The sequence below is a fragment of the Sphingobium limneticum genome (genome assembly GCF_008710155.1).
Classification (GTDB): domain Bacteria; phylum Pseudomonadota; class Alphaproteobacteria; order Sphingomonadales; family Sphingomonadaceae; genus Sphingobium; species Sphingobium limneticum.
The window spans coordinates 1-42,164 of the sequence record NZ_VYPZ01000031.1 but is presented as its reverse complement, the minus strand read 5'-3'; the positions used below and the strand labels follow the sequence as shown (position 1 = coordinate 42,164).

At 60.3% G+C, this 42,164-nt stretch carries 29 protein-coding genes; 12 read left to right on the top strand and 17 right to left on the bottom strand.

The window, feature by feature from the left end:
• Positions 1-160 precede the first annotated feature (160 nt).
• Together F4U94_RS25405 and F4U94_RS20975 are read left to right on the top strand one after the other, a co-directional pair.
• Positions 161-13,735, top strand: coding sequence for a calcium-binding protein (locus F4U94_RS25405; RefSeq protein ID WP_150412197.1), 13,575 nt, complete (start codon positions 161-163; stop codon positions 13,733-13,735).
• A 331-nt stretch (positions 13,736-14,066) separates the two neighbouring features.
• On the top strand, positions 14,067-15,017 hold the full coding sequence (locus F4U94_RS20975) for a helix-turn-helix transcriptional regulator (protein ID WP_232016468.1): 951 nt from the start codon (positions 14,067-14,069) through the stop codon (positions 15,015-15,017).
• A gap of 56 nt (positions 15,018-15,073) precedes the next feature.
• On the opposite strand, the gene F4U94_RS24835 is transcribed toward F4U94_RS20975, so the two are convergent.
• On the bottom strand, positions 15,074-15,235 hold the full coding sequence (locus tag F4U94_RS24835; RefSeq protein ID WP_211363321.1) for a hypothetical protein: 162 nt from the start codon (positions 15,233-15,235) through the stop codon (positions 15,074-15,076).
• Between the two features lie 136 nt (positions 15,236-15,371).
• On the opposite strand from F4U94_RS24835, the gene F4U94_RS20970 reads away from it, so the two are divergent.
• Entirely contained in the window at positions 15,372-17,018 is a 1,647-nt protein-coding gene (locus F4U94_RS20970) for an IS1634 family transposase (protein WP_120249911.1), read from the top strand.
• Between the two features lie 62 nt (positions 17,019-17,080).
• On the opposite strand, the gene F4U94_RS20965 is transcribed toward F4U94_RS20970, so the two are convergent.
• The 6 genes from F4U94_RS20965 to F4U94_RS20945 form a co-directional block, all read right to left on the bottom strand.
• On the bottom strand, positions 17,081-17,560 hold the full coding sequence (locus F4U94_RS20965) for a hypothetical protein (protein WP_150412196.1): 480 nt from the start codon (positions 17,558-17,560) through the stop codon (positions 17,081-17,083).
• 77 nt (positions 17,561-17,637) lie between these two features.
• A complete protein-coding gene (locus tag F4U94_RS20960; RefSeq protein WP_232016466.1) occupies positions 17,638-18,147 on the bottom strand; it encodes a hypothetical protein in 510 nt (169 codons plus the stop codon).
• Positions 18,148-18,218: 71 nt separating this feature from the next.
• Positions 18,219-18,395 (bottom strand): hypothetical protein, encoded by a 177-nt coding sequence (locus F4U94_RS24515; protein ID WP_170271979.1) that lies wholly within the window; start codon positions 18,393-18,395, stop codon positions 18,219-18,221.
• Positions 18,395-18,889 (bottom strand): ATP-binding protein, encoded by a 495-nt coding sequence (locus F4U94_RS20955; RefSeq protein ID WP_170271978.1) that lies wholly within the window; start codon positions 18,887-18,889, stop codon positions 18,395-18,397. The genes F4U94_RS24515 and F4U94_RS20955 overlap by 1 nt, the downstream gene beginning before the upstream one ends.
• 1,040 nt (positions 18,890-19,929) lie before the next feature.
• Positions 19,930-20,874 (bottom strand): hypothetical protein, encoded by a 945-nt coding sequence (locus F4U94_RS20950; RefSeq protein ID WP_120252529.1) that lies wholly within the window; start codon positions 20,872-20,874, stop codon positions 19,930-19,932.
• Between the two features lie 96 nt (positions 20,875-20,970).
• Entirely contained in the window at positions 20,971-22,440 is a 1,470-nt protein-coding gene (locus tag F4U94_RS20945) for a DUF2779 domain-containing protein (RefSeq protein ID WP_120252528.1), read from the bottom strand.
• Positions 22,441-22,533: 93 nt separating this feature from the next.
• Here F4U94_RS20945 and F4U94_RS24510 point away from each other — a divergent pair, with 93 nt between their 5' ends.
• Both F4U94_RS24510 and F4U94_RS20940 read left to right on the top strand, forming a co-directional pair.
• Positions 22,534-22,743 carry a hypothetical protein gene (locus tag F4U94_RS24510; RefSeq protein ID WP_170271977.1) on the top strand — a complete coding sequence of 70 codons (210 nt, stop codon included), beginning with the start codon at positions 22,534-22,536 and terminating at the stop codon, positions 22,741-22,743.
• A complete protein-coding gene (locus F4U94_RS20940; RefSeq protein ID WP_197716480.1) occupies positions 22,695-23,663 on the top strand; it encodes a helicase-related protein in 969 nt (322 codons plus the stop codon). Before F4U94_RS24510 ends, F4U94_RS20940 begins: the two co-directional genes overlap by 49 nt.
• A gap of 11 nt (positions 23,664-23,674) precedes the next feature.
• On the opposite strand, the gene F4U94_RS20935 is transcribed toward F4U94_RS20940, so the two are convergent.
• From F4U94_RS20935 to F4U94_RS20915, 5 genes are all read right to left on the bottom strand, one after another.
• Positions 23,675-24,214, bottom strand: a complete 540-nt coding sequence (locus F4U94_RS20935) for a HipA domain-containing protein (RefSeq protein ID WP_269462551.1) — start codon at positions 24,212-24,214, stop codon at positions 23,675-23,677.
• A gap of 23 nt (positions 24,215-24,237) precedes the next feature.
• The gene (locus tag F4U94_RS20930; protein ID WP_150412195.1) at positions 24,238-24,960 is read right to left on the bottom strand and encodes a MobA/MobL family protein; all 723 of its coding nucleotides are present in this window, start codon (positions 24,958-24,960) and stop codon (positions 24,238-24,240) included.
• 85 nt (positions 24,961-25,045) lie between these two features.
• Entirely contained in the window at positions 25,046-25,582 is a 537-nt protein-coding gene (locus F4U94_RS20925; protein WP_120252526.1) for a hypothetical protein, read from the bottom strand.
• A 98-nt stretch (positions 25,583-25,680) separates the two neighbouring features.
• Positions 25,681-26,298, bottom strand: coding sequence for a hypothetical protein (locus F4U94_RS20920; RefSeq protein ID WP_145986270.1), 618 nt, complete (start codon positions 26,296-26,298; stop codon positions 25,681-25,683).
• A 98-nt stretch (positions 26,299-26,396) separates the two neighbouring features.
• On the bottom strand, positions 26,397-27,155 hold the full coding sequence (locus tag F4U94_RS20915; protein WP_170271976.1) for a hypothetical protein: 759 nt from the start codon (positions 27,153-27,155) through the stop codon (positions 26,397-26,399).
• Between the two features lie 400 nt (positions 27,156-27,555).
• Here F4U94_RS20915 and F4U94_RS20910 point away from each other — a divergent pair, with 400 nt between their 5' ends.
• Complete coding sequence (locus F4U94_RS20910) at positions 27,556-27,846, top strand: hypothetical protein (RefSeq protein WP_120252523.1); 291 nt, start codon at positions 27,556-27,558, stop codon at positions 27,844-27,846.
• A 123-nt stretch (positions 27,847-27,969) separates the two neighbouring features.
• A complete protein-coding gene (locus F4U94_RS20905) occupies positions 27,970-28,503 on the top strand; it encodes a hypothetical protein (protein ID WP_145986269.1) in 534 nt (177 codons plus the stop codon).
• A gap of 46 nt (positions 28,504-28,549) precedes the next feature.
• Here the strand turns inward: F4U94_RS20905 and F4U94_RS20900 are convergent, their stop codons facing one another.
• The 3 genes from F4U94_RS20900 to F4U94_RS25625 form a co-directional block, all read right to left on the bottom strand.
• Entirely contained in the window at positions 28,550-31,615 is a 3,066-nt protein-coding gene (locus F4U94_RS20900) for a relaxase/mobilization nuclease domain-containing protein (protein WP_120252521.1), read from the bottom strand.
• Positions 31,612-32,118 carry a hypothetical protein gene (locus tag F4U94_RS20895; protein WP_145986268.1) on the bottom strand — a complete coding sequence of 169 codons (507 nt, stop codon included), beginning with the start codon at positions 32,116-32,118 and terminating at the stop codon, positions 31,612-31,614. The genes F4U94_RS20900 and F4U94_RS20895 overlap by 4 nt, the downstream gene beginning before the upstream one ends.
• A 563-nt stretch (positions 32,119-32,681) precedes the next feature.
• The gene (locus tag F4U94_RS25625; protein WP_120252519.1) at positions 32,682-32,978 is read right to left on the bottom strand and encodes a CHC2 zinc finger domain-containing protein; all 297 of its coding nucleotides are present in this window, start codon (positions 32,976-32,978) and stop codon (positions 32,682-32,684) included.
• Positions 32,979-33,341: 363 nt separating this feature from the next.
• On the opposite strand from F4U94_RS25625, the gene F4U94_RS20885 reads away from it, so the two are divergent.
• The 5 genes from F4U94_RS20885 to F4U94_RS20865 all read left to right on the top strand — a co-directional run bounded on the left by F4U94_RS20885 (position 33,342) and on the right by F4U94_RS20865 (position 40,519).
• Positions 33,342-34,460 carry an ROK family transcriptional regulator gene (locus tag F4U94_RS20885; RefSeq protein WP_170271975.1) on the top strand — a complete coding sequence of 373 codons (1,119 nt, stop codon included), beginning with the start codon at positions 33,342-33,344 and terminating at the stop codon, positions 34,458-34,460.
• Between the two features lie 223 nt (positions 34,461-34,683).
• Entirely contained in the window at positions 34,684-37,359 is a 2,676-nt protein-coding gene (locus F4U94_RS20880; protein ID WP_170271974.1) for a TonB-dependent receptor, read from the top strand.
• 14 nt (positions 37,360-37,373) lie between these two features.
• Entirely contained in the window at positions 37,374-38,234 is an 861-nt protein-coding gene (locus tag F4U94_RS20875) for a glycerophosphodiester phosphodiesterase family protein (protein WP_073977048.1), read from the top strand.
• 1 nt (position 38,235) lies between these two features.
• Positions 38,236-39,195 (top strand): glycerophosphodiester phosphodiesterase family protein, encoded by a 960-nt coding sequence (locus tag F4U94_RS20870; RefSeq protein ID WP_081096414.1) that lies wholly within the window; start codon positions 38,236-38,238, stop codon positions 39,193-39,195.
• 37 nt (positions 39,196-39,232) lie between these two features.
• Positions 39,233-40,519, top strand: coding sequence for an MFS transporter (locus F4U94_RS20865; RefSeq protein ID WP_170271973.1), 1,287 nt, complete (start codon positions 39,233-39,235; stop codon positions 40,517-40,519).
• 686 nt (positions 40,520-41,205) lie between these two features.
• Here F4U94_RS20865 and F4U94_RS20855 read toward each other — a convergent pair.
• Positions 41,206-41,718, bottom strand: a complete 513-nt coding sequence (locus tag F4U94_RS20855; RefSeq protein ID WP_120252517.1) for a hypothetical protein — start codon at positions 41,716-41,718, stop codon at positions 41,206-41,208.
• Between the two features lie 208 nt (positions 41,719-41,926).
• On the bottom strand, positions 41,927-42,164 hold a 238-nt coding region (locus tag F4U94_RS24830), incomplete at its 5' end, for a hypothetical protein (protein ID WP_211363320.1).

The window sequence follows — 42,164 nt, the reverse complement described above, 5'->3', positions numbered from 1 at the left end:
CGCCCGAGGCCGGTCAAAAACGACCGGATTCTGGAAGGTTACCTCCCAGAATGACTGACGCCTTGGGCTAGAAAACGGCGAAAGCGAGGCCAATGGCCGGCTCTGCCAACCCTTTTTCCGCAGCCTGCTAAACGGTATTCTGACAAACATTGGCGGTGAATTGCTCAACGGCGATGATGTGGAAGCTGGTTCCTACGGCATGCGGAAAAAAGCCTTTATCTACTGGAACGACGGGACATCGAGCAACGATCGCGTCAAATTCTCAACCGCATCCGACCTTATCGAATATGGCGTGATGAAGGCTGCGCAAGATATGCAGATCATTGGCGGCGATATATACGCCAAGCGTGCCTTTTATCTGACTATGGCCAGAGGGGCGGTAACGAGTTCAAATGACGATGGAGCCAGTTCGGATGATGGCCAATCATCGACAAACGTCGACTTCGGTCTGGATCTTCTAGTAGGTAATTTGGCCGTTGCAGACCGACTTAAAGTCTATCTTGCCAACTCAGCGTCCATTAACGCATTAATTGCGGCGGAGCCAAATTCGGTTTTCACGGCGGACTGGCTAATCGCGCTGTCCAGCGCCAGCGAACTAGGTTTGCTAAAGCGCAATACCCACGATTGGGATGGCGGTTTCTCTTATCTGCTTGATCAAGCCGGTGTTGACGCACGCGACGTCGGTTTCCGTTTCGAAACCTCTTCGCGCGAGGGGAATGGCGCGCGCATCATGTATCTGGGCGGCGCAACGCTCGAAGACACTGTGGACACGGGCTCCAAGACCATCGTTCAGGGCGGCGGTGATGATGATGTCCTTACTGCACTCACTGGAGGAAACCGCGACGGTGCAGCCGCCGGAACTGCCTATCACATATCCAACGTGATCCATGGCGGGACGGGCGATGACCGTATCGGTGCGGGAGACACGGGCGACGATCTGTTCGGTGACGAAGGCAACGACATTCTCGTCGGCGGACAACTTGATGACTGGATTTTCGGAGGTGTTGGAAACGATGTTCTGGACGCGGGCGGCGGTAGCGGAAACGTCCTGATCGCAGGGTCCGGGGATGACCAACTTGTGGGCGCTGATGGGGTATCATCGGACCCGATGAACAGCGGATCTGATTGGCTCTTAGGTGGCATGGGCGCTGATCGTCTCTACGGACTGGGCGGTGATGATTATTTAGAGGGCGGCCAGGGTGACGATCTCATTGATGGCGGTGCTGGCAGTGACACTATAATTTTCCGTCCCGGCGATGGAATCGACAGAATTTCAGATAGCGGCCTGGACGAAGGCGATATTGACATAGTCGCATTTGGCGATGGCATATCTGCTGATGACATTGATGTAGTAGCGAGTTCCTCGAGCATCGACATGTCGATACTACTCGGCAATGCTGGCGATCGTCTGGATTTGCGTGGCGCGGCGCTCACATCGCGAGCAGGCGTCGAAGCATTTGACTTCGGCTCGACCATTTGGTCACGCGGGCAAATGACCGCGCAGGCTGTCTTCGCCAAAACGGCCGGCACGACCATCACAGGCACCGGCGCGGGTGGAAGTGTCCAGGGCAGCCGATATGACGATACCCTGTCCGGCGGCGATAGCGACACTCTAAAAGGCGGCTTCGGCTCCGACCGCTATCTTTTTGCCTTGGGTGACGGCGAAGTCACGATCGACGAAAACGGCTTTTATTCAGACCTCGATGTTGTGAGCTTTGCCGGCGGTATCACCCTAGCCGATATTGCCGTCACTGTTGACGCGGCCTCCCCGCAGGATCTGATCGTACATGTTGGAAGCGGTGGCGACCGGTTAATTTTGAAGCATCATCAGCTGGATTCCGGCGCCGGCTCTCTGGAAGAATTCCGTTTCGCAGACGGCACGAGTGCGACTTTGCGTGACCTCTATGCGCTTGCACTGTCAGGAAGCTTTACATCCAGCGCTGATACGAAGATCGGCTTGGATCAGCCGGACCGCTTCAACAGCGGGAATGGTGATGACCGCCTTGCGGGCGGCTTGGGCAACGACAATCTTGAGGGCGAAGCTGGCGCAGATACCTACGTGTACCGGCTCGGTGATGGTTTCGACCGCATTTGGGATCCGACGACCGATGCATGGAACGGTTGGTTGGGTGGTAACACCCTCGAACTTGGTCAGGGCATTACGACCGCCAACATCGCTATCGAGCGCGATCCAAGTGAGAGCGGAAACGTCCGGATCAGCTTTGCTGGCCAGGTCGGTGCGATCCTTGTCGATGGGCAGTTCGATCTCGCACGCTATGGCGGCAACACCTACTGGGGCATCACCAATATAGCGTTCGCAGATGGCACCATCTGGAATCGCGCCGCAATCGACAGTTTCTTGGTTCAGTCGAGCCTAACTGCCCGCAACGACATCGTGTCGGGCACACGTGCTGACGAGGCCATCAATGGTGGCGCGGGCAATGACAGGATCGCTGCCGATGACGGCGCCGACACGATTACAGGCGGGCTTGGAGACGATATTCTCGATGGCGGCATAGGCGCCGACACCTATGTCTATAATCTGGGAGATGGTTTCGATCGGATATGGGACCAGACCACCGACGCGTGGAACGGATTTTTTGGCGCGAACACTCTTCAGTTTGGAGAGGGTATCACCGCCGCCAATGTCATTCTCGAGCGTGACCAGGCTGATACATCAAATTTGCGGATCCGCCTTGGCAACGGTGTCGGATCGATACTCGTCGACGGTCAATATGAAGTAGCGCGCTATGGCGGCAATACCTATTGGGGCATCACCAATATCGCCTTTGCCGATGGCACGACCTGGGATCGTACGCAGATTGAAGCTCAGTTGCTTCAATCAAGCCTCTCGTCTGCAAATGATGTCGTCTATGGTACACGCGTCGACGAAGCGCTGAACGCAGGCAGCGGAAACGATCGCGTTTATGCCGATGATGGCGCCGACACGATTACCGGTGGGCTTGGCGATGACTTCCTTGAAGGTGGCATCGGCGCCGATACCTATGTCTACAATCTTGGAGATGGGTTCGACCGTATCTGGGATCAGACGACGGACGCCTGGAATGGCTGGCTTGGCGGCAATACGCTTCAGCTTGGCGCTGGCGTTACGACCGCCGACATCATTCTTGAGCGCGACCTGGCAGATACGAACAATCTGCGCGTTCGCTTCAGCAATAGCGTTGGCTCCATCCTCGTTGATAATCAATATGAAGTGGCCCGCTATGGCGGCAACACCTATTGGGGCATCACATCCATAGCTTTTGCCGACGGCACTACCTGGGATCGCAACCAAATTGAGGCACAACTGCTGACAGCGAGCCAGTCGGCGCAGAATGATATCGTCTACGGGACACGCGTTGCTGAAGTCATCGATGGGGGCACAGGGAACGACACGGTCTTTGCCGGCGAAGGCAATGATGTGGTTATCGGTGGCGCCGGTGATGACGTCCTCCAAGGCGGCCTTGGCGACGACACCTATATCTACAATGTCGGTGACGGCAATGACGTCATTTATGACGAAAGGACGGATGCCTACAACAATTGGTTCGGAGCGAATTCCCTTAAATTCGGGGCGGGAATTTCCAGTTCGGACCTGATCATCGAGCGAGACTTCGCGGACAATTCCAACATCGTGATTCGCTTCGCCAATGCCGCTGGATCGATCACGATCGATGATCAGATGCGAGCCTATTGGGATGCCAGCTGGGGCATCGACACGTTCGAGTTTGCTGACGGTTCGACCTGGGATCGCGCCACGATCAACGCAGCCGTCACATCAAGTAATATTGTGCTGAGCGGCACAACTGGTAACGACGAGCTGGCAGGATCGAGCGCGTCCGAAACCATTCGGGGCCTCGCCGGCAATGACACACTCACTGGCGGTGGCGGCACTGACCGGCTCGAGGGAGGAGACGGCAATGATATCTATCGCTTCAACCTAGGTGACGGTTCCGATCTCATCGTCGACAGCGCAGGCAATGACGTCGTTCGTTTCGGGGCGGGCATCACGACAAGCAGTCTGATCCTCAGTCAGGTCAAATATGATGGTGACAATGATGGTGTTTTCATCACCATCGCTGGAACAGGGGATCGCCTTCGTATCTTCGGCCAGAACGGCGCAAACCGGATCGAGCAGTTCGAATTTGCCGATGGCACGGTATGGAGCGATAGCGACCTACGGACGCATCTGTTCTCTCAAGTTCTAACCGTTGGCGACGACGTAGTTCGTGGGACCAATCTTAGCGATACATTGCTGGGCGGTGCAGGCGACGATCAGATCCAGGGCGTCGATGGCGACGATATGCTTGGGGGTGGAGCAGGAAGCGACCGCCTTGAAGGCGGTAATGGCAACGACACCTATCTTTTCAATCTCGGCGACGGGTTCGACGTCATCGTGGAGGCAAGTGGCACGGACACCATCCGCTTCGGTGCGGGCATCGCTGCCGGCGATCTCGTCCTGACGCAGGGCAACCAGGACGGAGACAATGACGGCGTCTTCATAACGGTGGCTGGCACCAATGATCGTTTGCATATCATTGGACAGAATGCAGGCAACTATACGATCGAGCGCTTCGAATTTGCAGATGGCACCATCTGGACCAATGCAGATTTGCGCGCCCAACTTTTTGCCCAACTCCAGACAGCAGGTGACGACGTCATTCGTGGCACGGGCTTTGGCGAAGCGTTGCTGGGAAGCGCTGGAGACGACCAGCTCTATGGTCTAGATGGCAACGACACGCTGGCCGGTGGCATCGGCAGTGATCGCCTCGAAGGCGGCAACGGCGACGATGTCTACCTGTTCAACCTTGGAGACGGCCATGATGTCATCATGGAAAGCGCGGGGAATGATACGATCCGCTTTGGTGCGGGGATAGGACCCAACGACATCCTGCTTTCTCAGGTGGTGCAGGATGGTGATGCCGACGGCGTGTTTCTCACAGTCGTGGGCACGAACGACCGGCTACACATCATTGGCCAGAATGCCGGCAATTATACCATCGAGCGCTTCGAATTCGCGGACGGCACTGTCTGGACATCAGCCAAGCTCCGCGAGCGGCTGTTTGCTCAGATCAGCACGGCCGGGGATGATGTCATTCGGGGAAGTGGTGCAGCAGACACTCTCGATGGCCAGGGCGGTGACGATCAAATCTATGCGCTCGATGGCGATGACATTCTTACAGGCGGGAAAGGTTCGGATCGCCTTGAAGGCGGAAACGGAAACGACATTTATGTCTTCAACCGCGGCGATGGCGGCGATGCGATCTGGGATGCAGGGGGGAACGACACTGTCCGGTTTGGCGCCGGCATCGTGGCAGCTGATCTGGAATTCACACAGGCTCAGCAAGATGGCGATACGAACGGCGTTACGCTTGCGATCAAGGGTACTAACGATCGACTCCATATCATTGGTCAGGCTGGCGGATCGCTGATCGAGCGCTTTGAATTTTTCGACGGCACTGTGCTGACCGCACAGATGCTGATCGACCTGAGAACGTCCAACAGCATTGGCGGCCAGCAGTTCGCGGTCACCATGGGCGACGACACCATCGTCGGGACATCGGGTGCCGATACGATCCGTGGGATGGGAGGCGACGATGCGCTGCGTGGCGGCATGGGTTCCGACACCTATCGGTTCGCCAAAGGCGATGGTTTTGACACGCTCTACGACCCGGATGAGGCAAGCGCTACCGATGTGCTGATTCTTGATGGGATCAACAGCAGCGACGTCACCGTCATGGTGTCCCCTACGGATGCGGATGATATCATCCTCTATATCGACGATCAGAGCGTCATCTATCTCGATCAGAACCGGACCGGCGCTAAAACCGGTGTCGATGAAATACGGTTCGCTGATGGGGCGATCTGGGATCGTGCGACGCTGCTGGCAAAGGCGAGTGGCGGCCAGGGCACGAGCGGAAACGACCTGCTGATAGGCTCCAATTTTGCCGATACCTTGACCGGCGGCACGGGTAATGACCGGCTCGTCGGTGGTGCAGGCAACGACATCTTCGTGTATAACAGCGGAGACGGAAACGACGTCATCGTCGACGTGGCGGACGATGCCGACCCGACGGCGACAATCGGCAATATCCTGAGCTTTGGCCCGGGCATTGCGCTTGCCGATATTCGCTTGACCCGTAATACGGCCGACGGACCTTTGATCATCAGCTTTGCCGTCCAAACGGGATCCGTTACGCTCGAGGGCTCTCAATCTGACAGTCTTGCTGGCATACAGTTCCTCAAATTCGCCGACGGTAGCATGCATAGCATGGCCGATATCAGGCAGGCCGCGCTTACCGGTCAGGCGACCAGCGGCAACGATTTGATCGAAGGCTATTCCACTGCTGATACGCTGACCGGCGGCGCTGGTAATGATACGCTGATCGGGCATGGCGGTGCCGACACCTATCTTTTCGCGCTTGGTGACGGTGAAGATACGATCATCGAGAGCGATGGCGCAGCCAACAAGCTTGTATTCGGCACCGGGATCGCGACCACGTCGCTCCGTCTGTACCGGACGATCGAAGCGCCAGATGACCTGATCATTGCCTTGCCCAACGGTACGGACAGCGTGGTGCTCAAGGATCAGTTGTCCTCTTCGGGCTGGTCAGGCGTTACCCGGATCAGCTTTGCGGACGGTACAGTCTGGGATCGAGACGAAATCGTAGAGCAATTGCTGGCCCAGCCTGCGACGCCCTATGCGGATTATCTCGTCGGTAGCGATGGGAATGACAGCATCAATGGTCTGGCAGGCAACGACTTCATCGAGGGTGCCAGAGGTGACGACCAACTCACCGGAGGAGATGGGAATGACATCCTCTCAGGCGGCGTAGGCAATGACGCCCTGCATGGCGGCGAAGGGGATGATGTTCTTTCTGGAGACGAAGGCGTCGACACGCTTGATGGCGGCAATGGCTTCGATACCGCCGATTACAGCTTCTCACTCGATAGCTGGAATATCAATCTGGCAGCCGGAACGGCAGCGATCATCCGGACGAATGGATCGGCACCGGTCGAAACGCTGGCGTCGATCGAGGCTGTCATAGGCGGCCTGGGCAGCGATCGGATCACAGGTGATGACGGCGCCAACCGGATCCAGGGCGGTGCTGGAAACGACATCCTTCAAGGCGGAGGCGGCGATGATGTCTTCGTCGTAGGCGGGGACGAAGATGGTATCGATGCCGTAGATGGTGGATCGGGCTATGATCGCATTGAAGCTGCGGCCGACGATACGGTCATAGGTCTTTCGAGCATCGGCAATGTCGAACTGATCACGTCCAACGGGCATGCGAATGTTCGGATTGAAGCCACCGACGAGGCGGACACTCTTGATCTGTCTGCTGCCGAATTAAGCGGCATCGTTTCGATCGATCTTGGCGCTGGCAATGATGTGGTGACCGGCACGCTTGGTGCGGACGTCATCAATGCCGGCGCAGGCGATGACGTCATCCGCTATGTCGGGCTCGGGACTGGGGCCGATACGCTCGATGGTGGCGATGGCTCGGACCGGATTGAAGCTGCTGCGAATGACGCTGTTATCCGCCTGGCGTCCTATCAAAATATAGAGGTGATCTCAGGCGGGCAGTTTACGGGCGTTGTCCTGGCTCGCACCGATGCCGCCGAAACGACGAACCTGAACGGATTGACGGTAGAGGGACTGTCGCGGATCGACCTCGAAGGCGGCGACGATATTTTTGTCGGAACCGCGCAGGCGGACGTTGTTCGAGGCGGCAGCGGAAACGATACGATATCGGGCAATGGTGGCGACGACATTTTCGATTATGTCGGGGTGTCCAACGGCTTCGACACACTATCCGGCGGGGACGGCTTTGATATCGTACGTGCCTCGGCGGATAATGTGAGAATCGGCATTACGTCGCTGGTTTCAGTAGAACGTCTCACTGGTAATGGTCATGCAAACGTCGTGGTCGAATGGGGCGCAACCAATGATGTGTTGAACTTCTCGACGATAGCTTTGGACGGGCTGACGCTCGAGACCGGAGCAGGAAACGACAGTGTCACCCTCAATTCGAGTGGGCTTGTTGTCGCCGGTGGAGCCGGAAACGACACATTCACTGTGTCGGGCAATGGCAGCCACAGCTTCCGATTTGGTGCCGGTGACGGCAATGATGTGCTGACCAATCCAGGGTCTGGGTATGCGCGCAGCGATCTGTTGCAACTGACCAGCCTATCGACCGGAGATGTGAGTCTCATCCGCAGCGGAGACCAGTTGAAGGTCACGATTACCGCTACCGGAGAAAGCTTCAGCGTCGCCTATCAGTTTTGGGGTGAGACGCAGGGCGCGCAATATGGTTTGGCGGGCATCGTCTTTGCGGATGGTACGGCCTGGGATCGAACGAACATCCGGGATAATGCGCTTATCCTCGGAACGGCGGGGAACGATACGATCAGCCTACCCTCGCTAAGCTATCGCGTGCGGCCCGGTGCCGGAAACGACACGCTTGCCGTGCAGGGCAATGGCTTTGGCACGATCGAATTTTCCAAAGGCGATGGCAATGATGTCCTGAACAATAGCGGCTCTGGCTACACTCGCGATGACACGCTCCATCTCAAGGACGCCCTGCCGAACGAAGTTTCGCTTGTGCGTGTCGGCGATAGCCTGACCGTCACGATCAACGGTACAGGCGATACGTTCAAATCTACTTCGCAGTTCTGGACAAGTTCGGCAGAACCCACGCCGCGTTATGGGATCAACCGGATCCAGTTTGCAGACGGCACAATCTGGAACCGCGACGATTTTGATGCCCCCACCGTACCGTTTACCAGCGGCAACGATAATGTTCAGGGCACCAATAATGGGGAAACGCTGCGAGGCGGCGCGGGCGATGACCTGATTTATGCCTATGGTGGAAACGACACCATCTTTGGCGATGAAGGCCGGGACACAATCGACGGCGGCGAGGGCAACGACCTCATCAAGGGCGGGGCAGGCAACGATCTTCTGTACGGCCGGAACGGTGACGATACCTATGTTTTCGAAGCCGGCCCTGGCCGAGATACGATCACGGACGACGGCAATGGCAATGACACAATCCAGCTGGGTGTGGGCATTGCACCGGCAGATGTCACGGTCATGCAAGCAGACAACGGCAATGACCTGGTGCTGCTGTTCTCCGACGGTAGCGACCGGATTACCCTCAATGACACGATGACCAATGGCTATCGGTTCATCGAGCGGGTGACCTTCGCCGACGGCACGATCTGGACCCATGCCGACCTTGTGTCGCGCTCGGTCCTTGCCAATGCGGGAGATGATACATTCTACGGCAGCTTCAATGCCGATACCCTCCTGGGTGGTGCCGGCAACGACGTGCTGGTTGCCCGTGGCGGAAACGATGCGCTGGCGGGCGGCACTGGAAACGACACGCTCTACGGCAATGATGGGGACGATATCTATGCCTTCGCTGTCGGCGATGGTCAGGACACGATAACGGACGACGGCAACGGAAATGATACGATCCAGCTTGGCGCGGGCATCGCGCCGGGTGATGTGACGGTAGTCCAGGCCGACACCGGCAACGACCTTGTATTGCTGTTTAACGATGGTAGCGATCGGATCACGCTCAACGATTCGATGACCAATGGCTATCGCTACATCGAGCGAGTGACCTTCGCCGACGGCACGATCTGGACCCATGCCGACCTCGTGGCGCGCTCGGTCCTAGCCAATGCAGGCGATAATATATTCTACGGCAGCTTCACCGTTGACAGCCTGACCGGTGGTGCCGGCGAGGATGTGCTGGTGGCTCGAGGCGGCAATGACACGCTTGTGGGCGGGGCTGGAAATGACACGCTCTACGGCAACGATGGCGATGACATTTACACCTTCGTGGCCGGTGATGGTCAGGACATAATCACGGATGATGGCAACGGCAACGACACTATCCAGGTCGGCGCAGGCATTACACCAGCTGATGTGACGGTCGTCCAGGCCGACACTGGCAATGACCTTGTGCTGCTGTTTGGTGATGGAAGCGATCGGATCACGCTCAACGATTCGATGACCAATGGCTATCGCTACATCGAGCGAGTGACCTTCGCCGACGGCACGATCTGGACCCACGCCGATCTCGTGGCGCGCTCGGTGCTTGCCAATGCGGGAGATAATACATTCTATGGCAGCTTCACCACTGACAGTCTGACTGGTGGTGCGGGCGAGGATGTGCTGGTTGCCCGTGGCGGGAACGATGCGCTTATAGGCGGCGCTGGAAATGACACGCTCTACGGCAATGACGGCGACGACACTTACGCCTTCGTCGCCGGCGATGGTCAGGATACGATCACGGATGACGGAAACGGCAACGATACGATCCAGCTTGGTGCAGGCATAGCGCCTGGGGATGTCACGGTCGTCCAGGCCGACACGGGCAATGATCTTGTCCTGCTGTTTGGCAATGGCAGCGATAGCATCACGCTCAACGACACGATGACCAATGGGTATCGGCGCATCGAGCGAGTGACGTTCGCCGATGGCACGATCTGGACCCATGCTGACCTTGTAGCACGCTCGATCCTCAGCAATGCCAATGATGATCTCTTCTACGGCAGTTACGATAACGAGGCCTTGGCAGGCGGTGCCGGTGCAGACACACTGGCTGGCCGAGGTGGTAATGACGTGCTCACTGGCGGAAGCGGCAACGACATACTCTATGGCAATGACGGCAACGACACATATGTCTTTAATGCTGGAGACGGTCAGGATCTCATTAGAGACGATGGTAACGGCTCAGATACGCTCCAGCTAGGAATCGGCATAGCGCCCGGAGATGTCACGGTTGTGCAGGCCGATAACGGCAACGACCTTGTTCTGTTGTTCGCTGGAGGTTCCGATCGCATCACGCTTGACGACACTGTGAACAATGGCGGACGGCGCATCGAGCAAGTGACATTTGCAGATGGTACGGTCTGGACCCACGCGAACCTCCTGACCTTGGCAGCGACGGGCACATCCAGTGATATGCAGCTTGCTGGTACCGGTGCAGCCGAAACGCTGACTGGTGGCGTGGGCAACGACGTCCTGAACGCCCGTAATGGCAACGACATCCTCATCGGCGGGACCGGTAATGATTTCCTCGTCGGTGGTGGCGGCGACGATGTCTACCGCTTCAACATGGGCGACGGTCAGGACATCGTTCGGGAATATTGGGGCGACAGCGGCGCCTGGGGCACGGACACGGTTGAGTTCGGCGCGGGCATCACCGTGGCAGATGTCACGGTCAGCCAGGGTAGCAATGGCGGCGACCTGATCCTCGCCATCGCCGGTACGAATGACAAGGTGATGCTGCAGGCCACCGTCAACAGCGGCGAAAACCGGATCGAGCAGCTCCGCTTTGCCGATGGTACGATCTGGACGCATGCCGAACTGATGCAGCGGTCTATGGCCGCAAACAGCGGCGACGACAATTTCGCAGGAAGCTATGATGCAGAGACGCTAACCGGCGGCGCTGGGAATGACCTGCTGAATGGTCGTGGTGCCAACGACATCCTGATCGGCGGCACCGGCAATGATTTCCTTGTCGGCGGCGGCGGTGATGACATCTATCGCTTCAACCTGGGCGATGGTCAGGACATCGTTCGGGAATATTGGGGTGACAGCGGCGCCTGGGGCACAGACACAGTTGAGTTTGGCGTCGGGATCGCCGCAGCCGATATCACGGTAAGCCAAGGCAGCAATGGCGGCGACCTGATCCTGGCCATCGCCGGCACGAATGACAAGGTGACGCTGCAGGCCACTGTAAACAGCGGCGAAAACCGGATTGATCAAGTCCGCTTCGCCGACGGCACGGTCTGGAATCATGCGGAGCTGATGCAGCGGTCTATGGCCGCAAATAGCGGCGACGATAATTTCGCGGGAAGCTATGATGCAGAGACGCTAACCGGTGGCGCCGGGAACGACGTGCTCAATGGTCGCGGAGCCAACGACATTCTGATCGGTGGCTCCGGTAATGATTTCCTTGTCGGCGGCGGCGGTGATGACATCTACCGCTTCAATCTGGGCGATGGTCAGGACATCGTTCGGGAATATTGGGGGGACAGCGGTGCCTGGGGGACGGACACGGTCGAGTTCGGTGTTGGCATTTTGAGCGCCAACGTAACCGTAAGCCAGGGTAGCAATGGCGGCGACCTTATCCTCGCCATTGCCGGTACGAATGACAAGGTGACACTCCAGGCCACGGTGAACAGCGGCGAAAACCGGATCGATCAGGTTCGCTTCGCCGACGGTACAGTCTGGAATCATGCGGAGCTGATGCAGCGGTCGATGGCGTCCAACGCCGGCGACGACAGCTTTGCTGGAAGCTATGACGCGGAAACGTTGAATGGTGGGGCCGGAAACGACGTGCTGAATGGTCGCGGCGCGAACGACATTCTGATCGGCGGCACCGGCAATGATTTCCTTGTCGGAGGCGGCGGTGATGACATTTATCGCTTCAACCTGGGCGATGGGCAGGATGTCATCCGGGAATATTGGGGTGACAGCGGCGCCTGGGGTACGGACACGGTTGAGTTTGGCGTCGGCATTGCTGCGGCCGATGTTACGGTCAGCCAGGGCAATAATGGCAACGACCTGATCCTGGCCATCGCTGGAACGAATGACAAGGTAACGCTGCAGGCGACCGTGAACAGCGGAGAAAACCGGATCGATCAGGTCCGCTTCGCCGATGGTACGATCTGGAACCACGCCCAGCTCATGGCTCTGTCGCAGCAGCCGACGGCAGGCGATGACGTTATCTATGGTTATGAAGGCGCCGACACGATGTTCGGCGGTACCGGTGACGATCAACTCTTTGGCGGATCCGGCGACGATATCCTGTCGGGTGACGCAGGCCATGACAGCCTGTCAGGCGGCAATGGAACCGATATTGCCAAATTTGCCGGGGTCCAAGCGTCCTACTCCCTCGTCACGGCTTCGGGATCGATCGCAGTCGTCGACAACAGTCCAACCGAGGATGGCGATGACGGCATCGACACGTTGACTGGCATTGAAAAGGCGCAGTTCAAGGGTGGAGCTCAGGTGTCTCTGGCAGCGCCGATCGTGCTTGACCTTGATGGAGATGGCATCGATCTTGTTGCGCGCAAACAGTCCCATGCCCGGTTCGACTGGAATGGCGATGGGTTTGCCGATCGAACAGGTTGGGTCGGCGAAGGCGATGGACTGCTTTTCTACGACCGCGATGGCAATGGCACGACTTCCGGCGCGAACGAGCTTTCGTTCGTCGAGGACAAGTCCGGCGCTAAATCGGACCTTGATGGCTTGTCGGCATTCGATACTAACGGCGATGGCCGCTTCGATACCCATGACGACGAGTGGTCGAAATTCGGGATCTGGCAGGATGCCGATGGAGACGGCGTTGCTGCCTCAGATGAAATGTCGTCCATGGCGGACGTTGGGATCCGGTCGATCTCCCTTGCAGGGCAGGCAACAGCGCAGGCATGGTCGTGGGATGACAATATCATCCTCAACCATGGAGGGTTCACCTGGGCGGATGGCCGGACTGGGTCTCTTGGCGACGTCGCGATGAACTATTTCGAAGCCAAGGTCGAGGCCCATCTACGAGAGCCCCAGCTTTTCGCCAGTCAATTGGTGGAGGCAATAGGCCAATTCGGCAGCAGTTCGGCCGCAGAGTTCAGTATCGAAGAGTTGGCGAAATCAGGAACGTTTGACACTGCGGCGGGCCATGTTCGCTTTGCAAGTAGCGGAAATTTTGCCTGATTTGCGTGATATAGAAAGACCCCGCAGGCCATTGGCTTGCGGGGTTCTGTGTTCATATTGCTATGGTAAGGTTGTTATACTGACATTGGTTGCGGGAGCCGAGTTCCACCGCTGTAGAACTCGGTTCCGGCTGACAGATCATCATGTCGTGTCCCTTTTGGATCCGTGTAACTCTACTCGTGGCGTATCACCATTGCTGCGCTAAACGATTGCTCAAGCAGAAAATAAATCACTGCTTTATCCAGTAGGCACGAAATATAAAAAACGACCATTTTCGCCGCCACTGAAACGGAAAAAAATGACTCTACGAATGGCAAAGCTGGATCGTGTCATGTTGTTGATTCACGCGCTGTCCGAAAGCAACGAAGGCATGACCCTCGATGAAATGGCCGCCTATCTGGGCGTCAATCGTCGTACGGCAGAACGAATGCGAGACATCGTAGCGTTGCATTTTGACCTAGATGAGCGGCAAGATGAACGTCACAAACGATTTATCATTCGAGACAGTCTCCGCCGGGTCTATACGCGCCCGGTCGCCGCCGAGGTCGCCGCCTTGCAGGCCGAAGTGCTGGCGCATCAGGGTGCGGGGCGCGACGTGCGCGCCGCGCCGCTGGCCGCACTGCTTGCCAAGGTGCGCGGCGCGCTCGACGACCGGGAAAAGCGGCGCATGGACCCGGACCTGGATGCGCTGACCCGGGCGCAGCAGATGATCGCCGCGCCCGGCCCGCGCGCGCCAGTTCCCCTCGGCCTGTTAGAAGTGATGCAGGGCGCGATCATGGCCGGACAATGCGTGGAATTCGACTATGCCGCCCATCCGCGCGCCGAACCGAAATGGCGCCGGGTCATTCCCTATGGCCTGGTGCATGGGCCGCTCAGCTATCTGATCGGCAAGCTGCCCGACCGGGAACCGACCTATTTCCGCCTCGACCGCATCATCGATGCACGGATTAGCGACCGGCCCGGCTGTGCGCCGGAGGATTGGGACATCAGCGCCTGGCTGTCGACCAGCTTCGGCGTCTGGCGTGAAGACCCTTATGACATCAGGTTGCGGATATTGCCTGAAGGGGTCGACCGGGCGCGCGGCTGGCGCTTCCACGCGACGCAAAGCGTGGAGGAATTGCCTGATGGTGGCCTGTGCATCCGTTTCCGCGCGGGCGGCCTGCGCGAACTGACCGACCATCTGTTCAGTTGGGCGGGCGAACTGGTGATCGAGGAGCCTGCCGCACTGATCACCATGATGCGCGAGCGGGCGGCGCTGGCAGCGGGAATGGTCGCCCCCTGATCCGATCGCTCGGGACGGCATCCGGCCGGTTGCTAAAGCGGCCGGATGCTAGCGGGTTAGTTCCCCTTGCGATAGTGACCAGCGGCCAGTTCATAGGCGTCGTCGGGTTCTTCCCCTTGCCTGATGAGCGCGATGATGTCGTCGCGGCATTGACTGACTTGCTTATCGAAGGCCGTGCCATGCACCTTGGCCCAAGTTGAACAGTGCCAGCGGAACACGCAGGGAACGCGAGATCGTAAGTAACTGATATTGCTGGGAGTGGATTTGGCGCCAAAACCGGGTGTGCTAACAACATTTTCCGTGTGACTGGCGGTCCGATTTATCTTTACGGGTCCGGGCAGTAACAACCTGGCCATGTATGTCGTCGAACGAGTCGCGCGCGGCCACCGCTATCTTTACCTGGTCGAGAGCGTGCGCGAGGGCAAAACTGTCCGCCAGCGCACGATCAAGGCTCTGGGCCGCAAGGATGTGCTGGCCGCGAGTGGCGAACTCGACAGGCTGGCCGCCTCGATCGCACGTCACGCAGAGCGCAGCATCATTCTGTCCGATATCGATGCAGGCCGGATCGCAGCCCGCAGGATTGGCGGCCCGTTGCTGTTCGGGCGCCTGTGGCAGCGGCTTGGCATCGATGCTGTATTGGAAGAGGTGCTGGAAGGGCGGCAGTTCGGCTTTGCCGTGGAGCGCGCCGTATTTGTCGCCACACTGCACCGCCTGTTCGTCTCAGGCTCGGACCGAGCCTGCCTGGACTGGATGGAGAGCTACGCCATCGACGGCAGCGAGGATCTTGCCCTTCATCACTTCTATCGCGCCATGTCCTGGCTCGGCGAGGAGATCGAGGAGAAGGCAGAAGGCGCATTGGCACCTCGCTGTGTGAAGGACGTGATCGAGGAGAAGCTGTTCGATCGCCGGCGGGACCTGTTCACTGATCTCAGCCTGGTGTTCATGGATACGACGTCGCTCTCGTTCTACGGTGCAGGCGGCGACACGCTGGGTCGGCGTGGTCATTCCAAGGACCACCGGCCCGAGCTTGCCCAGATGATCCTGGCCGTGGTGATCGACGCCGAGGGGCGTCCGATCTGCACCGAGATGGTTCCGGGCAATACCGCCGACGTGAAGGTGCTCATGCCCATCGTCACGCGCCTGCGCACCCGCTTTGGGATAACCCGTTCGTGCGTCGTGGCCGACCGCGGCATGATCAGTGCCGGTACGATCGCCGCCCTTGAAGAGCTGGGGATGGAATACATCCTGGGTGCGCGAGAGCGCACCAGCAACGTCATCCGCGATGTCGTGCTTGCCGACACTGCTCCGATGGTGCCCCTGGTCCTCGAGCGACAGGCAGGAGACACCCAGCTGTGGGTCAAGGAAGTGCGCGTTGGCAAAGGCGCAGATGCCCAGCGCTACGTTGTCACGCTCAACGAAGCTGAGGCAAGGAAGGACAAGGCCGACCGGCAAGCGATCATCGATGGCCTCCAGACCCAGCTGAAGAAGGGCGACAAGGCCCTGGTCGGTAACTCAGCCTATCGCCGCTATCTCAAGGCCAGCGGCAAAACCTTCGAGATCGACATGGGCAAGCTTGCCGACGAGGCGCGCTACGACGGCATCAGCGTGCTGCGCACCAATGCCAGGATCACTCCGCTGCAGGCCGTCATCCGCTACCGTGATTTGCTTCAGGTCGAGGCCCTGTTCCGCGTCGCCAAGGCCAGCTTCGATACCCGTCCGATCTTCCATCAGTCCGATGCCGCTATCCGCGGCCATGTGTTTGTTTCGTTCCTCGCTCTGACGCTGGCCAAGGAACTCACCCGTCTGTGTCAGGAAAAGGGCTTACAGCCCGAATGGCAGCCGCTCCTCAACGATCTCGACCGCCTTCAGGAAGCCACCATCGAAAAGGACGGCAAGGTCATTACCACCCGCACCCACGTTTCGGGCCAGGTGGGGAATGTCTTCAAGGCAACCGGCATCGCGCTGCCGGCCAATAGCAGCGAACTGCCGCCGCGAACCTGAGCCTCTGCAAGCTCACCCAACCCCAAAAATGTAGTGGTAACACTCGCGCTGGTGCGTGCATGTCATTGAACAAAAATGCCTTTCCCAAAAGCACTGTTCAAGTTGGGCTTGGCATAATCCCACATCATCTGGATCGCTTCCTTCTCCGTCCGTTTCACGCGCGGAGCGATCATCTTCTTCCAGATTTCGGCCTGCTCCTGAAAGGCGTCCTCGACGCTTGACCAGTCAAAGGCATAGGCCTGCGCGCACAGCGTTTCAAAGTCGCCCTCAAAGGCGAAGCCCGGTCGTTTGCTGGCCTTGTTCACGCCCAGCGCTGCCAGCACCGGAAGATGTCTGGGCTCGGTGAATTCCCGACGGATCACATCCAATCGACGCCCGACACTACGGTGATGACAGCGCGATACATAGTCATTGTCGGGGTGCAGCCGGCGCGCGGTATCGGCGATATTCTCATAATTGTCAGTCACACCGTGCTGGGCCAGTTCCACCAGCATGGGGTAGAAAAGGATCGCCAGTTCAACATCGGTCTTGGTCAGGGGCATGCTGTCTCCTTTGCGGTTCGGGCTGTGTCATCACGATAAAAAATATTTCAGAATAAAGGCTGAATCGCTCGGGTGATTCAGTCCAGATCCCAGTCCCGGTCGGCAACCACTTCCGCCAGCGTCCATATGACGCGCGGATTGGGGCCGCCCGCGCCCCGAAAGCTGGGGTAGACGGTGAAATGCGTGCGAAAACCGGGCTTGAGGTCCAGCGTGAGCAGGTCAAGGCTCTCCGCGATCGGTACGCAGCGCCCGATCGGATCGTCAGGCAACGCGCATTCGTAGAGCCGCCCCTTCAGCACGGCGCTTTCCAGCGCCTCGCTTCCCCGGTTCTGCACCCATCCCCCGACGCTGTAGAGTTGCTGCGCCGCGCCCATGTCGGACTGTGCCTCTTCCCGGTCCAGCCGCCACTCGACCGCCGGGTCGCCGGGCGGCAGTTGATGTTCGCTCATCCAGTCCTGCGCCGCCATTGCAGCCAGCCACAGCATCAGCGCATAGACCGCCCAGCGGAAGGGCGCGACCTGCATCATCAGGGCAAAGGCGATGCCCGCACCGATCCAGCCGAGCATATCATTGTCCCTGTCGTTCACATCGTCTCCCACATGGTTCCCGTGGGAAAGGCATGCTGCGTCGATGCGACAGAAGCGGACGTATCCTTGCGTCAGGCCATGCCGTCCGAGCAAAAGCCCAACCGTCCCCGTTCCGTCCCGCGCGAATCGCGCTCCGCCAGCAGCCAGTCGTACAGAATCGCGGGACGCGCCTCGCCCAGCAGCCGCGCGCGATGCGCCACCACGGCGAAATCGCCGGGCGTCAGCCCTTGCGCCAGCGGTTCGGGCATTACCCTGTTGAAATAGCGCACGAACAATGCCCCGCCTGCTGTCGCGGCAGGCTTTGGAAGGAGATACGCAGGGTGAAGCGCCGCTGCGTCGCCGGGTCCATCCGGTCGATCAGGTTGGTCGTCGCGATGAAGGGCGCGCGCAATGCCTCCATGCTTCGCAGCATTTCATTGACCATGCCGCTTTCCCAACTGAGCGTCGCGCCCTGTCGATCGAACAGGAAACTGTCCGCTTCGTCGAGCAGCAGCAGCGTCCCCGCTTCGCCGCAACGGCGGAAGGCGGCGCTGATGCGCGCTTCCGTCTCACCCACATAGGGGGACAGGAGGTCGCGGGCGCGCACCGCCTCCACATCAATCGCCAGCCGTGCGCCAAGGTGGCGGGCATAGGCCGACTTACCGGTGCCCGAAGGGCCGGACAGCAGGAGGCTCCAACCGTGTTCGGGTGCGCAGGATAGCCGCTGGGCCAGCGCTTCCAGATCCGTATCGGCATGGGACAAGGCCGGATCATAAGGACCGGTCGGCCCGGTTTCAGAGGGCAGATGCTTGCCCAGAGCCGTGAGGATGCTTTCCCCCGCGCGCTGGGCGGCGTCATGCCGAGCAACATTTTGAGATGCGCCAGCCGTTCACTCCGAAGCGGCTCCCCGCCTTCCTCATCCATTGCCCCAGCGATGACCGCCTGCCAGCCGAACCGGTCTGCAAGCGCCCGCGCAAATTCGCTCTTGCCGGTGCCGGGCGCACAATGCAGCAACAGGCTGACCCCCTGTCCCGCCCGCGGGGCGCCATCTAGCAGGTCTAGCGCCAGATCGCGCAGCGGCCCCAGATGCGCGAAATCATCCCATTGCAAAGTCGATGGCGGCGCGACCGGCATCAGCAGCGCTGACAGGCGATCCGGGTCACGGTCCTGCGCCCGCGCAATCCGCTTGAGCAGGCGGCCTGCATTGAAATCGCCATCACCCGCATCCTCGATCAGCCCGGACTGCAACAACCGACTGCCCGGTTCCAACCGGTTTTCGATGTCGATCGCCGAAACATCGCCTAGTAGCGCCAGGATCGGTACGGTCAGGGGGTGACCGCCCATCGGGACGGACTGCGCCAAAGCGCGCCAGCTTTCAAACAGGGCATTGCGCGCGAACAGCGCCAGCAAAGCGCCATCGCGCGCGTCCAGCCTCAGGCAATCCGCCAGCCAGATGATGCGGGCATCCAGTTCGGTCGGCGCGGGCGCTGCGCCCGGTGGCTGTGCCAGGGTCCGCAGGAGCGCCGGATATTCGGCCGGGTTGTCGGGGGGCGCCCCCTCGTCCGGATCGATGCCCATCAGCGCGCTGTGCTCCACAAGGAAACGGAGCAAATCCGGCCCGGCGCAGCTTAGCTCCTGGTCAGAAAGACGATGGGTGAGACTGGAAAAGGCATGGCGCAGATGCGCGCCTTCCTGCGGAGCGAGGCCCAGGGAGGGCGGACCGGCGCGGCGCCGGCGGCGGAGTTGAAAGGGTATAGTCATGCCGCCCTTAAGCGGCATGGCTACGTCAGATATGGTCGTGTATTAAGGCTGGACGGTGGGCGGAGGAGGATTATCGTCAGGTGTTGGCCCAGATGAACCCACGCGCGCTGCAAAGGCGGCGATCCGTGCCTCCCCTTTGCCCGCAGCGTTGCGGTAAATGTCGTCAGGCAAATAGTGGAATTTCCCGCTGCCGATCAGCCAGAGCGCGCGGTCAAACGCACGCGGCCAGATATCTGCGTCATTGGCACAGCGGATCATTTCGAGGAACGTGCCCTTCTCGTTGGTCTCTCCATGAAGAGCCCCAATAATGCGCATCGTGAACGTATCCGGCTTCACAAAAGGCAGCAGGCCCATATCCTTGAGAAAATTGACCGTAATGGCCTCCCCCATCAGGGTAAGCTTGGCCTTACCGCGCCGATTGAAAATGGTTTCGGCAAAGGCCCACATCCGTTCACCCTGCACCGCGCCGCGGGTCTGTTCGCCGATCTGCTCGCCAACCCACGCCGCGGGCGTGGGATAAAGCGCTTCCAGACCGGTAAGCCATTCCAGTCCCTGCGCGAAGCCCTTGATGCTCCGCTGCCAGACAACACCATCCTTGCGCGCGGTCGAGATACGGATGGGTTCGGCCAATTCACGGACTGCCATCTGCAACGTCTCTCCCCGGCCAAGGCGCGCTACAATCGCGCTGAGTCGGCAATCTGTACCGATGATGGCATTGGCAATGGTGGCGCGGATGATGGGTGACACGATCGTGGCATAGCTGCTGAAATTGGGCAGGTTGCTGATGAACATGCGATAAACCGCGATCCAGCCGCCCAGCACCGGCGTATCTTCGACATGCAACCGAACGACGTCGGCGACGCTTTTGGGGTGATGAACCGTTCCGTTGATCTCCAATGTCGCGGGCACATAGTCGCCATAGGTTTCGACATAGAGCGTTTCGAGAAAGGCATTCGCTTCGCGCCAAATGATCGAACCTTGTGTCATATGCTTCACATTCCTCTTATTGCGCGGATACTTTTCAATGCTAATAATTGATTGAAAAAAAGATAATATTTCGATCTCCTTTTCAGGAGAGTGTGATTAAGCGCCCTCCCCCGCTAGCGCGCGAGCGACGACCATCATCGCTTCGGTATCGCGCGCGCAATAGCGACGCAGCCCCTGTTCCAGCAGCGCCCGGCGCGCAGGCATGGTGTCGGGGGCAATCGCTTCCCAATAGGCCTGTTGCGCCTGCCCGCCATCCTTCACCTCCAGCGCAAGATAGCTCATCTGCGGCGCGATGGTCGGCAACACCGCCTTGATCGACCAGCTTCCGCGCTGATCGCGATGATACCAATGGTCGCGTGCCACCGGCAGAAGGTCGACGACCCGCGCCGCCAATGCATGCAGCCCCGGCGCCAGATTGGGGAAATCGGCGGCCAATTCGCGGATGCGGGCTTTTTCGAAACTGGCATACCAGGCGATGACAGCGCCGTCCCCGGGGAGGTCCAACAGCGCCAGCGCGCACGCCCGCCGAGGGTCCGTACCGTCCATCTGGAGAAATTCCACATGGTCAACCCGGCCATCGGCACCTTCCACATGAGCGGAAAACTGAAAGGGCACCTGTCGCCAGGGTCCACACCCCGTCCAGCGCGGAATCGCCTCGCTCACCGTCTCGAAATCCAGCCAGATGCGAGGATAGGCCCAGTCCGCCATCGCCGCCCGCGCGGCGGCGGCATCATGCCAGGGTTCGCCGCAGATTGTCACGCTCTGGATACGCCGGTGCAACGCATTGGTCAGCAGGTCTGGCGGCACCTGTGTCAGGTCATCATGCCCGCGCTGCATCAGGGCCTTGCCCCCGCCCCGGGGCAGCAAGTCCACCGGCCATTCGGGCGCGGGCGGGCGGATGGCCGCGCAATGGGCCTGAAAGGCGCAGGCATAGGGGCTGTTGCAATGCACGCCCATCGCCTGATCCGGCATGTCGCCGGCCAGCATGGCGCGAATGTCCGACACCAGCGCCGAGCGCCCTGCCATGATCGGCGCAACGTCCGCCAATATCTCGCTATCCATGAACAGCCCGTCCAGTCGACCATTTTCGGACAGACGGAATTGCGGGTCGAGATGACGCACGGCAGCGCTGCCGATCGGCAGGCCAGCGCCCTGCGCCACCCAGATCTGGGTCGCAAGGTCGGCCATCTGCTCGGGCTTTGCCTTGGTGGAGGATTTGACCTCCGCCATATGCCAGCGACCATCTCCGCGTGGCTCCAATATGTCGCAGCGCACCAGCACATCGTCGTGCACGAAGGTCGCTTCATAAATGGGAGCATCATGGCCCGATGCCAGCAGTTCGGCCGTGGTCCGCACCGCCGCCGCCAGGTTCGGCTCCGCCTCTACCATCACCCCGCCCGCGCTCTGGCGACAGGCTTCCTCGCCCACCGCATGGCCCGATGCATAGCGCGCCTGCGCACCGACATCCTCTTGCGCCAGCTCGGGCCGGTGCGTGGCCAGCCACAGCTTGCGCGAGCATTGTTCATAGGCGGCGATACGGGATTTGGAGAGGGAATGATGGGTCATGCGAACTCCTTAATGCAGCGGCGTTAAGGGTCAGTATCGATGCGATAACGACAGAAACGGTCGTGCGCACCTATATACGCGGCGTAAAGGAGGATGCTGATTCATCCTGCGGGCAATTTCCTCACGATGAGGACCATCCAAAATGACCCCGTTCTTAAACCCGGGGCCCTGCGCTGGGCCGCGCAGATGCGGTCGATCACAGCAAAAAAGGAAAATAGCGTCAAAAGGGCCATCGACGGCTGGCGGAAGCGCCATTGCACCGGATCGCGCCCGATCTCGATTGGGACGATCATCGACTGTTGAAGGCGGCGAACCAGATCTCGTGGGGTTTCCGCACGCTTTTCAACCAGCACGATGCCGTCGCTCTCCTCCGCAAAGACGACGATGACCGCTATTGGCGCCAGGTGCTTACCTACGGCATTGAGCATAACCTTCAGGCCGTTCTCGACGAGTACGTCCACTATCTGCTCGACGCCGAGGGCTTGGGCGCCAAGCCACCCGTTGATCGTATCGCTGGGATCAGCAAGGCGATCTCGGAGGCGTTGGCCATTCGCCCCTCGCAGATCGATATCGAGGATCCGATGGTCGACGGTAAGAAGCTGGTGATCAACAAGTTCCAGATGCGCGGGCGCTTCGCCATGCGCCTGGCCGACTACAAGGACGAGGAAGGCGGGGCCGAACGCCTCTCCAGTGTTCGCGACGCCTTTAACTCACCGTTCCGACCCTTCGCACTGGCCACCACCTCGGTCGGACGGGAAGGCCTCGACTTTCACCCTTATTGCTATCGGCTCTATCACTGGAACTTGCCCGGAAATCCCGTCGATCTCGAGCAGCGCGAGGGGCGTGTCCACCGCTTCAAGGGTCACGCCATCCGCCTGAATCTGGCGCATCGGCAAGTCGATGTGGTGCGTGGGCGAGGGAGAGATCATGATGATCCTTGGCAGATCATGTTTGACGCAGCTCGCGCCGAGACCGGAAATGACTCTGGCCTCATTCCCTACTGGATTTACGAAGGGCCGGTGAAGGTCGAATGCCGCGTGCCCATGCTCCCGTTCAGTCGCGAGGTCCGACGACTCGAGTGGCTTAAGCGAAGCCTGACCGTCTATCGCCTCGCGTTCGGGCAACCGCGTCAGGAAGACCTGCTGGAGTATCTTCACAGCCTCATAGGAACCGCCATGGCGGCAGAAGATCTCGCCGACCTGCAAATCCGGCTCCAACCGTGACGTCGCGCCGCTCAGTCGCCTTCAGCGGCAAGTGCCGCGCAGCGCTCCCTGACCAAGGCGATCACCTTGTCCTGCGCTGTTTTGGCGGCCTCAGCCTCGGCCGCGAAGGCAGGTAGCTGAAGCCCCTGCGCCCGGTCGGCCACACGCGCGATCAGGTCCGCAATCGCAGTCTCGGCATCTCCGACGGATACGCCGATTGTCCGCGCGAGCGCGAGGAAGTCCTGGCGCGTCAGACGGTCATCCTTGCCGTTGAGCTTGAGCGCCATGCGATCGCCCCCTAAACTCGGGAAGACGCGCGTGGTGACGGCGTCGTAGAGCGGTGCGAAGCGCACGCTCGTGAAGGCCTTGGCATCCACCTCGGCGACTTTGAGCACAGCGAGATTCTTGAGATGCATATCGCCATCTGCGATGAGCCAGGCGAACACGGCCCGGCGGAACAGGATATCGAGATCGCTGGCCGGATCGGTCGACAGCGGTCGTAGGCCGCGCGCCATCCGCTCGATCGTTCCGTCGTATTTGGCGGATGCCCCCCGACATGGCGGCCATGCTATGCCGAGGGGACTTTAAGGACCGGTTATCGTATCAGCGACGGCCAGCATCCGTTCACAAAGAATCCCGCGCGCACGAGATCGCGCATGGAGGAACAGCGGCGACGCCAGGCAAATTCCATGCGCTTCTGCTGCGCCCAACTGCAGATCCAGTTGGGATGTCGACGACCATGACGCTTGTCGTGACGCCAGTAGCGCGCGGTCACGATGGCATGGATATGGGGCTTGATGATCCACTCGCCATTGTCGCCTTCGACTGAATGTATCGCCCAGGCGACGGCAGCGCCCTGGTTCACGAGCTGGCTGCGCAGGAAGCCTTCAGCGAGCCAGCGCCAGTTGTCCTGTTTTACGTCAAGCGGGATTTGCATCATGACGTGCCATGCCGCCACGGCGGTGGGATCGCCCGTCGCGACGGCGACGCTATCCGCCTCCGCCCAGATCCTGTACGGGTCACTTGCCGCCCACAGCGGCGCGCTGTTCGGCAGCAGCAGAGCCGAACCCTTGAGTTCGAACCGCCGCTCTGCGAAACGGGCAGGCATGGGACCGAACCGGTCGACAGGGTCGCTGTGACGCCAGATATAAGCGACATTGGCAACGGCGGACTTGTAGGCCGGGACACGCCCGCAATATTGCCACTCCTCGCTAATCGGCCGAACTTTGAAATCCGGCCATTCGATCCGGGATATGCTGCGGGGACGGTTTACCAGTTGGCGGCGGGCGTGACGAAGTTGATCCTGGGTGATGAACATATGGGTCTCCTGGAAACGCCAACGCCGCCCACAGGGGCGGCGTTGGCGGGCGTCATGACGACGTGGAAGGGATTAGGATTATGGCTCAGCTGGTGACACTGATGGCCTCGACCGGGATGGCGTCGGCAAGGGGCTGCCCCGCCGGCACGAAGCTGTTGCCCGCCAAGTCGAGGCCATTCATGTCCGCAGCCATCTTTCGCCAGCGGTCCCATGCCATCTGCTCGCCCCGCGCCAGCAGGTGACGCGGCGGCAGTTTGTCGCTGACCAGCTGGTTGCGCTCGTCGATGCGCCAGCGCCTGCCACCCTGAAGCAGTTCGACCGGCGTCCGCTCGCTTGCGGTGTAAAGCTGGCAGCCGGGCATCCATTCGATGGAGAGCGGCTGGTGCACGACCAGCGACACCAGGCAGGGCTCCGGGGACTCCAGTTCCTGGAAGGTCAGATGCAGGATGTCCCTCTGCATCTGGGCTGCAAGCTCGGTCAGGTGGACGACATCCTCAAAATCGCGCGGACCGCTGGTGCAAAGGGACATGGTGTGGCGAGCCGGCTCATAGGGCGGATAGCCCATGAGCGTCCGCAGCGCGAACACCCAGGCCTGACCGCGTCGAAGATAGGGATGTGTCATTCAAATACTCCAATGCCATGTTGTGCTGACGGCCTGCTGGCCGGGGATTTTCTTCATTTTTCCGCTCTTTCACGGATCCCGATTTCACCTGACTCCGCTCAGGCGGCGCCCGGCGCCCTTTCAACCAGATGGATGCTGCTGCGGCGGTGCATCCAAGCGCGCGTGGCCTGTTCCGCGTCGGCACCGACGTGCTGCGCCTGCCGCAGAAAATGCAGCCAGGCGCCGATCGCCTCGGTCGCCAGGTCCGCTCGCACGGCATCGAGGCGACCCGTTCCCCAGTTGCCCAGCAGCGTATCCGGCGTCATGCTGGAAGCCGTGGCCACATCTTCCGCCTTCGCGCTGCGGTCGACCGACAGGTCCACGACATTGCCGCGAAGCACCCGCGCTAGCCGGACCATGAAGTGATGGGCGATCGTCGGCTCCGCATGGGCGGCTGCATCGATCAGGGGTGGGACGACATGCTGATCGATCTGCCAGCCGATCAGCGTATCGGCCATAGGCAAGCGATCGGCGAGCCAGAGGAGCAGGCCTTGTTCCTTTTCGCCAGCCGCGATGGTGCCCGCTTCGCTGCTGAAGCGCCAGCGGCTGCCATGGCGCGTGGCGATCATCAGCCCGGCGCCGACCAGATGTGTACCGGGCGGGGTATCGCAGTTCGCTGGCGGTATCGTGACGGTAGCGACAGCAAGGGAAACAAAGGTAACGGGTTCTTCGGTCATGGACATGTCCTGTTGTGCAGGCGCGCGCCATCGCCTCCGGCAATCAGCCGGAGCGATGCGCGCGCAAATGGGTTCTGGGTGGAAGTGGTGAAACCGGCCTAGCGGGCGGCGAACGCGGCCTCGTCCTGCTCCTTGCGCAACCGCAGTTCCGCGTCGGCAAGAGCAGCCTCGGCCCGCAAATATGGCGCACGGGATCGCGCCCATTGCGCCGGTCCGCAGGTCGCAAATGGCAGCAAGTGCTGCAACCGGGGCTCGCCTTCCAGCCAAATGGCCAGATCGGCCAGCGGCAGCGCGATCAGCCGCTCGTCTCCCTGCCGCCAGGCGATGGCATGCAGATAGACAAGGTAGCTGGCCAGCACATCCTCCTGCACATATTTGGCGATGGCTTCCACATCGCCGCGCCGCCAGAGGTCACCAACGTCGCCGCCCGACGTGCTCGTTTTGACCGGGATAGACAGCGCAGCGCATAGCTCGGCGAGCGATGATCCCCGCCCGCCATAGGCGTCGAGCAAATCGAGATGCGCGATGTCATAGCGCCCTGCATCGGCGATACGGGCGATGTTGCGCAGATCGTAAAGCGCATGGCGCTGGGCCTGCAACCTGAGCACCTGGGTATCGAAGCCGCGCCCGTTCAGCGTCACGGCCATCGAGCCGGGCGGAAATAGCGCGTCAGCGCTGCGCAGGAACTGCGCCTCCTGCCCTTCATGGCAGATGAAGGTATCGAGCGAGAAATCATAGCGCCCTTCGGACCGGGAGGCGGTGAGGAAGGTGCCGGCCACAGGCTTGTGCCGGGGCCAGGGCGGGAAGCTGCCGTCCGGCATTTCTTTTTCGACGACCGTCTCCAGGTCAAACGTCACAACATATTCATGCGGATATTGAAGCGGTGGATGCTGCCGTTGGCGCATAGCGTTTCTCCATAAGGGAACGCGCCGCCGGACGGCGGTCGCGAACCGGAGCCGCCGGGGCGGCGTCATGCCATTTTTCCCCAACGCTTCTCCGATCACGGAAGTCCGTCATGGACGGGTCTCTCATAGGGCGGTCTGCCGAGCCGGCCTGCCAGATAAATGGGTGCAAGAAGCGCGATATCGCGCGATCTGTTCTTCGCCGCCTTTTCCACAATGGCTGCATGGTGAGCCGATCATGGGGAGGCGAAATGCTATCGCGGCGATATTGCCGCGATAGTGCTGCCAATGCTGCACCAGACTGAAACGCTCGAGGCGGTTTGCTGCGGCACTGTCGCAGCCTATAATTACGTTTATGGACGACAAGCCCGATCAGCATGGACAATCGACGTGGCCGGCGCAGCTGGCGATGATCGCCGACCTGCTTGCGGCGGTGGGATCCATGGTCGCGGCCTGGGCGGCTCGTCGTCGCGGGGGTCCGGGTTCGATGCGCCGCACGGAATCGATCGTGCTGACGCTTCTCTCCACGGCTATCGCTTTCATCCATCGCGGCGATATCGCGGCTATGGGACAAGGCTGCGCGACAGCCACGCGCCGTCTGCTGCGACATATGACGCAGCCACCAGCAGGCTGGTCTGCCCCCTGACAGGCTCCGATGTTCAACCGCGATACCATCGCAGCACGAATGCAGAACAAGGGCAATGCCGTCCCCTCGTCGCGATATTGCGGCGATAGCGATGGACAGGCTCTGCCACGCCAGGAGGCATTGATGACAAGACATAGCGAAGAAGATTTCGCCCGCGCCGTCAGGGAGATTGCCAGCCGGCCCGGGCATAGCGGCGAAGTGACCAACTACCAGATCGCCATGCATCTGGACCGCTCACCGGGTGGCGGTCTTTACAAGCAGTTGGAGGAATGGCGCGCGGGTCATGGCACCTCCGGATCGACCATGATCAGCAGGACGCCGCCCGCGGCCGCGGCGATGCTGGATAAGGTCAACGACCACCTCTTGACCGTCGCCAACGCCATCGCGCGCGATATCGCCGGGCAAGAGATTGGGGACCTGCGTGAGCTATATGTCCGGACTGCGGTCGAACGGGATCAGGCGCATGAGGAGATCGAACGGCTTGAGCAGCGTCTGGCGGATGCGAAAGCGCGCGAGCGGGATCTTATCCAGGAGGTATCCACCCTACGCTTCTGCCGCGCCGATCGTTCCGCGCAGATGCTGCTCGCCGCAGTAAGGTTAAGCGCCGGGATCAGAACTGCCCGCTCACGCAAGCCTGTCTGGCAAGGCAGCGAGTAAGACGGACTGAAGGCTGCGCTGGCACTGCATACCTCACCATGCCTCCTCATAGCTCCAGTTCCGATGAGCCGGCCCGGTGCACGCTGGCCCCTCGACCTGGATCTTGCGCAAACGCCTGAAGCAGGAGGGCGCGAACATGAAGGTGCTGCTGGATGACCAGAAGGTTCTTCTGGTCATCCTCTGTCCAGCCGGGCGCTGTAAGCTGACCGTTCGGTCCGATTTCATAATCCGTGCGCTTTTCCCGCACATCGGCCAGCAGGTCGCGAAGCGCCCCATCAGGCTGGCCGTCGCGGCCGAAGAAGCGCGTCATATCCTGTGGCCCCGGATGTGGCGCAAAGTCCAGCATGCCGGCCTGCCGGGAATCCAGCGCGCCGATTGACGACGGCAGGTTCGGCGGCGCTGTCGGCAGCGCATCCGGAACCGTCATATGGCTTTCGTCATCCTGCTCGACCGCCTCTGCAATCGTCGCCTCGACATAATGATGGAAAGACCGGCGGTGAGCTTGCGTATCGACGACCTTCGTTCCCTTGCCTTTTACGCTGCTGGTCGGCGACAGGGGCGACAAGCGCGCCAATGATTCACGGACTTCGATCCACGGCAGGCCTCGGCGCAAAAGGGTGGCGCAGACATCGCGATCAATCGCGCCGTATCGGTCATCGCGCGAGACGGCGATATCGACCGGACGTCTGGACAAGACCTCATAATAAGTGTCCAGCCACAGGCTATCGCTGTCACTTCCTTCCCGAACTGCCTTCTCCATTCTGCCTAGTGCATCGTTCCGGTCCTGCAACTCCGCTGCACGGGTGCGATTGTCTTCCGCCTTCTGCCGGACGCCCGGCTGCTCGAGCGCCGCCTCGAACAGGGCATCGATCGACTCGGCATTGATAGCGTCAGTGCCGACAATCGCCTTTGCCGGAGAGCGCCTTTCGATGAGCTTCTTTATGACGCGCTCGTCAAATCCTGCCTGATCGTTCAGCAACTGGCCGATCGCACCGACCTCAATTGCGCGGATACGATCGGCATCGAAGACCTTTCCGGTCGGAAGGGTTTGCAGCGCTGACTGCCAGGCAGAGAGATAGATGCCTGTGGCACGGCTGTCGCCCGGGCGCGTTTTTGCCGCTGCGACAAGCCTGGCGCGAATATCTGCGGCGCGCACGTCCAGTGCCTGGCGTTCGCGCTGTCGCGCGCCAAGTGCCTCGGACATGGCCCGGCTCTCCTTGGCCTGAATACTTTGCCGTTCCGCTCTGGCCTGCGCCGTCTTCTCTTCACGTCGTTTGTGAAGATCGGCCAATATGGCCTGAATCTCCGGCTCGGCCTGCCAGCGCAGATGCTTGTGCATGTCCGTCTTGAGAATTGCGATGTCGATCTCTGGCCGTCCGTTGCTGGCGGCAAGGGCCTCACCTCCTCCGACAGCATCACGCAGCAAGGCTATGGTGGAATTCTGCGTGTCGGCCGCATTCTGGAAAATAGGCAGATGGGCCGGGTCATTCATCAGCGCCTGTGTTTGCCTGTCTGGCTTGAAGCGATCGATGCTGACATGGCCATCTGCGACATGGACACGGTGACCTGCCCTATCCAGCCGTTCGACCATCTGCTCCGCCAGGCGGCGCGCCTTCCTCGCCAGCTTCATCACTGTCATGCGGCTGCGGTTTAGCGCCGCCGCCTTGATCCGGGCGGCCTGCGTCCGGGCGGGTTCAATCCTGTCGCGCAGTCCAGCCGTGAGCCGGGCAAGCTGTTCATGCAGCCGTACAGCATCGGCACGAAGGGCACGGGCCGCTTCCGCCAGTTTCGCAATCCGGGCCTTGTGCTGATCGAGCGCCTCGCGCCGGGTCTCCGACACCTTGCCCAGCAGGTCCTTGTGAACCTCTGCCGCAGCGGCATCGCCCTGAGCGGCGCGCTGCGCCACGAAATCGGCGAAGGTCGGACGCGGTGTCTTCGCTCCCGCCTCCATCAGCGCAAAGTCGCGGCTTGCCTTGACCTGTGCCAGTTCGTCAGACCGCTCGGCCCGGATCTGGCGGTGGAATGCTTTCCGAGGTTCGTCCGCCAGTCGCTTATCGAACCGATCCATGATCGCTGCCCGATCCCGCTTATGCCGACGATAGGCAGCATCCCGGCGTTTCTGAATGGCCTCCCAATCCTGAAGTTGCAGGCGAAACTGGCGCTGCGTTGCACGCCAATGGTCGTTGCGCGCTTCCACCTTGGTCTTGCGCAGATTGATCGCCGCCCGATATTCAGGATGCCAGGAAAGGAATGGCATGTCCGCACTGGCATCCAGCTTTGGCATGCCGCCCATGTCAAATGCCGACACCTTCACGGCGTCCTTGCGGCTGTTGATGCTCTGCACCATCAGGCCACGCACTCGTCCCTTCGCCTCATAGGGGCGCAGGACGAGCGCATGGACAGCGAGCGCAGCGGCGCGTTCGTCCCATGTCGACAGAGCCAATGCAGTACGGACCTCATGATACAGCCGATCCTGCAGCGGGGTCATGCCCGTTCGCGCCAGATGTTCCTGCTGGGCTCGGCTGATCTCCGGCTCATCCGGCCTCTTCGTCGACCTCTTCGAACTGAGCTGCCGCAGCCCCCATTCCGCTTCGACGTCCCGAGCGAGCCCGGTCAACCTCCAGGCCAGATGGCTGTCCCAGGCGCGGCTCGCGGCAGTTCCCTTGGGCAGGGTGCGCGCTTCTTCCGCCGTCACCTCCCGCCTACTGTTCCTGTCCCAGAATTTGCGTGGCGGAGCCTTGCCCTCATCGTCCACTTCGCACGCCACAATGTGCAGATGGCCGCCTTCCTCACTGTCATCCGGCTCATCATGCACCACCTCGACGTGGGCGCGTCCCTCCAGACCAGCGACCTTCAACATACGGTCGCCCAATTCCTGATATTGTGCGTCGGTCAAAGATCGTTCAGCACGCGCGATGAGATGCACGACGGGTCTGGTGCGCCGGGGATCCCGCGCGGCATCGTACGCCAGTTGAGCGGCGAAGGTGCGGTAGCTGAAAAGCCCCTGCGATTTCAGAACCCGCGCATCGTCCCTGCCTGCATATTTGCCTCGCCGGGTCACATAATCGACCACGCCGCCGAAATAGCTGCCCCGGACGACCTTGATGATCATGGCCGCACCGCCTTGTGAACCGCCTCGATCGCGTCGTCGAGGCGAGAGCCGATCCGTGCGTCGATGCGACCTAGGCTGGTGAGGACCTTTTCCGCAGCAAGAGGAAGTTCATGGCGGACACGGTCGCGATGCTCGTCGGCGATGAAGACCGGATCGATCCGGTCGATCCAGTCCATCAGGCGCCGCAGGTCTCGCCGCATATCGCGAAGGTCTGCCCCGACATTGCCAAGAAGAGCGAGCGCTTCCTGTCCGCCCGGCATCGGCATGGGCATTCGCTGATGGGCCGCAGGTGCCTTGCCCCGACGCCGTTTCGGCTGCTCGGCCATGCCGGCGATCTGGGCGCGCAACCAGTCCTGCCGGGCATGGGGACCCGCGAACCCTTTTTCCGCAATGGCCACATCGAACACTGCCATATCGTCTGGCGAGAGCCTGAGGCGAAGATCCTCGCGGCGAGGACGGGCACCGGCGGCACGGTTGCCGTCCTCATCATCGGGGGCGCTCATGCCGGGCGCTTTCGCACGGGGAGGGTTCGGGAGGGGCAGCGCCCCACCTGACGAGTTATGTCGTTCCACCGCCCCTGGCGACAGAGCAAAGCGACAGAGACAGGGGCATATTTGGTGGACACGACATTACTCGCTTACTTACTTATTCTTATGGTCTCACATACTTCATGACCTGCCAATAGGGTGTCGTGAAACGGCGTCCCGATTCTGCGGAAATCTGCCAATGAGGGATGAAGGCGATTCATCCGGATAATGCCGGATTTTGCAGGTGCGCATGATCCGGGCATGAAGCCGATTTATCGGGAAGACTCCAGCAAGTCCGATCGACGCATCTCCGGTTGCGTACGACGTCACCAACGGCGCTTACCTACGGTGCTTAGGCATCGCAGTTCTCGACCCACGTCGATGCAAGGCACACGTTCATGAATGCAATTGGTCCACTGCCAAACGGGACGAACTCATACCATGGCAATGGCTACGCGATTAGAATCGGCCGGTCGCGCAAACCATCGAGCCCGCGACGGCACAGGACGCAAATGATCGCTTTGCCTGCTTGAGCGGGGTCAGTTGTCCGGATTATCAACTTCGGCGCGTCGGCCAAGGATCGCTATCGCCGCCTCCTCGTCGCATCGAGCGCTCTCCCGGGTCCACTGCACCACATCTCCTTGCCGACCGCAGGCAAAGCAGTGGTACAGTCCCCTTGCATCGTTGACGAGCAGGCCTCGCTCGCGGTCCTGATGAGCCGTGCATTGACCACGAAGTTCGTCGCCAGAGCGTACAAGGTGGACCGTTTCACCAATGAGAGCGGCAATCGAGATGCGGTCCCGCAGTGTTTCGGCGTTTGGATGAGTGCTTAGCATCTATGTACGATCGTCGTTGCCCGCTCGTGCGTCAACTAAGTAGGAACGGTGCCTGCATCAAAACCCACAGGTATCTCCGCTCTTGCAACATCGACAAGGCGGCTTTCTGACCTCCCTTACCCAATAAAAGGCTGGCTGACGTTCGACCGGCGTCAGCTCGCGACCAACTCTTGCCGTTCGGATGCCGATGCAGGAAGGTCAGCTTACGCCGGAACAGGTCATTCCAGTTGGCCCCGACCAGCAGCTCTGGCAATTAGCTCTTCTGAATGATGGTGTTGGTACGAGGGCCGGACGATCGGCCTTTGCAGCGTCCGACAATCATTTGGCATCGATTAACGTAATATGCAAAGGGCACGGGACGGAATGCGGGACGAAACCGGAGATATGATGCAGGGTCTGGAAACATCCGGTGACCGATTGGTAATGAGCCTCATTCAACGTCATATAGGTGCAACACGCGCTGAATTGACGAAAGCATCATCCTTCACGCAACAATCAGTGTCGCGTATCATCGACCGCCTTGCAAAACGCGACCTCATCAGGATCGGCGAGATTGTCCGCAACGGTCGGGGCCAGCCCAGCCCGATCATCAACCTCAATCCGGATGCCGCATTCTCGCTTGGCTTGTCGATCATGGCGGATGGTGTGAAGCTGGTCGCCATAAACCTGTGCGGTGAGGTGATCTGCGAGAGCGCGATCGGCGTTGAATCTCCAAGTCCTTGCGATGTGCTGGAAATGGCCAGCAGCTTCATTGCCAGTTTGGCTGAACAAGGGCATGCGCTGACTGCGCTGGCCGGGTTGGGAATCGGGATTACGGGCTATTTCGTCTTTGACGGCAGTCAGGTCAATCCGCCCGCCCTGGATGATTGGGCATTCGTCGAAATAGGCCGCGTGTTCAAGGATGCGCTCGGTATCCCTGTGTGGGTGGAAAATGATGGTACGGCCGCCGCAGTGGGAGAATCCTTGCTCGGCTATGGTCGTGAAGTCGATGACTTTGCCTATTTGCACTTTGCTGCCGGCTTCGGCGGAGGTCTGATCCGCAATGGGGGAGCGGTTCGCGGCGTCAGCGGCAACGCCGGTGAATTCGGTGGCATGCTGCCGCCCGATTATGTCTCCCCATCGCTGGGCAAATTGATGCAGATCGTCAAGGCCGAGGCGGGAATATCCTATCCGACCTTGCAGGCGTTTCTGGACGCTTTCGATCCATCATGGGCTGGGGTCTCGACCTGGCTCCAGGAAGCGGAACGCTCGCTCACCCTGATCGTCAACGGCATCGGGTCTGCGGTGGACCCGGGCATGATTATCCTTGGCGGACGACTACCAGAAGTGTTGGCCAGCGCGTTGATCGAGCGGTTGCACTTCTATCCCGCAGAACGGCGAGGCTTTCGCCGTCCATCTCCACCGCTTCGGTTCGCCGCATCCCCGTGCGATCCAGTCGCTGTCGGGGCAGCGATGCTCCCGTTCCAAGCTGTATTTTTTTGACATCACTGCTTCAATACTGCGGCTTGATTCGGCTCGCAATGCTAAGGAGCGCCCGCGCCAAACAATGGTAGGCCTTCATCTCTATATAAAATATTGTTTGATTTCATTATATTAAAATAGAGTTTTTCTTTATCACACCAAATGTGTGGAAATGTCATATATTCTACACTTTGGGTGTGGATATGCCGCTGCCAACAGGACAAAGATGCAGGGGCTTCTCCAGATGAAACAGGGATCAAACAGGCGAAACTATTGGGCTGCGGGCCTGATCGCCATCGCTACGGCTTCGGCTGCACAGGCTCAGGTCACACCTCAGCCGGGTGAGACCGGATTGCCGGATAATGTGGAGGCGAAGGGGAATGACGGCGATATCGTCGTCACGGGCGAACGCTATGTGAATCGTGCCGCCATTCAGGCCAAACGCGCCAATCCGCGGATCGCGGACGTCGTGTCCGCGTCCGAGGTCGGCTCGCTGCCCGATTTCGGTTTCGGCGAAGCCATGCGGCGCATCCCCGGCATCTCTCTGGTTCAGAACAATCAGCGGGGCGAAGATCAGTTCGTCGGCATTCGAGGGCTTAACTCGGCCTATACGCTCGTCGTCCGTGATGGTATTGCCCTGCCTTCGACCGAGGTGGGACGCCGCAGCGTGTCGCTTGACGTGCTGCCCTCCACCATTGCCAGCCAGATCACGGTTACCAAATCGTTGACACCCGACATGGACGGCAATGCCATCGGTGGCCAGATCAACTATCGCACGCCCAGCGCCTTCGATCATGATCGCCTGTTCGGTTCGATCCGGGTGGATTATGGCGATTATCAAAATGGTCGCCGTTACAGCAACCGCACGCCGTCCGGCAAAATCGATGCATTGCTAACCACCCGCTTCGGCAATGAAGACCAGTTCGGCCTGGTCGTCGGGGGCAGTTATTTCCGCCGAGACTCTTCGTCGACGGATCCGACCGCTGCCTCCTACGGCTATTATGATGCCGCTGGCGCGCGCCTCGCGCTCAATTCGCCCAGCATCGCCAGCGCCAATGCCGGACCGTTGCGGCGCGACTATTATGTCTACGACAATCTGCGCGACCGCCTCGGCTTGTTCGGGAAGCTGGAATTCAACAACCACAACGGCATTGCCGCCACCATCTCGGCAGCTCAGTTCACGCACAAGAATGACGAGGACCGCAACGACAATGTCCTGGCGGCATCGGGCAATCTTACGAATGTGACAGCAACGAGCGGCACGGCCCAGTCCGGCACCGGCACGGTGCAATATGACAGATATTTCCAGCGACGCCAGATCCGCTATGTCACCGGCACGCTCGATCTCCAGCCGACCGAGCGCGACGAGATCAATTTTCGCGCCAGTTATGGCGTGGGAAGGTTCAGCAGCGCCAATGTGGAAAGCATCTACACAGGCGGCAGCGCCTCGAGCCTGTTCGGCTATGACTATAGCTACAACCAATCGGATTTTCCGATATTGGCGCCGCGCAATGCTGCCGCGACCGACCCGTCCCGCTATCGGCAGACGCTTTACGGCTATGGCCTGAATCGCAACATTGAAAAGGCGACGACCGTGGGCCTGGACTACGGACATAATATGTCCGCGCAGGACCAGGGGCTGGGCTTCAAGGCGGGCACCCAATTCCGGCTGCTTGACCGGAATTACGATCACACCGAAAGCTATTATCAGCCGGTCTCCACGGCGCTTGCGCCGCTATTGAGCACGCAGATCCGCGGCAACAGCTTCTCGCCCTTTATCGATCCGGCCTATACGATGATGCTGGTCGATCAGAACGCTGCGGAAGCCTATTTTCAGGCCAACAAGGGGAATTACGCCCTGCTCGCTGCCACGGCGGACAACAATATCAGCGGTAATTACGGCGTGAAGGAGAACGTCTATTCCGGTTATTTCATGACGACATGGCGGGGCGACCGGCTGCGCATGACCGCCGGCTTGCGCTATGAACTGACCGATTTCAAAAGTTCATCCTATACGCGATCGGCTTACACCACACCCGCGCAATATGCTCTGGCCCAGCGCAGCAGCAGCTATGGCAATCTGCTGCCGTCGTTCAACGCCAGCTATGACGTTACCGGCAATGTGAAGCTCAGGGCGGCCTATGCACGCGCCATCGGGCGTCCCAATTATGATGACCTCGCTACGCCCGCTACGATCACCCGCACGCCGATGGGCTTGTCGGTCGCCAGGGGCAATGCCGATCTCAAGGCCCGTCTGGCCGACAATTATGATCTTTCGTTCGAATGGTATTTCGCCAGCGACAGCATCTTCTCGGCCGCGCTGTTTCGAAAGGATATCGCCAATGAAATCTTCCGGTCTGTGTCGGAAGATACGCTCGACATCGGCGGCGTTCCCACCCTTGTTACCGTGAGCCAGGCGCGTAACCTCGACAAGGCGCGTGTGGAAGGACTGGAACTGGGCCTCGTGGTGTCGAGCCTCGGCTCGCTGTCTTCGCCGCTCAGGGGGCTGGGTTTCTCGACCAACGTCACGCTGCTCAAGACCAATCCCACCAGCATTCTCATGAACAACGGCACCTATCGCCAGCTTAATTCCCTGCTGGAGCAGGCCGATACCGTGTTCAACGCCAGCCTGTTCTACAGCATTGGCCGGTTCAGCGCGAAGGCGGCCTATAACTACACCGGCCGTCAGCTTGCGGTGGTCGGCACGGACTTTGCCGCCAACGACCGTTATCTAGGCGCTGCGAACATCGTGGACCTCCAGGCTTCCTATCGCGTGAGGAAGAATCTCACATTCATGGTCACCGCGAAGAATGTCGGAAACGATCGTCCCACACGCTATTTCGGCCCCGGCGGTGCCGTGACCCGCGATGTGATCGACAATGGCCGGTCATTCTTCGCCGGCGCATCCTACAAATTCTGACGAAAGCACAAGATATGCGCAAATCCCTTTTCGCGGTATCCGTCATTGCCGCCGCCCTGTCGATCGGCCAGCCCGCGCTGGCCCATCGCTCGGATGACATCTGGACAGCACTGATGGCTCCGCCCGGCGCCCGATCCTTCGTTGTCGCGCACCGCGGCGCCCATGTAGAGGTGCCGGAAAACTCGGCCGCCGCCATTCGCCGCGCGATTGAACTTGGCGTCGACATTGTCGAGATTGATGTCCGCTTTACCCGGGACAATGTCGCCATTCTGATGCATGATCCGAAGATTGACCGGACGACGAACGGCCACGGCGAAGTGGAAAGCATGACGTTCGCGGAAATCGAACGGTTGCGCCTGCTCGGTCCCGATGGCAAGCCGACGGCCTATCGGGTGCCGACGCTGAAATCCGTGCTGCGGATCGCGCGGGACAAGATCGTGGTCGATCTTCACCTCAAGGTCGATCGCGCTCCTGAGGTGGCGGCGATTCTGCGGCAGGCGGGCATCCGCCATGCCCTTTTCTATGCCGACGATGCGCCGTGGCTTGATAATATGCAGGCGCAATGGCGTGGCGGCGAAACAGTGCGGCTGGCCCAGTCTCGCGAAGAACTGGATTATTATCTGAAGCAGGCCAGCCCGCATTTCGTTCACCTGACACCGGCCTATCTTTCGCGCGAGTTGATTGAAGGGCTGGATCGGCGTGGGGTGAGAGGCATGGTCAACGTCATTGGCGGTCCCGATCGCGCGGCGGCGGCGGATCGCGGTGCAAGCTATGATGCTTTCATCAACAGCGGAGTCAGCATCATCCAGACCGACCGGCCAAAAGACCTTATCGAGCGCATGACCGAACTTGGCCGTCACAGGATGATCCGTTAATATGACTGGACCGATCGCCACCACTTCCCGCCGGCTATGGGCCATTGCCCTTGTCACATCGCTCTGCATCGGGACGGGCGCGGCAGACCGCGCGCTTGCGCAAAGTCCCCGGCAACGGCTGGCGAACGCTGAAAGCGGCGCCATGGTAGTTGCCCATCGCGGCTGCCATCGCTCAGGCGTGAAGCATGGATTGCCGGGCGCGCCGGAAAATTCTCTGCTTGCGCTCGACCATTGCATCGCCATGGGAATCGACGTCATGGAAACCGATGTCCGTCGCACCCGCGACGGCTATCTCGTCATCATGCACGATGCGACGGTCGACCGGACCACGGACGGCACCGGCAAGGTCGCTGACATGACGCTTGCCGAGATCAGGCGATTGCACCTGCGCGACGGCATGGGCGGCGCGGCTGCGGCGGTGACCGCCCAGCAGGTGCCGACCCTTGCCGACATGTTGTCCCATGGACAGGGCCGCATCCTGTTCAACCTGGATATACAGGAAGCGATCTATGGCGAAGCGATCGACGAAGCTTTGCGCCTGGGCGCGGCGAACGATGCCATCCTGAAAACGAGGGCCGGGTCAGGCTCCCCGCCGCTGGCGGCCATCTCCCCTTATGATCGCGTGCCGTTCATGCCCATATTGTCGAAAGTCAGCGGAACTCCGTCCGAGATGGTGGCGCTCGCCCGGCAACAGCTTGCGGGCGGCCGCCGTCCCGTTGCCTTCGGCACGCCCCGGCTCGACGGCGTTTCCCTTGCGGCGCTGCGAAACGAGGCACGCAAGGCGGGCGTAAGGCTCTGGACGAACACGTTGGGCGATGGCGATGCCCAAGCCATGAGCGATCCGGACCGCATCTGGGGCCGCCTGCTCAGCGATGGTTTCTCGATGATCCAGACCGACGCACCGGAAATGCTCAAGGAATTTATCGCGCGCCAGCATTCAGGCGAGGCGTCACATCGCTGACGCATATCGGCGCTAGCGAGCCCGCGTGCGCCGGAATTTGAAAGTTTTGCATCGGGAAGCGCTTACCGAAAGCCAGGCGGCGCTGTGGCCCTATGGCGTGGCGCATTTCGGAAAGAGCCTTTTCTGGTATTCAAGCGAGCTGGTCTTCGCCTTCTTCCTGACCGAGCGCGCAGGGCTGCCCGCCGCATGGATGGGGGGCCTGCTGGCCGGTGGACTGGTGCTGAGCGCGCTGATCGACCTCGCCATCGGCTGGAAATTGCGCGGCGCCTCGTTCACACTTGCCCGCGCCTGCCGGTTGCAGTTCATCGGGGCTTGCGCGAGCGCGGCGGTGATAACGCCTCTCTTCGCCGCGGATCTGCTGCCCGAGGCATGGCGGCTGATCTGGGCGGTGCTGCTCGCGACCCTCTTTCGTATTGCCTATGCGCTCTATGACATTCCACAGAACGCCACGCTGGGTCTCGCCACGCGCAATGCCAGGGAGCGCGCGCGGCTGGCTGCATTGCGGCTGTCCTGTAGTGGTATGGCCTCCATCGCGGTCGCCACCGCGCTCGCCTGGCTGGTCAGCGGCGGGAGTCAGAACGGAAGCGGCCGTTTTGCGCTAGTGACGCTGGGGATGTCCGTGGTCGCCATCGGCTCGGCCTGGTATCTGACGCGACTGCGGCCACGTCCTGGCGCCGACTGCGCGGTTCCCGCCGCATCGTCCGCTTCGGGCACCGGCATCGGCCTGATCCCGCTGCTCCTGCTGATGTTTCTGGTATCGATAGCGACATCGGTGTTCGGCAAGCTCGAACCCTATTATGTCGCCTATCGCTGGCAGGGCCAGGGAGGGACGATCATCATCGCCGTCTCAGTCGGCCTTACCGTGGCGCAGCCATTCTGGCTGATCGCATTGCGTCGGATGGGCCACCTCCGTACGCTCTGCGTGGCGTTCGTCCTTCTGGGCGCCGGGGCGATCGCCTTCACGCTTGCCGAGACCGCCGGCTATTATGCGCAGGCGGCCTTCGCATTCCTGTTCGGCGCGGCCAATGGAGGCATTGCCACGCTTTTGTGGGCGAGCTTCGCGGATCGGGTTTCCGCCGAGCGTCCGACCGCGCCCGCCTCCGCATTTGCGCTGTTGACGGCGATTTCGAAATTCGGGCTGGCGGTCGCCAGCTTGACGGTCGCGGCGTGGCTTTTTCTGGTGGACTATCGCGTTGACGGCACGGGGCTTGTCCTCGCCATGGCGGGCATTCCAGCGGCCGCCGTGGCAATGTGCCTGGCCGTCATGGTCCTGTCGACCCCGATCCGAAGCGGCGGACGGCTCGGCATTATGCCGCGGATCTGATCGGTGACAACGTTCAATGTCTCCGGCCAAACAGGATTGCACCAAGAGGATGCAATCCGTCGCGAGCCGGCGGCGCCTATGGCCATGTCGACACGGGCGGCTCGATCGGTGGCCAAGCCAAATATTGCCTAGTGCCCCATACCGACTTCAATCTGCTCGAATTCCCCGATCGCGACCGCGCCATGGAGCGTATCCGTGATCTTGCTATGTTGTCGGACATCCTTCCGACCGGCTTTCTTGCTTGGGGTATGGCAGCTTCCCAGAGTCGACTGCCGTCAAGCAGCCATTCTGGAATCGGCCAGCCTTGCTCGTTCCCTGCCCGATCTCCTACGGTTCGCGAACGGCCGGTTTATCCGAAACCTGACACCCACGGATGCGCGCTGAAACGGCGGTTTTGTCCCAGACCCGGGCATATTGGGACATCAGCATTCAGGCGACGGGAAATTGTTGTCGAAAGCTGATAAGTGGGACAAACGGCGGCTTGTTAACCATGGCGCCCAGAATAGTGGATTGAAAGATTACACCGGAACCTGGCCCTGTTAACTATTTCTCGCAATCGACTTTTAAGCCGCTCGGCAGCAAAAGGGGTATGCTAGGGCAAACGACCAACGAAAATAAAATCGACTGAGTCGCGTTTCTGCGAGATGGGGCGGCTCCCCGGTCTATCCGGGAAGCCGCCGTTGTTGTCAGGCGGCGAGCGGCCAAGCGGTTTGAACGTGACGAAGATGCTCGCTTGGCACGGCATTGGCCGCGAGGCGCAATCGCAAGCGAGCGCGGGCGACGCCGCTGCGGAGGGAACCATTGGGGCGCGACGGGAAAGAGACCAGTGCCCGGTCATCATGACCAAAGCAGACGTTGAGGCCGAAAGGCATGATAAGCAGCGGTCCATCGTCTTTGGGCGACCAGAGGGCGCAGTCGGTAAAGCGAAAAACGACGCCTGAGCGTTCAGCGAAGATGCTCGCGCTCGTCGGTCCGAGATGTTCGCGGCCCGCTTCAAACGCTAGATAGACGATGTCCATCTGCTGTTCACCCGCTTCTATCGTCCACTTATCAAGCAGGTTCTTGTCCAAAGCCGGTCCCGCAATGACGATGACCGAGCAGCCATCCGCTGCGAATTCTTGATCAAGCTCATGACGAAGCAGCTTGGCAGCTGCGATGGCGAAACGGTTGACGGTTTCCAGATTGCATTGATGCGTCATTTCAGTCTCCTAAATTTTCCTCAAAAACCCTGAGGACACTCGGAGATTCCCCTTCCGGGACGCGGTCTGCCGACCGCCCTTGCCATGCCGCATCGCCAAGCGGCATGACCTCACCAATTGCAGCCACCTCAGTTCGTGAGGGGCACTGATCGGCACGCCGACATTTACGCCACTGAAGCGTGGAATGATGGCGGCAATAAGCGTGGAGCTACTGACCATATTCCTGGTCGATGCACCAGGCGCGATGTTCCTCAACGGTCGCGAATTGCAACGCTTTCGCTAGGCTCTTCGAATACAGCTCTGGCATTACATCGCCGTTTGTAGCGCGACGATTACGGAGTCCGGTCGGCGTCAATTTTGATGGCCGATAGGTGGCCGCGCCGGTTGGTGAATTCTGGCTACCATTTGCTGTTGCGAGGAGCAACCGTCGAGCGACAATTACGACG

Excerpts from the sequence above, each read along its gene's own strand:
- F4U94_RS20910 (WP_120252523.1), top strand. The coding sequence starts at position 27,556 with ATGGACGACAAGCCCGATCAGCATGGACAATCGACGTGGCCGGCGCAG.
- F4U94_RS20855 (WP_120252517.1), bottom strand. The coding sequence starts at position 41,718 with ATGACGCATCAATGCAATCTGGAAACCGTCAACCGTTTCGCCATCGCA.
- F4U94_RS20900 (WP_120252521.1), bottom strand. The coding sequence starts at position 31,615 with ATGATCATCAAGGTCGTCCGGGGCAGCTATTTCGGCGGCGTGGTCGAT.
- F4U94_RS25625 (WP_120252519.1), bottom strand. The coding sequence starts at position 32,978 with ATGCTAAGCACTCATCCAAACGCCGAAACACTGCGGGACCGCATCTCG.
- F4U94_RS20950 (WP_120252529.1), bottom strand. The coding sequence starts at position 20,874 with ATGACACAAGGTTCGATCATTTGGCGCGAAGCGAATGCCTTTCTCGAA.
- F4U94_RS20945 (WP_120252528.1), bottom strand. The coding sequence starts at position 22,440 with ATGACCCATCATTCCCTCTCCAAATCCCGTATCGCCGCCTATGAACAA.
- F4U94_RS20930 (WP_150412195.1), bottom strand. The coding sequence starts at position 24,960 with ATGTTCATCACCCAGGATCAACTTCGTCACGCCCGCCGCCAACTGGTA.
- F4U94_RS20925 (WP_120252526.1), bottom strand. The coding sequence starts at position 25,582 with ATGACACATCCCTATCTTCGACGCGGTCAGGCCTGGGTGTTCGCGCTG.
- F4U94_RS20870 (WP_081096414.1), top strand. The coding sequence starts at position 38,236 with ATGACTGGACCGATCGCCACCACTTCCCGCCGGCTATGGGCCATTGCC.
- F4U94_RS24515 (WP_170271979.1), bottom strand. The coding sequence starts at position 18,395 with ATGCCCGAACCGCTGGCGCAAGGGCTGACGCCCGGCGATTTCGCCGTG.
- F4U94_RS20975 (WP_232016468.1), top strand. The coding sequence starts at position 14,067 with ATGTTGTTGATTCACGCGCTGTCCGAAAGCAACGAAGGCATGACCCTC.
- F4U94_RS24510 (WP_170271977.1), top strand. The coding sequence starts at position 22,534 with ATGCTGATTCATCCTGCGGGCAATTTCCTCACGATGAGGACCATCCAA.
- F4U94_RS20920 (WP_145986270.1), bottom strand. The coding sequence starts at position 26,298 with ATGACCGAAGAACCCGTTACCTTTGTTTCCCTTGCTGTCGCTACCGTC.
- F4U94_RS20880 (WP_170271974.1), top strand. The coding sequence starts at position 34,684 with ATGAAACAGGGATCAAACAGGCGAAACTATTGGGCTGCGGGCCTGATC.
- F4U94_RS20965 (WP_150412196.1), bottom strand. The coding sequence starts at position 17,560 with ATGCCCCTGACCAAGACCGATGTTGAACTGGCGATCCTTTTCTACCCC.
- F4U94_RS20875 (WP_073977048.1), top strand. The coding sequence starts at position 37,374 with ATGCGCAAATCCCTTTTCGCGGTATCCGTCATTGCCGCCGCCCTGTCG.
- F4U94_RS20885 (WP_170271975.1), top strand. The coding sequence starts at position 33,342 with ATGCGGGACGAAACCGGAGATATGATGCAGGGTCTGGAAACATCCGGT.
- F4U94_RS20970 (WP_120249911.1), top strand. The coding sequence starts at position 15,372 with ATGTATGTCGTCGAACGAGTCGCGCGCGGCCACCGCTATCTTTACCTG.
- F4U94_RS20895 (WP_145986268.1), bottom strand. The coding sequence starts at position 32,118 with ATGAGCGCCCCCGATGATGAGGACGGCAACCGTGCCGCCGGTGCCCGT.
- F4U94_RS20905 (WP_145986269.1), top strand. The coding sequence starts at position 27,970 with ATGACAAGACATAGCGAAGAAGATTTCGCCCGCGCCGTCAGGGAGATT.